Below are 57,671 nucleotides of genomic sequence, written 5' to 3'. Positions count from 1 at the left end.
CGATGGCAACAGGGCGTTAGTTGTGGGAGATCACAACGGACTCGATCTTCCTTGAAGTACGCCGTTTCGCGGTGAAGGATGCTGCTTGACCTGCGGCGATGTCGAGAGGCGGCTTGTCCTGGCCTTGATCGATCGTGTTCACACCGAAGAGGCCACTGGTTCGAACCCAGTATCGCCCACGTTTTGCCAGGTCAGAGGCTTGCTCGGAGGAAGAGCAGGCCTCTTTGGCGTTGTCGCAGCACCGAAGAGGTCACGGGTTTCGCGCCGGCGGCGCATGCCCTCGCCTTCCACAGGGCCTTCTCCGCCCCCGGGGCAGGCCACCGGTAGTCCAGTGGGAGGAAATTGGGAGATCATCTTTCTCCCACCGTGAACGTGGCCACGAGAAGACCGCGCTGCCGGTCACTCTGCGTGGTCGAAGGCGAAGTTGTTTGCTCGCCGCATACTCGTTCACTGCCGCGAGCCAGGTCGGCGTGTCGCCTGCCTTGGGCGCCGTCGGCAGGTCACCTGGATCGACTGGAGGGTCACCGCTGCCACGTCGAACTGTCCGATGGCCCTGGGATGGCCCGCTGGTGGGGGACGCCTTCACGGGTTCTGGCATCGTTCTCACCCGCGTTGCCGCTGCTCTTCACAGGTAGCGAAGCCAGAGGTACGGCACCGACAGCGCCACCGTGACGGTGGTGACGATCAGGCCGTACTTGGTGAATTGCCAGAAGCTGATCGGTGTGCCGTTGCGGGCGGCGATGCCGAGGACGACGACGTTGGCGCTGGCGCCGATCGCGGTGGCGTTGCCGCCGAGGTCGGCGCCGAGGGCGAGTGCCCACCACAGGACGGTGCCGTCCCCGGCGGGTTGCTGTTGGACGAGGTCGGAGACGATCGGGCTCATGGTGGCGACGTAGGGGATGTTGTCCACGATGGCCGACAGAACGGCCGAGGCCCACAGCAGGAGCATGGTCGCGAGCCCGAGCCGGCCGTCGGTGGCGTCGGTGGCGGCGCGGGAGATGTCGCCGATGACGCCGGTCTCGACCAGGCCGCCGACCATGACGAACAGGCCGGCGAAGAAGACGAGCGTCAGCCACTCGACTTCTTCCAGCGCCTGTTCGGTGGTGACCTTGGTGGCGGCGACCAGCAGTCCGGCGCCCAGCAGGGCCACCACGGACGGCTCGTAATGGAGTACCGGGTGCAGGACGAAGGCGATGATCACCAGTCCGAGCACGGCAAGGCTCTGCCAGAGCAGCCGCCGGTCGGTGATGGCCTCCTTCTCCTGCAGGGCCATGACGGCGGCGGCGCGGTCTTCGTCGTAGACGAACGCGCTGCGGAACAGCCAGCGGCACAGCAGGCAGAAGACCACCATCAGCACCACGATCAGCGGGGCCAGGTTGACCAGGAAGTCGTTGAACGACAGGTCACCGCGGCTGGCGATGATGATGTTGGGCGGGTCGCCGACCAGCGTGGCGGCACCGCCGATGTTGGAGGCCATCACCTCGGCGATCAGGTACGGGACGACCTTGAGCCCGAGTCGTTCGCAGACCAGGAACGTGACCGGGGCGATCAGCAGCACGGTGGTGACGTTGTCCAGCAGCGCCGAGGCCAGCGCGGTGATGACGGCGAGCATCACCATCAGCCGGTAGGGCTTGCCGCGGGCGCGCTTGGCGGCCCAGATCGCCACGAACTCGAACACACCGGTCTGCCGCAGCACCGAGACGATCACCATCATGCCCAGCAGCAGGAAGATGACGTTCCAGTCGATGCCCGACTCGGTGGAGAAGAACGCCTTCTGCGCATCGGTGATGTGGAAGAGCAGCATCAGCCCCGCGCCGCCGAGTGCGACGGCGGTGCGGTGGATCTTCTCCGACGCGATCAGGATGTAGGCGACGACGAAAACGACGATGGCGGCGATTGCCAAGAAGGCTCCTGGTCATTGCGGGCGGTCACGGGAATGATCTTCAGATCGCGCTGGTGGGGAGGCTTCGTCCTCCGCCTTGCTGGCGGCTCCGGGACGCCGGATGCGGGTGCGGGTGCGCTCGAACCAGGCCGGTACTTCGCGCTCCTCGTCGAAGCCGCGTGCGACGACGATGTCGGTGGAGGAGTGCGCGAGGATCGACAGGGTGATGGTGACGCCGACGAGGTGGAAGATCTTCTCGCCGGCGGGGATGCCCGACTCCAGGACGAGCAGGCCGTAGACGACCGAGGCGAAGCCCTTGGGCCCGAACCACATCACCGCGGCCTGTTCGCGGGCGGTGAGTCCGGAGCGCAGGAACGACACCCAGATCGCCACCGGGCGCGCGACGACCAGGGCGAGGACGGCGAAGGCCCAGCCGGTCCAGCCGACGTCGCCGAGGAAGGCGGGGGACAGCAGCGCGCCGAACACCAGCAGGGCGGCGAGTTTGAGCAGTTCGGCGACCAGTTCGCCGAACTGCTCGAACGTCTCGCGGTGGCGGTGCCCGACGGTCGCGACGGTGACGCCGGCGGCGAACGCGGCCAGGAACAGGTTGCCGTGCGTGGCCTGCGCGGTGGCCAGCACGAGCAGCCCGATGGCGACGGCGTTCAGCGGCTCGTACTTGGGCGCGATCGCGAACCACCGGGTCCGCACCAGCATGATCGCGGCCCACGGGATCGCGACGCCGATGGCCACCCCGCCGGCGAGTTCGGCGCCGAGTTCGCCCATGTGCAGGTTCTCCTCGCCCTGGGCGATCGCCAGGAACAGCACCACGAACGGCAGGACGAGCCCGTCGTTGACGCCCGACTCCACGTTCAGCAGATGGCGCAGCCGCGGCGGCACCTTGTCGTTGCCGACCAGCGCGGCGGCGAACACCGGGTCGGTCGGGGTGAGGATCGCCGCGATCAGCAGCGACTCCACCCAGCCGAGCCCGACGACGTAGTGCGCGAAGAGCGCGGTGACCAGCAGCGTGAGAGGCAGTCCCCAGCCGAGGGCGCGGCCGGGCAGCCGCCAGGCGCTGCGCAGGTCCTGCCAGCCCGCGTGCATGCCGTCGGTGAACAGCACGGCGAACAGCGCCAGCTCCGCCAGCTCGGACACCAGTGTGTCGCCCGGCTTCAGAGTGATCAGTCCGGTGACGCCGTCGCCCAGCAGGAACCCGCCGACCAGGAACAGCGCCGCCGTCGACAGCACGGTGCGGTGGGCGAGGTTGGACACCAGCACCGCCAGCAGCAGCATGGCGGCGAAGGCGAGCAGGAGGTTGGTCATACCGGGGCTCTTTCGGGAAGGGCGGACGCAGTGCCGACCAGACTTCCCGGCTCACCAGCCAATGACCCTAACGGATCCGAGCGCGCTTATCTGCACGGCGCCCACCGGGAGCGCCCTCGCCCCGCGCCGTCGGTTACGTTGGGGCGATGCGCGCACGAGACCTCGCCGTCGACTACCCGACCGTCTCGCCGGACAGCAGTGCGCTGGACGCGGCCCGGCTGGTGGCCGAGCACCGGCTCGCGGGCCTTATCGTCGTCGACTCCGACCGCCGTCCCATCGCGGTGATCCCGGGGTCGCAACTCCTGCGGTACATCATTCCGGCGCACGTCCGTGACGACCCCGCCTTGGCCCGTGTCTACGACGAACGCCACGCCGACCTGCTGTGCGCGGAGCTCGCCGGGAAGACCGTCGCCGACCTGCTGGCAGAGGAGCGGACGGCGTTGCCCGCCGTCGACGCCCAGGCCACCGCCATGGAGATCGCCAGCGTGATGGCGGCCGACCGCAGCCCCGTCGTCGCGGTCAGCGGCGAACCCGACCGGACCGATGCCCCGATGATCGGTGTCATCACTGTCGCGCACCTCCTCGACCGGCTCCTGCCCGGGCCCATCACGGACTAGAAGGCGCCGCCGTACGATCTCGGCCGTCGGTCAGCCGAGGTTGGCCTGCGGGGCCGCATGCCACGGCATCCGGGCCCTGACCACCGAGCGGGAGCAGCTCATGGAGCGAGCCACGACGTTGATCGACCTTCCGGCCGGGCCGGTGGAGTACCGGCTGGAGGAGCGCGGCCCGCGCGTGGTGCTGATGCTGCACGGCGGGCATATGCGTGCGGGGCTGCCACTGGGCGAGGAGGTGTTCGCCGATGCCGGTTGCACCGTGTTGGCAGTCTCCCGCCCGGGCTACGGCCGTACACCGCTGGCCACCGGCGCCATACCCGATCAGTTCGCCGCTGTGATCGGCGATCTGTGCCGCAGGCTCGGCATCGACTCGCTGAGCGCCGTCGTCGGCCAGTCGGCCGGCGGCCCTACCGCGGTGACGGTGGCGGCCTTCCTCCCCGACCTGGTCGAACGCGTCATCCTGGAAAGCGCGGTCGGGCTGCTGCCCTGGCCCGATCGACGCACCCGAGTGGGCGCGAGCATCGTGTTCCACCCCGGGGCCGAACCGGTCACCTGGGCGCTGCTCCATACTCTGATGCACCGCGCTCCCGGGCTGGGCCTGAAGATGCTGCTGCACGACCTGACGCGACGCCCGATCAACGAACTGCTGGCCGCTCTCACCACCGCTCAGCGCGCCGCGTTGCTGGAGTTGTTCGGTCGGATGCGCTCAGGCGCCGGATTCGTCAACGACATCCGCACCATGACCGCACCGCGCCATCTCGACACCCTGGCCGCGTATGCCGCGCGGCTGCGCCAACCCACTCTCGTGATCGCCGCCCGGGACGACGGGGCGGTCCCCTACGCTCACGCCGAGACCCTGGCGCGCACCATCCCCGGCGCCCGCCTGATCACCAGTGCCGCCCCCAGCCACATGATCTGGCTCGGCGACGACTACCCCGCCATCACCGCCGCCATCACCGCCTTCCTGGCAGGCTGACTCGTCCCCTCCATCCGCGCGTCAGGCATCGCGCGAGCCGAGTCTCCACCGCCTTGCGTCCCCAATCGATCATGCGGACCGGGTAGACGGACTTTGCGGGCTCCTCAGAGTCGTTCGGTGAATCGTTCGGCCTTGGCGATGGGGCCGGCGACGATGATGACGTCGCCGTACTGCAGGATGGTGTCGGCGGTGGCGTAGGTGAACTGCTCGCCGACCGACTTCACGCAGACCACGGTCACGCCGTGTTTGGAGCGCAGGCGGGTCTCTCCCAGCGGGACACCGACGATGTCGCGGGGCGGGTGAGTCTTGACCAGGGCGAAGTCCTCGTCCACTTCGATGTAGTCGAGCATGCGGCCGCTGACCAGATGAGCGACCCGCTCGCCCATGTCGTTCTCGGGCAGGACGATGTGGTGGGCGCCGATCCGTTCCAGGATGCGCTTGTGCTGATGGGTGACGGCCTTGGCCCAGATGTCGTCGACCTCCAGTTCGGTCAGCAGGGAGGTCGTCAGGATGCTGGCCTCCAGATCACCGCCGATGGCGACCACCGCGCGATGGAATTCCGCGACGCCCAGTTCACGCAGCGCCTCCAGATCCGTGGCGTCGGCCGTGACGACATGCGTGAGCTGCCCCGACAGGGCTTGGACGATCTTGGGGCGGTGGTCGATGGCCAGCACCTCCGAACCGCGTCTGGCCAGTTCCAAAGCCAGCGCGGTGCCGAAGCGTCCCAACCCGATCACCACGACGGGGTCGTTCCTGTGGTCAGCCAACGATGGGTCGCTCCTCCGGTAGTTCGTAGCGTTGCGCGCGCTCGCGCAGCGCGAGCGCGGTGGCGAATGTCAGCGGCCCGATCCGGCCGAGGAACATCAGCCCGATCAGCAGGAGCTGCCCGCCGCCTGGAAGCTCGGCGGTGATCCCGGTGGACAGGCCGACGGTGCCGAACGCCGAGGTCACCTCGAACAGCACCCGGTCCAGCGAATGGGGGGTCAGCGTCAGCAACGTGAACGTCACCGCGGTGATCATTCCGATGCTCAGCAGCACGATCGCCGTCGCCTGCCGCTGGGTCCCTGCGGGCAGCCGCCGGTGACCGACGTTGACCTGGGTTTCTCCGCGCATCTCGGCCCACAGAACGAACCCCAGCAGCCCGAAAGTGGTGACCTTGATCCCGCCCGCGGTGCCCGCGCTGCCGCCGCCGATGAACATCAGGACGTCGGTGGCCATCCAGCTCTCCGGCCGCATCTGGGCGATGTCGATGGTGTTGAAGCCGGCGGTGCGCGGCATGACCGCCGCCGTGAACCCCGCCAGCAACCGCGCCGGCGTCGGCAGCCCGCCGAGCGTCCCGGGGTTGTTCCACTCGGCCGATGTCAGTACGAGCGTGCCGCCGGTCAGCAGCAGCGCGGTCATGCCCAGCGTGACCCGGGTCAAGACCGTCCATGTGCCAGGGCGCCGCCAGTTGCGGGCCAGATCGAACACCACCGGGAAGCCGAGCCCGCCGATGAGGATCGCCGCGCAGATCGTCAGATTGATCCACGGGTCCGCCGCGAACCGGACGAGGCTGTCAGGCCATAGCGCGAACCCGGCGTTGTTGAACGCCGACACCGCATGGAACATCCCCAAATAGAGGGCACGGCCGATGGGTTCGCCGTAGCCCTGGACCAGCCGGACGGTCAACACTGCCGCGACCAGCGCCTCCGACACCAGGCTGAACACCACCACCTGCCGGACGACGCGCCGCACATCGGTCATCCGCATGGTCTTGGTCTCGGCCTGGGCCACCATCCGGGCCCGCAGCCCCAAGCGGCGCGACAGCAGGATCGCGAACAGGGTGGCGAGCGTCATCAGGCCAAGACCGCCCACCTGGATGAGCCCCAGGATGACGACCTCACCGAACGTCGACCAGTACGAGCCGGTATCGACGGTGACCAGGCCGGTCACGCAGACCGCCGACGTCGCGGTGAAGAACGCGTCCCGCCAGTGCGCCGCATCGCCGCTCTCGGTCGCCTGCGGCAAGGCCAGTAGCAGCGTCCCGGCCGCGATCACGACCGCGAACCCGCTGACCACCACCTGCGCCGGGTGCTGGAACCGTTCCAGCAGCGCCGACCCGCGCGGCCTCCGGGCCAGCGCCAGACGATTCCCTCCGAACAGGACGGCCCCCCATCAGCCTCACTTGCGCATCGCCCACATACCACCACATCCCACGCTGAACCCAGCAGCCGACCGCTCCTCCGCCGCCACGCACGCCTGGTCCCGTGGACAGCGGCGTGTGACCGGGCGTGGGACGCGCCACGGGCGCTTCAGACGATGTAGTCGCGGCGGCGGAACGCGGCGAGGCCGATGACGACGAGTGCGGCGGTGAGGGTGAGCAGCCACACCAGAGGCGAGGCGGAAGCGTCTCCGCCCGGTAGCTTCGGGATGTGGGTGAAGGGCGACAGGTCGAGCACGCGCTGGCTCATTCCCACCAGGGCGCCGAACTGCCCCAGGAAGAGGAGGATCATCAGGGCTCCCCAGCCGACGGCGGCGGTGAGGCGGGGGAGCAGGCCGAACGCCGCCTCGGTGATCGCGGCCAGCGGAGCGATCAGCCAGGACATCTACACCCGGACTGCTACGCGACCACCGCGGACCCGCGCCCGACCCGCGAGGCGGCGATGAAGCGGCAGTTCGCGGAGCTGGTGACGGGCATCGCGCTGTGGGAGCCGGTGGTGAACGCCGTGCTGTCCGCGGTCGGCTACGAGCCCGGCAACAAAGCGGGAGCTTCGGGCGTGCTCAGAACAGGCCGCGCGCAATCAACATATAGAGGCTCCAGACCGACAGGATGGAGATAAAAGCGATTTCTCGCCAGGCCAGTCCGGGCTGGGCCTGGATGGCGTACGACAGCAGCTTCACGGGGGGCGTCGGCATCTGCGGCGTCTTGTCCTCGGGCAGGACGTGGATGAAGCGGTGGAAGAAGACCTGGATACAGATCATGCCGACGATGAAGCCGCTGATGAAGCTGAGGTACTCCACGCCGGTGAGGAATGCCAGCAGGACGATGACGATCCCGAGCCCGAGCGTCACCGTGTCATAGACGGTGATGAATCGATGCTTCTTGTCGTAGTAAGTCGCCATCCGCTTGATCCGGGAGCTATATGGCACGGTGAACCAGGCGACGAACTTGGCCAGGGCCTGGAGGGTGAGCAGCGTGAGAAGCACAACCAGGATGATCTTCATCGACTCTCCGTTTTGAGTTGTTCGGCGCCGAACCGGGGGAATCCCCGGTCGACAGGCGTGCTGGGCCGTAGGCCGACGGTCGGTCCATTAAACCGCCGGCCTGGGAGTTAAGCGGGCGTTCAGCGGCTCGGAGCAAGGTGGTCGGGCAATGGGCGGGACGGTCGCCGGCCGGATCCCGGCTCCCAGTCTCAACCACGGAGGTGAGACCAATGGAGGACGCTTCGAAGATCTACGATGTCGCCGTGCTCGGAGCCGGCATCGCCGGCTCCACGCTCGCCACGGTCCTGGCCCGCAACGGCGCCCGGACCCTGATCGTCGATGGCGGAAGCCATCCCAAGTTCGCCGTCGGCGAGTCGACCGTCGCGCACACGCTGGTCTTCTTCCGCGCGATCGCGGCCCGCTACGACGTCCCGGAGATCAACCACATCGCCTCCGTCGAGGCCGTCACCAAGCACATCGCCCCGACCTCGGGCATCAAGCGGGGCTTCGGCTTCATGTTCCACCAGGAGGGGCGACCGCAAGACCCCTCCGAGGTCAGCATGTTCAGCGCCTCGCCCGGACTGCACAACTGGGTGCACATGTACCGGCAGGACGTGGACGCCTACCTGTTCCGGACGGCGATCAAATACGGTGCGACGGGCAGGCAGAACTTCCCCGTATCCCACATCGACTTCGACGACTCCGGCGTGACGATCACTGGGCCGCGGGACGAGCAATACCGGGCGCGCTATGTGGTGGACGCCACCGGCGCCCCGTCCCCGCTGGCCAGGCAGCTCGGCATGCGCGAGGACCCGTGCCGGTTCAAGCACCATTCGCGGTCGATGTGGACACACGTGCTCAACGTCCCGCGTACCGACGACCTGTTCCCCCGCAAAGGCGCCGACGCCCCGCCCAAACCCTGGTATTCGTGCACGATGCATCACCTCTTCGAGCGCGGATGGTTCTGGCTGATTCCCTTCAACAACTACGAGCCGTCGCTGAACCCGCAATGCAGCGTGGGCCTGACAATGGACCCGCGCCGGTATCCGCTCGATCCGTCGGTGTCACCGGAAGAGGACTTCTACAGGGTGGCCTCGCGCTATCCCGACATAGCGCGCCAGTTCGACGGAGTGAGGCCCGTCCGCGAGTGGACGCGGGTGCCGCGCCTGCAGTACTCGTCCAGGCAGACCGTGGGGGATCGGTGGTGCCTGCTGGCCCACGCCGCGGGTTTCATCGACCCGCTCTTTTCACGCGGTATCTCCACGACCGCCGAATGCATTCTCGCACTCGGGTGGCGGCTGCTGGACGCCATCAAGGACGACGACTTCTCCGCCGACCGCTTCGAGTACATGGAGCGGCTCCAGCAGGGCCTGTTCAACCGCAACGACGACCTGGTCAACTCGGCGTTCATCTCCTTCGCCGACCACGACCTCTGGACCTCGCTGTACCAGCTGTGGGTCTGGGGCCAGACCATGGGCGCGTTCCGGCTCGCGGAGGGACTGGACAAGTACCAGTCGACCGGCGACCCGCGGGCCCTGACCGACCTGGAGGAGTGCCCGTACCTGGGGCACTACTGGCCCGACCACGAGGGGTACGGCAAGCTCTTCGACGTACTGGTGGACCGCTGCGAGCAGTTCGAGGCGGGCAACCTCCCGGTCCGGGACGCCGCGGACGAGATGTTCGAGCTGATCTCCGCCGCGGACTTCATGCCGAAGGGGTTCGGCGTCGCCGAGCGCAGGCAGCGGTACCTGGACCGGACGCTCGCCGCCGGCGTGCGCGCCTTCCGGTGGGCGCGCAGCGACGCCGACCCGGAGGTCGCCCGGATGATGAAGCAGATGTGGGTCCAGGCGAACAAGAAGCGCATGCGCCGCCAGCGGTTGTTCTGACTGATCCGATCCTGGAAGGCTCAATGGACGACTGGTCCGTTCCCTATCGCACCACGATCCGGATGCCCGAACCCGGCGTGGCGAGGGAGCAGTTTCGCGGCGTGATGAGGATGTTCCCGAGCGCCGTGTCGGTGGTCACCGCGCTAGACGCCCGCGCCGTACCGCGCGGGCTGACGTGCAGCGCGGTGACGAGCCTGTCGATGGATCCGCCAACGATGCTGGTCTGCGTCAACCAGGCCAACGGAAGCCTGTCCGCGATCCGTGGGAGCGGCGGATTCGTCGTCAATCTCCTGCGGGCGGGCAGCGAGGCCGTCTCGGACGTGTTCGCGTCCGCCTCCGCCGACAAGTTCGGTGCGCTCGCCTGGCGGCCCAGTCCCGGTTCGGGCCTTCCCTGGCTGGCCGAGGATGCCCTGGCGTTCGTCGACTGCCGGCTCATCGCCGACGTCGCGGCCGGCTCGCATGCGATCCTGGTCGGGCTGGTCACTCACGGCGACCTCACCTCGGCCACGGAGGACGGCCCGATGGTTTATTGGGGACAGCAATACGGCTGCTGGCATGCGAACCACCTCGGCCCCGATGTCGCCACCTGAAGACAACTCGCTCCCCATGGGTTCACAGTTCTCTGCAGCGGATGAGGATTGTCCGACATGTTCCGTTCTTGATAGAGCGGAGCCGCCGCTGAGCGAACCGTGCGCGGTCCGGGGCGTGCGGGCTTCCGCGACACCGGAGTCGCCTCGGTGCGGCCAGAGGACGGGGAGGCAACAGAAACCTTGCGTGGCCGACCTGCTGGATCATAATGAGAGTCGGGGGACGGAGACGTCTCCGAGAACGAACCCCGCGAGAGGACCTCGCGGCTGGAACGTCGCGGCGGGGTGCGGTGTCTCCGGGGCGGGTGGGGGCGGTGACGCGAACCCGGTCGCCGGGTGCCGGCAATCCCGGGGGAGGACGGCGATGACGCTGGTGTCCGAATCGATCACCGTGGTGGTCGTCGACGACCACGACCTGTTCCGCGAGGGGCTGAAGGAGATCCTCCACGCCAGCGGTGACATCGAGGTCGTGGGTGAGGCGGGGGACAGCGCGTCGGCCGTCGCGGTGGTCGGCCAGCGGCGTCCCCAGGTGGTCCTGCTCGACATCGAGATCCCGGGGGAGGAGGTCACCCAAACCGTCCGGCGGATGCACGAGGCGTCCCCAGAGAGCCAGGTGATCATCCTGAGCATGTACGAGGGCCCGCACTTCCTGCGCAGCCTGCTGCGCGCGGGCATCCGGGGATACCTGCTCAAGAGCGTCAGCCGGGAGGAGCTGATCTCCATGGTGCGCGGTGCGCGGACCGGGGACGACCGCGTCCTGCTCTCGGTGTCACGGGCCAGCCTGGCGCAGCTGGAGGGCGACACCGCCCCAGGGGTGCTCTCGCAGCGCGAGTGGGAGGTGCTCAAGCTCGCGGCCGAGGCGCACAGCAACACCCAGATCGCCAGGCGTCTCGGCCTCACCGAGGGAACGGTGAAGCGGCACCTGAGCAATATCTACGGCAAGCTCGGGGCCGTTTCGCGGTTGGACGCGGTGAACAAGGCGTCGGCCGCGGCCCTCATCAGCGTCCCCAAACCGGGGCCCGGCTGATCGGTGTACGCGCCGATCCCTCAGGGCTCGTGCCGCAAGGGCACGAGCAGTTCGACACGGGTGCCCTGCCCGGGGGCGCTGTCGGTCTTCAGGAGGCCGCCGAGCATTTCGATCCGTTCCCGCATTGACGCGAGACCATTCGCGGTCCGGGAGGAACTTGACGGGTCGAAGCCGGTGCCGTCGTCCTCGACCGCCGCCTGGACCTGGTCCGATGTGATGGACACGGTGATCGAAATATGGGACGGTGCGGCGTGCCGAAAGGAATTGCGGGCGGCTTCGCGTATGACGAGAAAGAGTTGCTCGCAGGCATGGCCGTTGATCCGGCTCTCGTCGCCGTTGAATTCCAGCGAGGTCGCGACCTCGTGTTCCTCGACCGAATCCAGATAATCCGCGAGGGCACGTTCCAATCCCTGCGCCGTTTCGGTGAGGCGGAGCCCGGAAAGAAGGAACTGCAGCCGCTCCAGGATGCTGCGGACGTCCCTGCGTGCGCGCTCCACGACAACGGCGGACCTGGCCGGATTGCTCTCCCGATAGATGTCGAAGAGGTCGAGCTGTCGGTAGACGCCCGAAATTCCATTGCCGATGTGATCGTGCAGTTCCCGGGCGATGCGCGTCCGCTCGGCCAGATTCTCCGCGTGCACGGCGTCCATGAGCGCCTCGACGTAGGTGACAGCCTCCAGCCGCAGGTCGTCGACGACCGCGCGCACGAGCCGGCGCGCCGTCAGCGACATGATCCGGGCGGTCTCCGCGGGGTCGGTGTCCGCGTCCACGGTCGCCCTAGTCACAGCGCCGATGACGCAGTCGAACAGCTCGATGGCCTCGTTGTCCTCCGGCGTCCGCAAAGGGGGCCGGGACGCCGGTTCCGCGTCCTCCTCGGGCGTCCCGGCGTGGACGGCCGCCGCCACTTGCGAGAGCAGCCCGCCAGCCCGCCCATGCCACCGTCTTGAGTCGGCGGACCTGGCGGTCCGGTCATTTCTCGTTACGCCGGCATGCTCGAGCGAAGGGCGGCCGCCCTTCTTGTGCTGCCGTTCCAGATAGAAGACGATAGGCTCGGTTTGGCGTTCTTTGCCGTCGGGAGTCATCGGCCCTTCTAACGGTTCGCTTCGAGAATAACTCGACAGGTCACGGCAAGTCTAACTGAGATCGCACCATTATCCAGTGGTGCGATGCGGGTTCCGGTATGTCATCCTGAGTGAGGCGCTGATCACGTTGGGTCATTCTCGGGATACCCTCCGTTTGTGGCGGTGCCGGCCCGGCTCTTTGCCCGGCCGGCCGAAGGAGAGGGCCCATGCGTTCTGAGCCTCTGCGGGGCGGGACGAGAGGGCAAGGGCGGCGAACCAAAGATGTAGTGCATTTCAACTTTCGCATCGCCCCCCTTGAAAGTCGATCTTGATAGCTCCTAGCATCGCCGGGTGCCGCCGGCACGGCGCGGGCGTGCTCCCGCGCAATGAACGATGTTCGATACAGCGATCTACCTCGAAAGCTCTCAGGTGCAAAGGGTAGTCATGACATTGGTCGAACTGGATGATGAAATCGTTCACCTGCTGGAAATGCTTCGTTCCGCGCGGCGCGGGCGCGGCGGCGTCGTGCTGGTCACCGGCCCCGTCGCGACCGGCAAGACCGCGGTGCTGACCGCCCTCGGTGAGCGGGCCGGTGCCGCGGGAGCCCTCCTGCTGAGGGCCGCCTGTGCGCCCGTGGAGCGCGGCACCCCTTATGGCGTCGCCGACCAGCTCCTCGACCTTCCCGGGTCGGCGCGGACAGCGGCGGGACCGGACGGACGGCCCGGCGAGGGCGGGAGAGCCCCGGGCGGCTCGTGCGCCGCACTGCTCCGGCTGGCCGAGCACCGCCCCGTTGTCGTCTGCGTGGACGATGCCCAGCACGCGGACGCCGAGTCGCTGGAACTGCTCGCCCGGCTCGCCCGGCGTGCGTCGTCGGCGCACCTCCTGATCGCCCTTGCCGTCGGCGAGGAACATATCGCCCAACCGTGGTGCGCCGAGCTGACCAGGCTGCCGCACTCCCGCACCACGCGCGTCCGTCCGCTGACGCCGGAGGGGGTGGCCGGGCTCGTGCGCCACCGGCTCGGCGGCGACGCCGGCATCGTGGGCCTCACCACCGAGATCCACCGGCTCAGCGGCGGTAACCCCTGGCTCGTGAACGCCCTCCTGGACGATCATCGGGCCGCGGAACGGCTGGCGGCCGGGGCACCTGAGGGCGCCCCGCCCGCCGGGGCCGTGATCGGCGACTCCTATCTGCAGGCCGTACTGGCCTGCCTGCGACGCGGCGAACCCCACACGGCCGACGTCGCGCGCTGTCTGGCCTTGCTGGGGGAGTCTCCGTCGTCAGAGGTGGGGCAGGCGGTCCTCGGACTGCCCGCCGACGTCATCGACCGGCGGCTGGCCGGGCTGCACCGCGCCGGGGTGCTGGAGGCGGGCGGCTTCCGGCACCCAGGCGTCCGCGAGTGCGTGCTCTCCGAGATCGATCCGCCGGAGCGCGCCCGCCTGCACCTCCGGGCCGCGCGGGCCCTGCACAACGCGGGGCGCGACGTCACCGAGGTCGCGCTGCACCTGGCCGCGGGCGGGGCAGGGGGCGGCGGCCCCTGGGCGGGGAATGTGCTGCGGCTGGCAGCGGACCGCGCACTCGGTGAGGGCCGGACCGGGCGCGCCGTCCGTTTCCTGCGGGCGGCCCACCGGCTGAGCGGTGACGATGCGGAGAAGGCGGTCGCCAAGGCCCTGCTCGCCCGGGCGGAATGGCATGAGGACCCCGCGCAGGCTCTCGTCCACCTAGGTGAAGTGGAGCCGGCGGCCCGGCGCGGCCTGCCGGTCGCGCCCGCCCTGGCCGCGGCGCGCTGCCTCCTGTGGCATGGCGACATCGGAGGGGTCTACGATCTGCTCACCGCGCTCGAACGGGACACAGCCGGCCCCGGTCCGGGGCCCGGTTCAGGCCTGCTGAGGATGTGGCTGCCCTCCTTGTGGCCGGCCCTGTTCCAGGCGGCCGAGCCGACGGACCTGGCCGGGCCGAGCCGGACCAGCCCGGAGGTCATCGCGGCCGACGCGCTGCGCGCGGTCCTCACCCGCGGCCCCGGCGACGAGGCCGCGGCCGCCGCGGAGCAGGTGCTCCAGCGTTTCCGGCAGCACGACGCCTCGGCCGGAAGCGCGGCCGCGGCCCTGATCGCCCTCGTCTTCGCCGACCGGCTGCCCGCGGCCGCGCGCTGGTGCACCCGTCTGCTCGGCGCCGGCGCCGTCGCCGCGCCCAGGACCTGGAGCAGCGTCTTCACCGTGATCCGCGCGGAGATCGCCTTGCGCAGCGGGGACCTGCGGGCGGCGGCCGACCAGGGCGGCGCCGCGCTGGCCGGCCTCGGCGAGGCGGGCTGGGGCGTGGCGATCGGGGCGCCTCTGGCCACGGTCCTGCACGCGCGGACCGCGATGGGCGACCTGGACGCGGCAGGAGAGCTACTCGGTGCCCGGATACCCGGGACCATGTTCCAGACCCCGGTCGGGCTGCACTACCTGGAGGCGCGGGGGCGGTACTACCTGGCCGCCGACCGCGTGGAGGCCGCGCTCGCGGACTTCCGCGCCTGCGGCGACCTCATGCGCGGATGGGGGATGGACAGCCCCGCCGTCGTGCCCTGGCGGGCGGCCTGCGCGGCCGCGCTGCTGAAGCTCCGGCGCCCCGAAGAGGCCATGGAGATGGTCGAGGAGCAACTCGGCCTGGTCGACCCGGGCGCTGCCCCGCGGGTGCACGGGTCGTCCCTTCGCTTGCTGGCAGCGACCGCCGACGCGGGGCGCGGCCTGTCGCTGTTGCAGGAGTCGGTGAATGTGCTGGAAGCGTGCGGGGATCGCCTGGAACTCGCCCGCGCGGTCGCCGACCTCGGCCACGCCCACCGGCGGCTCGGGGATGTCGGAACCGCCAAGGCGATGACCCGCCGGGCCGTGCACCTGGCGACCGAGTGCGGGGCGGGTCCGCTGCGCAGGGCCCTGCAGCCACGCCGCAGGCCGGTGCGCCGGTCGGGCGGCGAGGGCGGCGGGAGCGAGTCCGGTCTCAGCGCGGCCGAGCGCCGCGTGGCCGTCCTGGCGGCTCAGGGCTTCACCAACAACGAGATCTCCAAGCGCCTGTACATCACGGTCAGCACGGTCGAGCAGCACCTCACCCGGGTCTACCGCAAGCTGAACGTGCGGCGCCGCGTCGAGCTGTCGGCCAGCCTCCGGGCCGCCGCGAAGAGCGGCTGACAGGACGAGGAATCAGCGTCCGGCTCCGCCGTGCGGATGGAATCCGCGCCCGCTCTTGCGTCCCAGCAGGCCGGCTGAGACGAGCGTGCGCAGGTCCCGGGCCGGGGCGTCGGCCGGACGGCCGGACGCGCCGTGCAGGCTCCGCTGGATGGCGAGGGAGACGTCGAGGCCGATGGTGTCGAGCAGCCTGAGCGGGCCCATCGGGTACCCCCAGCCCCGGGACATCACCAGGTCGACGGCGTCGGCGCTCGCGTACCCGTCGGCGAGCAGCTGGGCGGCCTGGTTGAGATAGGGGAACAGCAGTGCGTTGACGATGAAGCCCGTCCGGTCCGTGCAGCCGACGACCTGCTTGCCGAGCGCGGCGCAGAACGCGCGAGCTCGGTGCGCGGCCTCGTCGGAGGTGCGGACCGTCCGGACGACCTCGACGAGCCGCATGCGGGGGGCGGGGTTGAAGAAGTGCAGGCCGACGACCTGTTCCGGGCGTCCGGTGGCCATGGCGCAGCCGATCACGGGCAGGCTGGAGGTGGTCGTGCCGAGGAGCGCCCCAGGGCGGCATACGCGGTCCAGTGAGGCGAAGACCTCCCTCTTGATCGCCGCGTCCTCGGTGACGGCCTCGATGACGACGTCGCACGCGGTGAGCGCCGAAGCGTCCGCCGCCCCGCTGAGCCGCGCGACCGCCGCCTCGACCTCGCCGGGCTTCGCGAGGCCCCGCGAGGCGGCGCGGTGCATCGACTGCTCCACCGCGGCGACCGCCTCCTTGGCCCGGACCTCGGTCCGGCCGACCAGGACCGTGGAATGCCCGGCACGTGCGCACACCTCCGCGATCCCGGTCGCCATGGTCCCGGTGCCGAGTATTCCCACGGCGGAGGTCGCGGGCGGGACGACTGGATCCGGGTGCGCGACGGGGCCGCGGTCCGGGGCGGCGCCGACGAGGAAGCCCCGGCCGGACTTCTCGCCGAGCATCTCCGCGGCGACCATCTGGCGGAGCAGCGGGGCCGGCGCGTAGCGGCTCTCGCCCGTCCTGTCGTGAAGTTCCGTGAGCGCGTCGAGCGCCGTGTCCAGGCCGATGCGGTCCAGTTCGGCGAGCGGTCCGCGCGGCAGCCCGCAGCCGAGCATCATCGCGGTCTCGATGTCGCGCGGAGAGGCGTACCGGCGCTCCCGCATCCGGACGGCCGCGTTGAGGTAGGCCAACACCAGGCCGCCTCCGATGTGGCCGGGCCGGTCGCCGACCATGACCCGGTCCATGCCGAGCGCCTCCGCCATCGCCTCCGCCCACGCGCGCACCGCCGCATCGGTGAAGGGCGTGTGGACGATCTCCAGCAGGGCGGGAAGCGCAGCGGTCCCGGCGGGCCGGATGCCGATCAGGCGGTCCACGCGTCCCGAGACGGAGGCGAGCCGGGTGACCGATGCCCCGGTCGCCGTGGTGGCCAGGACGGCCTCGGCGGCGCAGGCCGCCCCGAGCCGGACGAGCGCCCGGTCCTTCAGGCCGTCCCGCTCCGGGAGGGCCTCGACCACCAGCTCGCACGCGGTCGCGCGGCCGGGATCGGTGGTGAACTCGACCCTGCGGGCCGCCTCGGCCTCGCCGCCGAGCCGCGTCAGGACGCGGCGGCGCCCACGCGCCGCGGCGGCCTCGTCGCGCGCGACCGCGACGACGTCGAGCCCTCCGGCGGCGAACGCCGCGATCAGTGCGGAGCCCGCCGTACCGGGGCCGATCACGGCGGCGGAGGTGAGGGGCTGGGTCATCGCGGACTTCCTTTCAGGGACGGGGCGCGTTCCAGCGCAGCAGAGCGGTGCCGAGGGACATGCCGCCTCCGAAACCGGCGAGCATCACCAGGTCGCCGTGGCCGAGCTCGCCCGCCCGGTTCGCGAGGTCCAACGCCACCGGAATCGACGCCGCCCCGGTGTTGCCGTGCGCGGCGACCGGCCGGTGCATCCGTGCGCGACGCAGCCCGAGGGACGGGAACACCTCGCCGAGCAGGACGTCGTTGGCCTGGTGGGGGATGAGATGGTCGATCTCCTCGGGCGCGATCTCCAGATCGGCGACCAGGGCGCGAATCGCGGCAGGCAGTTCGTCGGCGATGAATCTGCGGACGGCACGCCCGTCCATCCGAAATCGGTGGCGGTCGCCGGCCACCGTTTCGGAGCTGGCAGGAGTCCGGCTGCCGCCCGCCTCGACGCCGATCATGGCGTGGTGCTCGCCGTGGCTGTCCAGGCGCCAGCCGAGCAGGCCCCGGCCCGGTGGGACCTGTCCGATGACCGCGGCGCCCGCGCCGTCGCCGAACAGGACGGCCGTGCGCCGGTCGGCCGGATCGATGATGCGCGAGTAGACGTCCACGCCGATGACCAGGGCGCGGCCCGCACGCGGGTCGGCCGCCAGCAGGGCGGCCGCGGCGACGAGCGCGTAGACGAAGCCGCTGCACACCGAGTTGAGGTCGAACGCGGCCGCGGCGCGCGCCCCGAGCCGGTCCTGCACCAGGCACGCCGTGGCCGGCTGCGGATGGTCGGGAGTGGAGGTCGCGACCACGATCAGGCCGATCCCGCCGGGGCCGGTCCGGGCGTCGGCGAGCGCCGCCGCGCCCGCCCGGACCGCCAGGTCGGAGGACGCCTCGTGTGCGGCGGCGTAGTGGCGGCCGGTGATGCCGGTCTTGCGGAGGATCCATTCCTCGCTCGCGCCGCACAGGGCGCCGACGTCGCTGTTCGACACGGCCTCGCCCGGCAGGTACGAACCGGTCCCGATTATTCCGATGTCCCGCGGACCCGCGGGCGGGTTTATCGCCACCCCACCACGCTAAGCCGGAAAATGCGGCAACCGGGAAATGCTGACCTGAATAGGGGACTAGAAAGGCGGATTAGGGGCTGTGCCGCCCGCATAGGGGTGTCTATCATCTTCTTTGACTCCTTTCTCGGCGCCCTGGTGCGCGAATATCCGAACTCGTTGGCGATAAAGAATGGACGCAATTATGGACCAGTCGGTCGCCGTCGTCGGAATGGCCTGCCGGTTGCCCGACGCGGCCGATCCGGAGGCGTTCTGGCGGATGCTGGCGGAGAGCCGGGACGCCGTCCGGGACGTCCCGCCCGGGCGCTGGGCGAGCGAGGAGCGGCACCCGGATCTGCCGCGCCGGGCGTGCTTCCTGGACGGGGTGGACGAGTTCGACGCGGCCTTCTTCGGCATCGCGCCCCGCGAGGCCGCCGCCATGGACCCGCAGCAGCGGCTCGCGCTGGAGCTGAGCTGGGAGGCACTGGAGGACGCGGGGATCGTCCCGGGACGGCTGGCCGGCCGCCCGGTGGCGGTGCACCTCGGCGCCATCTGGGACGACTACGCCGCGCTGACCCGCCGGGGCGGCCTCGGCGCCGTCACCGCGCACACCGTCACCGGCCTGCACCGCAGCATGATCGCCAACAGGGTGTCGTACCTGCTGCGGCTGCGCGGCCCGAGCCTCACGCTCGACTCGGGGCAGTCGTCGTCGCTCGTGGCGGTGCGGACCGCCTGCGACAGCCTCCGCCGCGGGGAGTCGGAGCTCGCGCTGGCCGGAGGCGTCAACCTCAACCTCGCCGCCGACAGCGCCCTCGGCACGGCCCGGTTCGGGGCCCTGTCGCCCGACGGCCGATGCCACGTCTTCGACGCGCGCGCCAACGGCTACGTGCGTGGGGAGGGCGGCGGGGTCGTGGTGCTCAAGCCGCTGGAACGCGCGGTCGCCGACGGAGACCGGGTGTACTGCGTGATTCGCGGTGGCGCGGTCAACAACGATGGCGGCGGCGACGGGCTGACGGTGCCCGACCAGTCCGCGCAGGAAGAGGTGCTGGCCGCCGCCTACGCGGCCGCAGGCGTGGATCCGGCGGACGTGCAGTACGTCGAGCTGCACGGGACCGGCACCCGGCTCGGCGACCCGGTCGAGGCGGCGGCACTGGGCGCGGTCATAGGGCGGTCCAGGCGGGCGGACCGGCCGCTGGCGGTCGGGTCGGCCAAGACCAACGTCGGTCACCTGGAGGGCGCGGCCGGAGTGACCGGACTGATCAAGGCGGCACTGGCGCTGTGGCACCGGCGCATTCCGGCCAGCCTCAACTACGCCGAGCCGCATCCGCGGATCCCCATGGACGAGCTGAACCTGCGGGTGGTCGGCGAGTGGCAGGACTGGCCCGACACGTACCGGCCGCTCATCGCGGGCGTCAGCTCCTTCGGCATGGGGGGCACCAACTGCCACCTGGTGCTGGAGGAAGGGCCGCGTCCACCGGAGCCCGGACCCGGCCCTCAGGAGCCGGTCCTGTTGCCGTACCTGCTGTCGGCGCGCACGTCGCAGGCACTCCGCGAGCAGGCGGCGAGGCTCGGCCGGCGGATCGAAACGATGCCTGCGGGGGAGCACGCGCTCGACCTCGCGCTCGCGCTGGCCACGACGCGGACGGCCTTCGAGCATCGTGCCGTGGTCCTCGCGCCCGCACCCGAGGTGGCCGCGGCGGGGCTGGCGGCGCTGGCGGCGGGCGAGCCCTCGGCCGCGCTCGTCGAGGGGGACCGTCCGGTCCGCGACGGCCTGAACGGGCCGGGGCCGGTCTTCCTGTTCGCGGGCCAAGGCAGCCAGCGGCCCGGAATGGGCGGCGGCCTGCGTGCGGCCTTCCCGGTCTTCGCCGCAGCCTTCGACGCGGCGTGCGGGGAACTGGACCGGCACCTTGAGCGCCCGCTCAGCGAGATCGTCCTCGCCGGCGAGGGTACCCCCGAGTCGGCGCTGCTCGACCAGACCATGTACACCCAGGCGGCCTTGTTCGCCCTGGAGACCGCCCTGTTCCGGCTGGTCGAGGACTGGGGCGTACGTCCCGCCCGGCTGCTCGGGCACTCGATCGGCGAACTCTCCGCGGCACACGCGGCGGGCGTCCTCGGCCTGCCGGACGCCGCCGTCCTCGTCGCGGCACGCGGACGGCTGATGCAGGCCCTGCCCGAGGGCGGTGCCATGGCCTCGCTGGACGGCGGTGAGGAGGAGGTGGCCGCCCTGATCGAGCCGCACCGGGGACAGGTGGACATTGCCGCGCTGAACGGCCCGGCGGCCACCGTCGTTTCCGGTGACGCGCCCGCCGTCGAAGAGATCGCGCGCCGCTGGCGGGAGGCGGGGGGCAAGGCCAAGCGGTTGCGTGTGAGCCACGCCTTCCACTCCGTCCACATGGACGCGATGCTCGGCGAGTTCGAAGCGATCGCGGCCGGGCTGGAGTTCCGGGCACCTCGGATCCCGATCGTCTCCGACGTGACCGGCGATCTGCTTCCGGCCGAGACGCTCGGTTCACCCGCGTACTGGGTCCGCCACGCCCGGGAGACCGTGCGGTTCGCGAGCGGAGTGCGCCGCCTCCTCGACGAGGGCGCCACCACCTTCCTGGAACTCGGGCCCGACGGAGTGCTCTCAGGCATGGCACGGGACTGCGCCTCCGGTGCCGAGGCCGCGTTCGTTCCCATGCTGCGCCCAGGACGCCCCGAACGAGACGAGGTCCTGCGGGCCGCGTCCGCGCTGCACGTGCGCGGTGTCGAGCCGACCTGGACGGCCGTCCTAGGCGCCGAGCCGAGCCGTCCGGTCCCGCTGCCGACCTACGCCTTCCAGCGCCGGCGCCACTGGCTCGACAACGTTCCCCAGATGCTCGGGTCAGGGGAGCCGGCTCCCGTCGAGGCCCCGGCCGGCCGGCCCGAGGCGCCGGTCACCGACGGTCGCCCCGGCGGCTGGTCCGAGAAGCTCAAGGGGCGGACGGGCGAGGAGCGCGCCCGGACGGTGCTCACCTGGGTGCGTACGCACGCCGCGGCTGTGCTCGGGCACTCGGGCGCGGACGACGTCGATCCGGTCATCTCCTTCCGCGAACTCGGCTTCGACTCCCTCAGCGGAGTCGAACTGCGCGACCGCATCGCCTCGGCGAGCGGCCTCGCGCTTCCCGCGACGCTCCTCTACGAACACCCCACGCCCCATCGGGTCGCCGACTTCATCAAGGGACAACTGGAGGACACCGGCCGGGACGGCGCTCGCGCGGATGCCGCCGTGGGCACGCCGGCGGCCGGCGAATCGCTTGCCATCATCGGCATGGCCTGCCGCTTCCCGGGGGGCGTCGGATCTCCCGAAGACCTGTGGCACATCGTCTCCAACGAGATCGACGCGATCTCCGAATTCCCCTCTGACCGGGGATGGGACCTGGAGGAACTGTTCTCGGACGACGAGGACTCGCGAGCACGCAGCTATGTGCGCCAGGGCGGCTTCCTGTACGACGCGGGGGAGTTCGACGCGGGGTTGTTCGGGATCTCGCCCCGTGAGGCGCTGGCGATGGATCCGCAGCAGCGGCTGGTGTTGGAGACGTCGTGGGAAGCCCTGGAGCGGGCGGGGATCGATCCGCTGTCGCTGCGCGGCTCGTCCACCGGCGTCTACGTCGGCACCACCTTCCAGGACTACGGCCCTCGTCTCCACGAAGGCGGTGAAGGAGTCGCAGGGCATCTGCTGACCGGCAGCACACCAAGCGTCGTGTCCGGTCGGGTGGCGTTCACGTTCGGTCTGGAGGGGCCTGCGCTGACGGTGGACACGGCGTGTTCGTCGTCGTTGGTGGCGATGCACCTGGCGGGGCGTGCGCTGCGGTCGGGCGAGTGCTCGCTGGCTCTGGCAGGCGGCGTCACCGTGATGGCGACCCCAGGGATGTTCGTCGAGTTGAGCCGTCAGGGGGCCCTGTCCCCTGACGGCCGCTGCAAGGCGTTCGGTGCCGGGGCGGACGGTGCGGGGTGGTCCGAGGGTGTGGGGATGGTGGTACTGGAGCGCCTGGAGGACGCCCGGCGCCACGGTCACCATGTGCTCGCGGTGGTACGCGGGTCGGCGACCAACCAAGATGGCGCCAGCAACGGCCTCAGCGCCCCCAGCGGCCCCGCGCAGGAGACCGTGATCGCCCATGCGCTGGCCGACGCGGGAGTGGCTCCTGACGAGGTGGATGCGGTGGAAGCGCACGGGACGGGTACGCGGCTCGGCGATCCCATCGAGGCACGCGCCCTGCTTGCGGCCTATGGGCGCGATCGCGCGGCGGAACGGCCGCTGTGGCTGGGGTCGGTGAAGTCCAATATCGGGCACACGCAGGCCGCCGCCGGCGTCGCGGGCGTCATCAAGATGGTGCAGGCACTGCGCCATCGGATGCTGCCGCGGACCCTGCACGCGGCCGAACCGACACCCCACGTGGACTGGTCGTCCGGCGCCGTGCGACCCCTGTCAGAACGAATGCCGTGGCCGGACGACGCGCGCCCGCGCCGCGTGGGGGTCTCGTCGTTCGGAATCAGCGGGACCAACGCGCACCTCATTCTCGAACAGGCGCCCGACATCCCCGGACAGGCACCCGACGCCGAGGCCGGGCGGCCGTCCGTGCGGCCCGGTGGCGGCGTCTCGAACAGGCCCGCAAAGGTGGTGCCCTGGGTGATCTCGGGCCGCGACGGGGCCGCGGTCCGCGCCCAGGCGGCGCGTCTGGCCGGGACGGCCGCGTCACTCGACATCGGCGACGCGGCGTGGTCACTGGCCCGCACCCGTGCCCTGCTGCCCGCCCGCGCCGTCGTCCTCGGGGCCGGAGCCGAGGAACTGACCGCCGGACTCCGCGCTCTCGCCAATGGCGACACGAGCGCCGAAGTGGTCTCGGGTACGGCCGTGGAGGTGGGTCGTCCGGTTCTGGTGTTTCCGGGGCAGGGGTCGCAGTGGGTGGGGATGGGGCGTGAGCTGCTGGATTCGTCGGAGGTGTTCGGGGGGTGGGTGGAGGAGTGCGAGCTCGTTCTGTCGCGGTATGTGGATTGGTCGTTGCGGGAGGTGCTGGAGCGGGCTGATGAGGCGGATCTGGCGCGTATCGAGGTTCTCCAGCCGCTGTTGTTCGCCGTGATGGTCGGAATCGCCCGAATCTGGGCTTCCCTCGGCGTCCTCCCGGGTGCGGTGGTGGGTCATTCGCAGGGTGAGGTGGCCGCCGCGTACGTCGCCGGCGCGCTTTCGCTCGACGACGCCGTACGGGTCGTGGTGTTGCGCTCGCGATTGTTCGCTCGCGCGCTTGTCGGCCACGGAGCGGTCGCCGCCATCGCGGCCGGGCGGTCCGCGGTCGAGGAGTTGATCGGGCGGTGGGGCGGGGCGCTGTCGTTGGCGGGTGCCAACGGGCCGGGCGCCACGATGGTGGCGGGTCCGGAGGACCTGCTGGATGAGCTGGTGGTGCTGTGCGGGGAGCGGGGGATCCGTGCGCGTGTCGTGGCGGGGACGGTCGCTTCGCACAGCGCGCAGGTCGATCCACTACGCGGGGAACTGCTCGACCTCCTGGAACCAGTAGCCCCGGCCGCGGGGCAGGTTCCGTTCTGCTCAACCGTCACGGGCGGGGTCATGGACACCTCGGCGCTGGGCGGGGAGTACTGGTTCGACAACGCGCGCCGTCCGGTGGATTTCGCCGGGGCGATCGGCGGCCTGCTCGCCGAGGGCCATCGGGCCTTCATCGAGTGCAGCCCGCACCCCATCCTGGTCCCCAACATCGCCGAGATCGCCGACGAGGCCGATGTCCCGGTCGTGGCCACCGGTTCGCTGCGCCGCGAGGAGGGCGGCCTCGCCCGGCTGCTGCGCTCGGCCGCCGAGGGCTTCGTGCGGGGCGTCGCGGTGGACTGGGCGGCGCTCGTGCCCGGCGGTGCGGCCACGGACCTGCCGACCTACGCGTTCCAGCGCCGGCGCTACTGGCTCGCGCCGGCCGGGCGCCCGCTGCGCGACGCGCCCGGAGAGGGCGTCGAGGTGGCGGGTCATCCGCTGCTCGGCCTGGTGATCAGGCAGGCGGGAAACGGCCCGGTCACCCTCACGGGGCGGCTGTCGCTCACCTCCCATCCCTGGCTGGCCGACCACGCCGTCCACGGAACGGTCCTGCTGCCGGGCGCCGCCTACGTCGAGCTGGCCGTCCGGGCGGCGGACGCGGTGGGGCTCTGCGAGATCGCCGACCTGGTCCTGGAATCGCCGCTGGAGATGCCGGCAGGGCAGGACGCGTACGTGCAGGTGGTGGTCGAGGCACCGGACGAAGCGGGCTGCCGGGAGGTGCGAGTCCACTCCCGGACCTCGCCCGACGCGCCGTGGACACGGCATGCGACCGCCGTCCTCACGGGAGCGCCGTCGGAGCCCGCGGGACGCGAGCCCGGGGCGTGGCCGCCGCCGAACGCCGCACCGATCGACCTCGACGGCTTCTACGACGGGCTCGCCGAGATCGGCTACGAGTACGGCGCGGCGTTCCAGGGGCTGCGCGCGGCATGGCGGGCCGGCCGCGACGTCTTCGCCGAAGTGGCCCTTCCGGCGGACGTGCGCTCTGACGCGGGACGGTTCGCCCTCCATCCCGCCCTCCTCGACGCCGGGCTGCATGCCGTCGTCGGGCTGAGCGACGTCGCGGCCGACCACCGGGTCTGGCTGCCGTTCGCCTGGGAGGGCGTGTCGCTCAGCGCCGACGGCGCGGCGGCGCTACGGGTGCACGTGGCCCCGGCCGGCGACGACGGGGTGTCCCTGGCGATGTCCGACGAGGAAGGACGGCCTGTCGCGCGCGTGGCCGCGCTGCGGCTGAGGCCGATGCCGCGGTCCGGCCCTTCCGCCGCCCAGGCGCCGGCCCGGCGCGACCTCTACACGCTCGCCTGGTCGCCGCTGCACCTGACCGCGTCCGGCGGCACCGGACCGAGGACCGTCCTGGTGAGCGAGCCAGGTGAGGACGCGGATGCCGCGGCTGTTGCGCGCGCCGTGCGTACGGCGACCGCTCGCGTGCTGTCCGCCCTCACCGAGCCGCCGCCCGCCGGAGACCCCGGGACGGTCGTCGTGATCACCACGGGCGGTGTGCCGGGTGCCGCGGCCGGGGGCCTCGTCGCCTCGGCCCAGGCCGAGGATCCCGGCCGGTTCGTCCTGGTGGACACCGACGACCCCGGCTCGGCCGGGCCGCTGCTGCCGGCGATCCTCGCCACCGGTGAGCCGCGGGTGCGCGTTCGCGGCGGTGCGGTCTCGGTGCCCCGGCTGGTCCGCGCCGAGCCCGCGGCCGGGCCGCCTCCGGAACTCGGCCCCGACGACGCCGTCCTCATCACGGGCGGGACGGGGACCCTCGGCGCCGCCGTCGCCCGACACCTCGTGGCCCGCCACGGTGTGCGGCGGGTGCTGCTGGCGAGTCGCCGGGGCATCGACGCGCCCGGCGCGCGCGAGCTCGCCGCGGAGCTGACCGGCATGGGCGCCCGGCCCTGGATCAGGGCCTGCGACGTGAGCGACCGCGCGGCGCTCGCGCGGCTCGTCGCCGAGATCGAGCAGGACGGTCCGCTGCGCGGTGTGGTGCACGCCGCGGGCGCACTCGACGACGGGCTGATCGGGTCCTTGACCCCCGGGCGCCTCGACCGCGTCCTGCGTCCCAAAGTGGAAGCCGCCCTTCACCTGGACGAACTGACCAGGGACCTCGACCTGTCGATGTTCGTGCTCTTCTCCTCGGTCGCGGGTGTGCTCGGGAACCCGGGCCAGGGCAACTACGCCGCCGCCAACGCAGCCCTCGACGCGATCGCCGAGCGGCGCCGTGCGCGCGGCCTGCCCGCCACCTCGCTGGCCTGGGGCCTGTGGGAGGAGCGCAGCGGCATGACCGGGCACCTTGCCGACAGGGACCTGTCCTGGCTGGGACGCGCGGGAGTCCTCCCGCTGCCCACCGGCGACGGTCTGCGGCTGCTGGACGCCGCCCTCGCCCGCGACGACGCGTTCCTGGTCGCGGCGCGACTGAGCACCGCCGCGGTACGCGCCCGCGTCGCCGACGGTACGGTCGCGGCACCCCTGCGGGACCTGGCGGGGGCGCCCGCCCGCCGCCGGGCCGCCACCGCGGCCGCCGACCTGCCCGGCACCGCACCGGACTCGCCGCTCGCCCGCCTCGCGAACCTTCCGCCGCGCGAGCGGGAGCGGGAGCTGGCCGACCTGGTGCGGTCCTTGACCGCCGAGGTCCTCGGGCACGAGTCCTCCGACGCCGTCCCGGACGAGCACGCCTTCAAGGAACTCGGATTCGACTCGCTCACCGGAGTGGAACTCCGTAACCGCCTGTCGGCCGCGACCGGTGTCAGGCTGCCGGTGACGCTGGTGTTCGACCACCCGACGCCGAAGGCGGTGGCCCGGCTCCTCCACGCGACACTGGACGGCGCGCCCGGCGATGCCGGAGTCCCGGCGGCCGCCGGCCTCGCCCCGCGTCCGCCGTCCGCCGAGCCGATCGCCGTCATCGGGATGGCGTGCCGCTATCCCGGCGGGGTGTGCTCGCCGGAGGATCTGTGGGACCTGGTCGCCGCGGGCCGCGACGCCGTGTCCGCCTTCCCCGGCGACCGTGGATGGGATCTCGACGCCCTCTACCACCCCGACCCCGACCATCCGGGCACCAGTTACGCCAGAGAGGGCGGCTTCCTTGACGGCGCGGCGGACTTCGATCCCGGCTTCTTCGGCATCCCGCCCCGCGAGGCGCTCGCGATCGACCCTCAGCAGCGGCTCCTGCTGGAGACGTCGTGGGAGGCGATAGAGCGGGCCGGGATCGACCCTCGCTCTCTCGCGGGAAGCAGGACCGGGGTGTTCGCCGGGCTGATGTACCACGACTACGTCTCGCGCCTCGGTGAGGTGCCCGGTGCCGTCGAGGGCTACTTGACCACCGGCGCCCAGGGCAGCGTGGTGTCGGGCCGGGTCGCATACACCCTGGGCCTGGAGGGGCCCGCGGTCACGCTCGACACCGCCTGCTCGTCCTCCCTGGTGGCACTGCACCTGGCCGGCCAGGCTCTGCGCTCCGGAGAGTGCTCACTGGCCCTCGCGGGCGGGGTCACCGTCATGGCCACCCCCGGAATGTTCGTCCAGTTCAGCCGGCAGCGCGGGCTCGCGCCCGACGGGCGCTGCAAGTCGTTCGCCGCCGCCGCGGACGGCGCGGGCTGGTCCGAGGGCGTCGGGATCGTCCTCGTCGAACGTCTCTCCGATGCCTTCCGCAACGACCACCCGGTGCTTGCGGTCATCCGCGGCTCGGCGACCAACCAGGACGGGGCCAGCAACGGCATCAGCGCCCCGAGCGGCCCTTCGCAGCGGCGGGTCATCCAGCAGGCGCTCGCCGCGGCCGGGCTCGCCTCCGCCGACATCGACGCGGTCGAGGCGCACGGCACCGGCACCACCCTCGGGGACCCGATCGAGGCGCAGGCCGTCCTGGACGTCTACGGCCCGGACCGGCCGCGGGACCGGCCGCTGTGGCTGGGCTCGGTGAAGTCCAACCTCGGCCACCCGCAGGCCGCGGCCGGGATCGCGGGCGTGATCAAGATGGTGATGGCGCTGCGCCGCGGACTGCTTCCGCGGACCATCCATGTGGACCGGCCGACCCCGCACGTGGACTGGTCGTCGGGCGCGGTGCGGCTGCTGACCGAACCGGTCCCCTGGGAACCCGGCGGACGGACGCGCCGGGCGGGCGTGTCCTCCTTCGGCATCAGCGGTACCAACGCCCACGTCGTCTTGGAGGAGGCGCCCGAAGCCCGACCCGCGGACAACGCCGGCGACGCCGACGACGCCGCCTCGGGCCCGTCGCTGGTGCCCTGGACCATCTCGGGACAGGGCGTCGGCGGGCTGCGGGCGCAGGCCGGCCGCCTCGGCGAATTCCTCCAGGCCGGGGGCGTGGACGCCTCCTTGGCCGACGTCGGCAAGGCACTCGCGACGGGCCGGGCCGCCCTGACGCACCGCGCGGTCATCCTCGCCGAGGACCGCACCGCGGCCGAGACCGCGCTCGCGGCGCTCGCCGCGGGGCGGCCCGGCCCGGACGTCGTCACCGGCAACGCTCGTACGCACGGACGGCTCGCGTACCTGTTCTCCGGCCAAGGATCCCAGCGGCAGGGCATGGGACGCGAATGGCACCGGGAGCACCCCGTCTTCGCGGCCGCGTTCGACGAGGTGTGCGCGGGCGTCTCCGAACGGCTCGGCCAGAACGTCAAGGACGTCGTGTTCGACACCGACGACGAGACCGGGCTGCTGGACCGGACCGTCTTCACCCAGGCGGGGCTGTTCGCGCTGGAGGTCGCGCTCCACCGGTTCCTGGAAAGCGCGGGCCTGGTCCCCGACGCGGTGACCGGACACTCCATCGGCGAGGTCGCCGCCGCGCACGTCGCGGGAGTCCTGAGCCTGGAGGACGCGTGCGCCTTGGTCGCGGCGCGGGGACGGCTCATGCAGGAGCTGCCGCCCGGCGGTGCGATGGTCTCCCTGCGGATGAGCGAGCGGGATGTGCTGGACCTGATCGGGGAGCGCTCCGGGCGTGTGTCGATCGCCGCGGTGAACGGCCCGTCCGCGGTCGTGGTGTCCGGGGAGGAGGACGCCGTCGCCGAGGTCGAGGCCGAAGCGGCCGCCTCCGGCCGCAAGACCAGGAGGCTGCGCGTCGGCCACGCCTTCCACTCCCACCGCATGGAACCCATGCTGGAGCGGTTCGCCGAGGTGGCCGCCTCCTTGAGCTACGGCGACCCTGCCATCCCCATCGTCACAACGTCCGACGGCGACGTCCGCGACCCCGGGTACTGGGTGCGCCAGGTGCGCGCGCCGGTGCGGTTCGCCGACGCAATGCGCGCCCTAGAAGCCCGAGGCGTCCGGGAGTATCTGGAGTTGGGACCCGACGCGGTGCTGAGTGCGCTCGGGCCGGACTGCCTGCTGCGACCGGAGGAGGCCGTCCTCTTCCCGACCGGGCGTGCCGACCGGCCGGCCGACCGCACCCTGGCGTCCGCCGTGGCCGCCGCCCATGTCCGAGGCCACGACGTCGACTGGGCCGCGTTCCTGCCCGCAGGGCCGGTGCGGCGGGTCGACCTCCCCACCTATGCCTTCCAGCGGCGGCGCCTCTGGCTGGAGGCGGCACCCGGCGCGGACCGCGGCGGGCCGGGCGAACGGATCGACGGGCACGCTCTGCTGGCCTCGCGGATGACGCATGCCGGCTCGGGCGAGACGGTGATCACTGGCGGCCTGTCCGTCCGGGAGCACCCTTGGCTCTCCGACCATGCCGTGCTCGGGACCGTCCTGGTCCCAGGCGCGGCGCTGGCCGACCTGGCCCGGCGTGCCGGGGAGGAGACCGGGCGCCCACGCCTTGCCGAACTGGTCCTCGAACACCCGTTGACGCTCCCGGGGGGCCGAGGGATCCGGCTCCAGATCGTCGTCGGCGAGGAGGACGAGTCCGGCGACGCCCCGATCGCCGTCTACGGACGTCCGGCCGATGGCGACGCCGCGTGGACGCGCCATGCCCAGGGCATGGTGGGGCGCGATGAGGGCGCCCTGCCGGAGCGGCTCGACGACTGGCCTCCGGCCGACGCCGAGCCATTGAACCTGGACGGGTTCTACGAGGAGGCGGCCGCCGCCGGATACGACTACGGCCCGGCGTTCCGCGGGCTCACCGCCGCGTGGCGCCACGGCGACGACCTGTACGCCGAGGCTGCCCTGCCAGGCGATCAGGATCCCGGAGGTTTCGGCGTGCACCCGGCGCTCTTGGACGCCTCCCTGCATCTGCTCGTGCGTGCCGAACCAGGAACGGCGCCCCGACTCCCGTTCGCCTGGCACGGCCTGACGCTGCACGCGCTGGGGGCGACGGCGCTGCGCGTGCGCCTGACGCGCACGGGCCCGGACAGCGTCCGGGTACTGCTGACCGATCCGGCCGGCGAGCCGGTTCTCGCCGTGGAGTCCCTCTCGCTTCGGGAGGCCCCGCCCGGCGAGTTCGCGGCCACATCGACGGGTGAGGGCGCGGCGCTGTTCCGCGAGGAGTGGGCTCTGCTGCCGCCGGCGCCGGCAGAGAAGGCAGAGACGGCGGAGCGTGGGACCGCGTTCGGGCCTGATGAGTGGCCCGACCCGGCGGAACTGGGGGGCGATATCGGTGGGAGCGCCGGCACCGGCGTCGCGGTACTGCTCGCCGATCGCGCCGGAGCCTCGGACCTTCCCGAGGCCGTACAGGCGACCACGGCCGAGGTCCTTGCGCTGCTGCAGGGATGGCTGGCGGAGGACCGGTTGTCCGGGGTCCCTCTGACGCTGGTCTCCCGCCGGGCCGTCGCCACCGGGCCGCAAGAGCCCGCCGAGGACCTGGCCGCCGCGGCGGCCTGGGGACTGGTGAAGTCCGCCCAGGCCGAGAACCCCGGACGCTTCGTCCTGGTCGACAGCGGCGAACGGGACGAGGCCGCCGCCCTCGCCGATGCCGCGCGCGCGGCCTCCCATCCCGGCGAACCCTGCCTCGCGGTCCGCGAAGGCGGCGTGCGGGCGCCGCGTCTCATCCGCGCCGAAACAGGGGAGCGGCTCGAACTGCCCCGGGACACGGGCTGGCACCTGGCACCGGTCGAGCCGGGCTCACCGTCCGGCGTGCGTCCGACGGTGTCGGAGCGCACCGGCCGACCGCTCGGGCCCGGCGAGGTGCGAGTGGCCGTCCGCGCGGCCGGTCTGAACTTCCGCGATGTCATGATCGCCCTGGGGGTCTACCCGGGCTCCGCCGCGCTCGGCAGCGAGGGCGCCGGAACAGTGGTGGACGTCGGTGCCGGCGTGACCGGGATCGCCCCGGGCGACCGCGTCATGGGTCTGCTGGACGAGGGGTTCGCGCCCGTCGCGGTGACCGACCACCGGCTGCTCGTGCCCATCCCGGACGGCTGGTCGTTCGAGCGGGCCGCCGCGGTGCCCGTGGCGTTCATGACCGCCTACTACGGCCTGCGCGATCTGGGGGGCCTGCATGAGGGAGAGCGCGTCCTGGTGCACGCCGCCGCCGGCGGGGTGGGGACGGCCGCCGTCCGGCTCGCCCGGCATTGGGGGGCCGAGGTGTACGGCACCGCAGGCCCGGGCAAGCAGGGGGTTCTCGCCGGGCTCGGCCTGGACGCCGCGCACCGCGCGTCCTCCCGCGACCTGTCCTTCGCGCGGGAGTTCGCCCCGGCGGACATGGACGTAGTGCTCAACTCTCTCGCGGGCGAGTTCGTGGACGCCTCGATGGGACTGCTCGGGCCCGGGGGCCGGTTCGTGGAGATGGGCAAGACCGATCTGCGCGACCCGTCCGAAGCGGCCGCATTCCGCCCGGATGCGACCTACCGCGCCTTCGACCTGCGCGATGCGTCTCCGGAACGACTCGGCGAGATCCTGGCCGAGGTCGTGGATCTGCTGGAGCGGGGGACGCTGCGCCCGCCTCCCGTCGAGGTCCACGACCTGCGTGCCGCACCGGAGGTGATGCGGCACATGGGACGCGGCGGACACGTAGGCAAGATCGTGTTCACCGTGCCGCGGCGGCCCGATCCCGCGGGCACGGTCCTGATCACCGGCGGCACCGGCGCCCTCGGCGGCCGGGTCGCCCGCCACCTGGTGACACGGTACGGTGCGCGCAACCTCCTGCTCGCCGGCCGGCGCGGGCCGGACGCCGAGGGCGCGGTGGAACTGGCGGACGCCCTGCGGGCCCTCGGTGCCTCGGTGACGGTGCGGGCCTGCGACGTCGGAGACCGCGACGCCCTGGCCGGGCTGTTGTCGGAGATTCCCGGAGACCGCCCGCTCACCGCGGTCGTCCATGCGGCGGGCGTCCTCGACGACGGGGTGGTGGCCTCCCTCACCCCGCCGCGCCTGGCCCGGGTGCTCGGCCCGAAGGCCGGTGCGGCGCTGCATCTGGACGCGCTGACCCGCGGGCTGGACCTCACCGCCTTCGTGGTGTTCTCCTCCGTCGCCGGCGTGCTGGGAACACCAGGCCAGGGCAACTACGCGGCGGCCAACCGCGTGCTCGACGCCCTCGCCACGCGCCGCCGTGCCGAGGGGCTCCCGGCGGTCTCTCTGGCATGGGGGCTATGGGAGCACGGCAGCGGGATGACCGCCGACCTCGACCACGCCGACCGTGACCGGATGGGGCGACTGGGCATCCGGCCGATGCCGTCGGCCGAGGCGCTCGCCCTGTTCGATCATGCCCTGGAACGGGAGGACGCCGTCCTCGTCCCAGCGCACCTCGCGCCCTGGCGGGCAGGTGAGGGGACGCAGGCTCCGCTCCGCCGTGCCGCCGGCGGCTCGGTGCGAAGTAGCGCGTCCGGGTCCCTTGCCCGGCGGTTGGCGGACCTTCCGCCCCAGCGGATGCGGGAGGTCATGGTGCGGGAGGTCCGGGAGTGCCTTGCCGCCGTTCTCGGTCACGCGTCCGCGGATGCTGTCGACGCCGAGGCCAGCTTCAAGGAGCTGGGCGTGGACTCCCTCGGCGCGGTCGAGCTGCGCAACGCGCTGAGCGCCGCGGCGGGCACCCGGCTGCCCGCGACGCTGGTGTTCGACCATCCGACCGCGACCGCGCTGGCCGAACACCTTTGCCAGACGCTGGCGCCGAGCGCCCCGTCCGCGGCCGACGCGGTCCTCAGCGGCCTGGACCGGCTGGCGGAGGCGATGGCGCGCGCCGGTTCCAGGGCCGCGGAGGAGGAGCGCGCCATGATCTCGGCCCGGCTGGAGCGGCTGCTGGAGGAATGGCGGGCGCGGTCCGCACCCGAGGGCGCCGCGGAGGTTCACGACGACGGCGTAGGGGAGCGGCTCGCGGCCGCCTCCTCCACCGAAGTGCTGGATTTCGTCCGCAACGAACTCGGCCTGTAAGCGGCCCGAGGGCGGTGCTCCGTGCCCCCAGTTCTCGGCGTGCCGCCCCCTATAAACCCAGTGGCGCCTTGCCCTGTTTCAGGCCCGATGCGACCTTCGACCGTAACGACCGTGCACCATTCTCAGGGACGGAAAATGCGGGAGATTCTGCAAGCGATCGAACAGCGTGCTCCAGCCCTGGAATGGGAGGGCATCGCGGTGCCCGACTCCTATCGCGCGCTGACCGTGCACAAGAGCGAGGTCGGAGTCTTCGAGGGGATCCCGGTCGAAGACCGGGACCCGCGCGATTCATTGCACGTGCACGACGTCGACGTCCCGGAACTGGGGATCGGCGAGGCGTTGATCGCCGTCATGGCGAGCTCGGTCAACTACAACACCGTGTGGTCCGCCCTCTTCGAGCCCATTCCGACGTTCGAGTTCCTGCAGCGATACGGCCGCCGCTCCCCGCTCGCCGCCCGTCACGACCTGCCTTACCACGTGCTCGGCTCGGACCTGTCGGGGGTCGTTCTGCGGGTCGGCCCCGGTGTCACCCGCTGGCGTCCGGGGGACCGGGTCGTGGCGCACTGCCTGTCGGTCGAGCTGGAGGAGCCCGAGGGGCACGACGACGCGATGCTCGACCCCGAGCAGCGGATCTGGGGCTTCGAGACCAACTTCGGCGGACTCGCCGAACTGGCCCTGGTCCGGGCCAACCAGCTCATGCCCAAGGCGGAGCACCTGACGTGGGAGGAGGCAGCGGCCCCGGGGCTGGTGCACTCCACCGCCTACCGGCAACTGGTCTCGCGCAACGGCGCGGATATGAAGCAGGGCGACGTCGTGCTGGTCTGGGGGGCCTGCGGCGGACTCGGCTCCTACGCCACCCAGCTCGCCCTGCGGGGCGGCGCGGATCCCGTCTGCGTGGTCTCCTCGCCGGAGAAGCGCGACATCTGCCTGTCGATGGGCGCCGAGCTGGTGCTGGATCGGTCGGCCGAGGGATTCCAGTTCTGGCAGGATCGCGGGGTCCCCAACCGCAAGGAGTGGCGGCGTTTCGGCGGCGCCATCCGGGAGCTGACCGGCGGTCTGGACCCCGACGTGGTGTTCGAGCATCCGGGGCGGGAGACCTTCGCAGCGAGCGTGTACGTCGCCCGCCGGGGCGGGACGATCGTGACCTGCGCCTCCACGAGCGGCTACGACCACTACTTCGACAACCGCTATCTCTGGATGAACCTCAAGCGGATCATCGGGTCGCACTTCGCCAACTACCAGGAGGCGTGGCGGGCCAACGAGCTGGTCCGTCGGGGGCGGGTGCACCCGACCCTGTCACGCAGCTACCCGCTCGCCGATGCCGCCCAGGCCGTGCGCGACGTGCAGCGCAACACCCACCAGGGAAAGATCGGCATTCTCTGCCTCGCCCCGCGGGAGGGGCTCGGCGTGACCGACCCGGAAATGCGGGAGAGGCATGCCGCCAAGATCGACCTCTTCCGCTGACCGCGCGGAGCCCTCCGTCCGCCGAAGGTGGTGGCAGCCATGAGCACGTCCGCAGAGGTGGCGGACCGCTGGTTCCGGCGGTTCCCCGCGTCCCCCGCACCCGCTGTGCCCGCGCGCCCCCGTCTCGTCTGCTTCCCACACGCCGGCGGCTCGGCGAGCTTCTACCACCCGTTCGCCCGCGAGCTCGCCGGCGCCTGCGAGGTCGTCGCCGTCCAGTACCCGGGACGCCAGGACCGGCGGGCCGAGGCCCCGTGCACGGACCTGGAGTCCCTCGCCGGGCTCGTCCACGAGGTGCTGCCGCGGGAACCGGGACGGCCGCTGGCGCTGTTCGGGCACAGCATGGGCGCCGTGCTCGCCTATGAGGTGGCACGGAGGCTCGAAGGGGAGGGGACGGATCCGGCCGTGCTCATCGTCTCCGGGCGCCGGGCGCCGTCCACGCACCGCCACGAAGACGTGCACCGCCGCTCCGACGACGCGCTGCTCGCCGAGGTGGCCGGGCTGAGCGGGACCAGTGCCGCCCTGCTGGAGGACGAGGAACTGCGGCGCATGATCCTTCCCGCGCTGCGCGCCGACTACCGGGCGATCGAGACCTACCGGCACCGTCCCGGCCCGCCGCTGGCCTGCCCGGTGAGCGTGCTGACGGGTGACCGCGACCCCCGCGTCTCCACCGCGGAGGCCGAAGCATGGCGCGCCCACACCGGCGGCGGCTTCCGGATGCGCACCCTGCCCGGCGGCCACTTCTACCTGAGCGAGCGCCGCGCCGAGGTCGCCGCCGCCATCGCCGCCGATCTGGCGGGCTTCGCGGCCGACCGCTGAGCCGGCCCGGCGGCGGTTCGCCCCTGAGCACCTGGCCAGAATGCTGGACGAGTGTATAGGGATCTAGTACGTTGATATGGACAACTGATCATGTGTTAAGGAAGCTGTATATGAGTTCAGTCCCGCCCGCGGAACGTCCTGCCGATGCCGACCTGACCGCGCGGGCGCGGATCAGGGACGCCGCGCTGCTGCAGTTCGCCGAGCGCGGCGCCAAAGAGGCGACGATCAGGGACATCGCCGAGGCCGCGGGCGTGTCGTCCGGACTCGTCCAGTACCACTACAAGAGCAAGGAGGCGTTGCGGGAGGCGTGCGACGAGTACGCCTTCGACTTCTTCCGGAGGACCAAGGACGAGGCCCACGCCAAAGGCCAGTTCGCGGACCCCAACTTCCTGTCCATCGCCTTCCGGACCAGCATGCCGGTGCTGCGCTACCTGGCCCGTGCGCTGGTCGACGACTCCCCGTCCTCAGCGCAGCTCTTCGACGAGCTGGTCGACTACACCAAGGACGCGCTCTGGGCGGGCATGCCCGGCGTCATCGCTCCCCCGGACCATGACCGCGAGGGCCTTTCGGCCGTGCTGACCGCCATGCAGCTCGGCGTCATCGTCCTGCACACCCACCTGTCGCGCACGCTGGGCACCGAGACCTTCAGCCCCGAGACCTACCCCCGCCTGGTCCTGGCGTTGCTCGACATCCACTCGCACGCGCTCGTCAGCCCGGAGACGGCCGCCGAGGCCCGCGCCGGACTCGAACGTTTCCTAGCAGGTCCCCCCACCGCAGAGGAGTAACGGCAATGAGCGACGCGATCCACATCGAGGGTCTCGTCAAGGCGTACGGCCGCACCCGGGCTCTGGACGAGCTGCGGCTGCAGGTCCGCACCGGCGAGGTCCACGGGTTCCTCGGACCGAACGGGGCCGGCAAGACCACCACCATCCGCATCCTGCTCGGCCTGCTGCGGGCCGACGCCGGCGAGGTCCGGCTCCTCGGCGGCGACCCGTGGGAAGAGGCCACCGCGCTGCACCGGAGGCTGGCCTACGTCCCCGGCGACGTCACGCTCTGGCCGGGGCTCTCGGGCGGCGAGGTCATCGACCTGCTCGGCCGGCTGCGCGGGGGGCTCAACAAGAACCGCAGGGCCGAACTGCTCGACCGGTTCGACCTGGACCCCCGCAAGAAGGCGCGCTCCTACTCCAAGGGCAACCGGCAGAAGGTGGCGCTGGTGGCCGCGCTCGCGTCCGACGTCGAGCTGCTCATCCTCGACGAGCCCACCTCGGGACTGGACCCGCTGATGGAGGCGGCCTTCCGCGAGTGCATCGACGAGGAGCGCAGCAGCGGCCGCACCGTCCTGCTGGCCAGCCACATCCTCGCCGAGGTCGAGGCGCTGTGCGACCGCGTCAGCATCATCCGCGACGGCCGGACCGTGGAGACGGGCACCCTCGCCGATCTGCGGCACTTCACCCGGATCTCCATCCAGGCCGAGCTGGCCGGGCCGCACGAGGGCCTCGGCTCCCAGCCGGGGGTGCACCACCTGGAGGAGCAGCCCGGTGGGCGGCTGACCTGCGAGGTCGACTCCGACCGGCTCGACGAGGTGCTGCAGGTGCTCTCCAAGGCCGGTGTCCGGTCCCTCATCAGCCGGCCTCCGACGCTGGAGGAGCTGTTCCTGCGCCACTACCAGAAGGAACCGGCCGGTGCCGGGGGGCAGGGCGCCCGGAACGGCCGGGTCGCCTGATGGGCGCGCTGACGGGGACGCGCGGGCTCGTCCGGCTCATCCTGCGCCGCGACCGGTTCCTGATGCCGATCTGGGTCATCTACCTGGGCGTGGTGCCGTCCGCGTTCGCCTCCAGTACCGCCGACCTGTACCCGACCGTCGCCGACCGCCATGAGTACGCCCAGGTCAGCGGAAACAACCCGGCCTTCATCGCGCTGTTCGGGCCGCTCTACGACGAGGGCGTCGGCGGCATCGTGACCCAGCGGCTCGGGCTGATCCCGCTCGTCGTCGGGCTGCTCAGCCTGCTCACGGTCATCCGGCACACCCGCACCGACGAGGAGGCCGGGCGCCGGGAGCTGCTGGGCTCGGCGGCCGTGAGCCGCCACGCCGGCCTGGCCGCCGCGCTCATCGTGACGATCGGCGCCAACCTCGTCCTCGCGCTCATCATGATGGCGGGACTCAACAAGCAGGATCTGCCGGCCGCGGGCGGTGTCGCGCTCGGGCTGGAGTTCGCCGCCGCCGGCTGCATCTTCGCGGCGGTCGGCGCGCTGGCCGCCCAGCTCACCACGAGCGCCGGCGGCGCGCGAGCCATCGCCATCGGCGTGCTCGGCGCCTCCCTTCTGCTGCGGATCGCCGGTGACAGCGGGGGAGCGACCTGGCTTTCGTGGCTGTCGCCGATCGGATGGGTCCACCGCATCCGGCCGTACGCGGACGAGCGCTGGTGGGTGCTCGGGATCGTCGTCGTCGCCATCGCCGGCCTCGTCGCCGCGAGCGTTGCCCTGTCGGCACGCCGCGACGTCGGCGCCGGTGTGCTGCCGCCGCGTCTCGGTCCGGCCGAGGCGGCGGGACGGCTGCGCAGCCCCCTGGCCCTCGCCTGGCGGCTGCACCGGGCGCCGTTGCTGGGCTGGACGGCGGGCTTCGCCGTGATCGGCGTGGTGCTGGGCGGAGTGGCCAAGGGCGTCGCCGACATGATGCGCGACAACGAGAGCCTGCACGACGTCTTCACCCGGATGGGCGGTGCCTCGGGCTTCAGTGACGCCTTCCTCAGCTCGATGATGGGCCTGTTCGGGCTCATCGCGGCGGCCTACGCGATTCAGGCGGCGCTGCGGATGCGTGCCGAGGAGGACGGGCTGAGAGCCGACCCCGTGCTCGCCACCTCCGTCGGGAGGCTCCAGTGGGCGGGAGGGCACCTGCTGTTCTCGCTGCTCGGCCCGGCCGTCGTGCTGACGGTCGCGGGCCTCGCCGCGGGGCTGACGCATGGCATCAACACCGGCGACCCCGGGCACGAGGTGCCCCGCGTGCTCGGCGGGGCCCTCGTCCAGCTCCCCGCCGTGTGGGTGCTCGCGGGACTCACCATCGCGCTGTTCGGTATCCTGCCGCAGTTCACGCTGGCGAGCTGGGGCGCGCTCGCGGTGTTCGTCCTGCTCGGGCAGATCGGATCGGCGATGCAGCTCAGCCAGAAGGCGCTGGACGTCTCCCCGTTCACCCACATTCCCAAGCTGCCGGGAGGAGAGGTCGCGGTGCAGCCGCTGGTCTGGCTGGCCGCCATCGCGGCCGTTCTCACCGTCGCGGGCCTGCTGCGGTTCCGCACCCGCGACGTCAAGTCGGTCGCCTGACCGGCTGGGCGGCACGGCCACACTGCGCGGCACCGGTGCCGCCCGCCGGGGATCGAGTCCGGCGGGCGGCCCGTCGCCTCCTCGACGAAGGAGACGTGGCTTGCACACAGTGGAGCGCGACCAAGAACTGCAGCGGCTGGACGCCCTGCTGGCCGACTGCCGGCACGGCGCGGGGGGAGCGGCGCTGGTGAGCGGCGCGGTGGCGTCCGGCAAGACCGAGCTGCTGCACGCCTTCACCGAGCGCGCCGTCGCGGCGGGAGCGTTGTACTTCGAGGCCGGGACCCCTCTCGGCGAACCCGGCGATCCCGCCGACCTCACCGAGGGCCTGCTACAAGGCATGGAGCTGTTCGCCGAGGAGACCGGGAGGCCGAGACCCGGCGCGCCGACTCCCGCGGGGCCGCGCGGAGGCGGCCTGCCCTCCGACGAGACTGCGCGGCGGCTGCACGCCCTGCTGCTCGCCTTAGCCGAGCGCGATCCGGTCGTGGTGGGCGTGGACGACACGCACCGGGTCACCCTCTCCTCGCTGAGGGACCTGCTCGGCGTGGTCCGCGGCCTGCGCGGCGCGCGCGTCATGATGATCTTCACCGACGCCGGGGTGGCCCACCCCGGACGCGGGGTGCTGCGCGAGGAGCTGTCCCGGCTGCCCGGCACACCGCTGCTGCGGATGCGCCCGCTGTCGCGCGAGGGCGCGGCCCGCATGTTCGCCTCCCGGCTCGGCGCCGCCCGCGCCGAGCGCCTCGCCGCGGGCGCCCTGGCCATCACCGGCGGCAGCCCGCTGCTGCTGCGCGGCCTGCTGGAGGACCAGCGGGACGCCGCCACGGGGAACGCCGGCCGGCTGGTGGTCGGGCCCGGTTTCGAGCGCGCGGTACTGGACTGCCTGCGGCGCGGGGACGAGGACACCCGGCGGCTGGCCGAGGCCGTGGCCGTGCTCGGCGACATGGCCGTCCCGCGCACGGTGGCCGACCTGCTCGGCTGGGCGGAACCGGACCTGGGCGGGCCGCTGAACGCCCTCGGCACGGCCGGACTGCTTGACTCGGTGCGGTTCCGGCACGAGGCCGCTCGCTTGGCCGTCCTGGCCGGCATGGAACCCGCGCGGCGCAGCGATCTGCACATGCGCTCGGCCCGCCTCCTCTACCGGAAAGGCGCGAAAGCAGATGACGTGGCCCGTCACGTCGTGGCCGCCAGCCAATGGGTGACGCTGGAATATCTGGCCCGGGGGCGTGACGCGAATGGAATCGGAAAAGCGCGGAGCGCCGGTGCCGAATAGGGGTCCGGTAGGGGTTATCCCGCCCGGGAGCGCGGAACTACCGTCGCTCCAGACGTTCCCCGGGAGGCGCCCATGGCCCAGCAGACGATCTGCGAGACGGCACCGTCCGCCGCGGACGGCGGCTCTGACCTGATCGCGTGGGCGCACCGGATGCAGGACGAGTGCCCGGTCGGACGGGACGCGCAGGGCGTATGGAACGTCGTTCGCGCCGCGGAGGCGCAGCGCGTGCTGTCGGAACCGTCGTCCTTCTCCAGCGATCCCTCGCACGCCTTCCCCGCCGCCGGCCGCTTCCGGGGGAACATGCTCTGGCTGGATCCGCCCGAGCACCGCAAGCTGCGCACCATCGTCAGCCGGGTCTTCGTCCCCAAGGCGGTCTCGGCGCTGGAGCCCGAGATCCGGAAGGTTGCCGCCGGCCTGCTGGACGCGGCGGGCGGCGCGGACGAGATCGAGCTCGTCTCTCAGTTCACCCAGCCGCTGCCCGTGATCGTCATCGCCGAGCTGCTCGGCATCCCGAGCCTGGACCTCGCCCAGTTCAAGGCCTGGGCGGACCGGATGCTGGGCGCCGTCGTGCTCGACCCGCTCGCGAACGAGGACGCGCGGCGGGAGATCGCGATGGGCACGATGGAGATGAACGCCTACCTGCTGGAGCACGTGCGGCGCAGGCGGGCGGCCCCGCGCGAGGACCTGCTCAGCCGGCTGGTGGCCACGCAGGTCGGCGGCGACCGGCTCGACGACCAGGAGGTCGTGAACTTCAGCCGCGTCCTGCTGGAGGCAGGGCATGTCACCACGACGATGATGCTCAGCAACGCGATCTGGTGCTTCGAGGAGGATCCGGGGCTGGCCGCCCGGCTGAGGGCGGACCGCTCGCTCCTGCCGGGCGCGATCGAGGAGCTGCTGCGGTACCGGCCCCCGGTGCTGATGGTGCTGCGCTACACCCGGACCGACGTCGAGCTTGCGGACACCCGCATCCCGGCGGGTTCGGTGGTGAAGGTGTGGATCGTCGCGGCGAACCGGGACCCGCGCCAGTTCGACCGCCCGGACGTCTTCGACCTCGGCCGGCACCCCAACGGCCACCTGGCCTTCGGGAAGGGCATCCACTACTGCCTGGGGTCCCAGCTCGCCCGGCTGGAGGGCGAACTCGGGCTGAACCTGTTGTTCGACCGCTTCCCGGACCTGCGCATCACCCCGGGAGCGGACCTCGAGTTCTACCCCCAGAACTTCTTCGGGATGAAGCGGCTGCCCGTCACGGTGTCCCGGTCCGGCCGGTAGCCGGCTCCTCGTCCACCAGCGTCACATCGGAGGCGCTCCAGAACACCCGGACGTCCTCAATGAGACCGTCGTCGCCGACGCCGAGCAGGCCGATCAGGGTGTACCGGACCCGCTTGCCGCGAGGCACGGACGGGTCCGACACGGTGACGGTCGCCGGCAGCAGCACGTGCCGGCCGTCCATGGCGGCCACCGGCGTACCCGGCTCCTCGCTCACCCGTCCGGCGATGGCCCGGGCGAGGTGCTCGCGCAGGGCTCTGGGGGAGCCGACCGGATCCTCGAAGACGGCATCGTCGCGGAACAGCGCGAGGACCCCTTCGAGGTCTCCCGCGTTCATCCGGGCGCAGTACTCCAGAGCGATCCTCTTGCGGGCCATTTCGCCGGCCATGAAATCCTCCGCCGCTCGGCTAAGGGGATTCTATGGGCGGCTCGCCCGCATTCAATTCAGCGCGGATGAATCAGGGGCGATGGCGGCCGGAAATAGGGGGTCGGTTTTCTTGCCGGTCCCGTATCGCGCTGCGAGCGTGAGGGAAACAAGGTTGAGGAGACGCCCGAGATGACCAGACGGACCCATGCCGTCGTGCTGGGCGGCAGTGTGGCGGGGATGCTGGCGGCCGCGGCCCTGGCACGTCACCTGGACGCCGTGACCGTCGTGGAGCGCGACGTCCTCCCCGGCGGGCCGGACCATCGGCGCGGGCTGCCGCAGGCGCGCCACGCGCATCTGCTGTGGTCCGGGGGAGCCAGGGTGATCGACAAGCTGCTCCCGGGCACGATGGAGCGGCTGTACCGGGCCGGTGCGCGCAAGATCAGCATGTATCAGGACATGGTGTCGCTCACGTCGCACGGGTGGCAGCATCGGTTCCCCACCGAGCACTTCATGATCGCCTGTTCGCGTCCGCTGCTGGACTGGACCGTCCGGGACCAGGTCGGAGCCGGGGGCTCCGTCACGGTGCTCGGCGGGACGGAGGCGACCGCGCTCCTGGGCGACGCCGAGCGGGTGCGCGGCGTCCGCCTGCGCGGGACGGCGGAGGGGACCGTCACCGACCTGGAGGCGGACCTGGTCGTGGACGCGACCGGGCGAGGTTCCCCGCTGCGGCGCTGGCTGGCCGGGCTCGGGCTCCCGGAGGTGCCCGAAGAGGTCGTGGACTCCGGCATCGCCTACGCCACGAGGATATTCCGCGCGCCGGCGGAGCCCTTCCCGGTGGTGTCGCACTACGCCGACCACCGCACGGGACGGCCGGGGCACAACGTGGTGCTGCTGCCCATCGAGGACGGGCAGTGGATCGTGACGGTGTCGGGCACCCGGGGCGGCGAGCCGCCGGCCGGCGAGGAAGGGTTCGCCGAGTTCGTGCGCGCCGCGCGGCACCCCCTGGTGTCGGAGTTTCTCGCCGGGGCCGATCCGCTCACGGAGGTGCGCGGCACGCGCAGCACGTCCAATCGCCGGCTCCGCTACGAGGGACTGAACCGTTGGCCCGACGGACTGGCCGTTCTCGGGGACGCGCTGGTGGCCTTCAACCCGGTGTACGGGCACGGCATGGGGGCGGCGGCTCTCAGCGCGGCCGCGCTCGGCGAGGAGATCTCGCGTGACGGCGTCGGCGGCGGCGCGGCGCGTCGTGCGCAGAAGTCGATCGGGGCCGTGGTGGACGGCCCGTGGTCGCTGGCGGTCTCCCAGGACATCTTCTACCCGGGCTGCCGGGTGGACGTCGCCGACGCCCGCTGGATCGCGGTGCTGAGGAGACAGCGGGCCTTCGCCGACCTCGTCACCGAGACCGCGATCCGGGATCCTCGCGTGGGCGCGGCGGTCGCGGGCGTGACCAGCCTGTCGGCCCCGTTGAACAGCCTGGAGCATCCCGACGTGATCGCCGCGCTGCGGCGCGGGCCGACCCGTCCGCCGCTCAGCCGCCCGCAGCTCACACCCGCGGAGCTGGCCGTTCGCGGCACGGTTCGGACGGCCCGCTAGTCAGGCCCCCCGGCGGTGGACCGGGTGGTGGGCCGGGCGGGCATGGTCAGGACATCTCGTTCGTCGACGACGGTCACGTCGGTGCGGCCCCAATAGGCGCGCATCACGGCGATGAGGCCGCTCCCGTCCACCTCGATCACCATCACGTAGTGGATCTGGAGCCGTTTGCCTGGGCCGGCGGGTTTCCCGTCCCAATCCATGAAGCCCTGGGAGGATAGAAGGGGCGCCGTCGTGCGGAAGTCCAGGTGCGCGGTCACCGGCACCGCGGCTTGCTTTCCGTTCAGTGCGCCGACCGGATCGTGCGCGTATTCATGGACGCCGCAATGAATGGCGCCCATGGCGTGCTGCCGGAGTTCCGCGTGCCCGCGCCGAATACCCGACCCGACGGGGTCTTCGAAACGCACGCCGGGTGAGTAGAGGCGCAGGAGGCCGGTGACGTCGCGCGCGTTGACCCTCCTGCAGTGCTCGACCACTAGATCCTTGCAAGCACGGTCATCGAGCATGGACATCTCCTCAAGGTGCTTGCGGCCGGCCATGTCGCACCACCCATTCTGGCCTCCCCTAGCGGTTCTCGTTGACCCCTAAAAGAGGATGTCGTCCCCCTGTGCTGAGGGGCTGAAAAATAGGGTCAAGGGAACTGCCTGGACATTATCGCGGCGTGTGCATGAAGGTTTGCCCACCGTGTTCTTGAAGGGCCGGAACCGCTGTGTAAAAGTCGCGAATCACAGACCCCGAATTAGTGGAGTCGGGCACCGATGGCGGACGATGGCAAGCTGCTGGAGACCCTCAAGCGTGTCGCCGCGGACCTGCACGAGACCCGGCGCAGGCTGGCCGAGGCCGAACGGCGCGACCGCCACCCGATCGCCATCGTCGGCATGGCCTGCCGCTTTCCCGGCGGTGTCCGCGACCCTGAGGGCCTCTGGGAGACGGTCGTCTCCGGACGGGACGCGATCTCCGAGTTCCCGACCGACCGCGGCTGGGATCTCGGGGACCTGCTGGGCTCCGACGCGACCCGCCCCGGGCGCAGCGTCGCCCGCGAGGGCGGTTTCCTGTACGACGCGGGGGAGTTCGACGCGGGGTTGTTCGGGATCTCGCCGCGTGAGGCGCTGGCGATGGATCCGCAGCAGCGGCTGGTGTTGGAGACGTCGTGGGAAGCCCTGGAGCGGGCGGGGATCGATCCCCTGTCGCTGCGCGGCAGCTCGGCAGGCGTGTTCGTCGGCGCCGGCAATTTCGGCTACCTCGTGGGGATGCAGCAGGCGGCCGATGACGCGCACGGCTATGCCCTCGTCGGCAACATCGGCAGCGTCATCTCGGGCCGGGTGGCGTTCACGTTCGGTCTGGAGGGGCCTGCGCTGACGGTGGACACGGCGTGTTCGTCGTCGTTGGTGGCGATGCACCTGGCGGGGCGTGCGCTGCGGTCGGGCGAGTGCTCGCTGGCGCTCGCGGGCGGTGTCACGATCATGCCCAACCCCAGCGAGTTCGTGGAGTTCAGCCGGCAGGGCGCTCTCTCGCCCAGCGGCCGCTGCAAGGCGTTCGGTGCCGGGGCGGACGGTGCGGGGTGGTCCGAGGGCGTCGGGATGGTGGTGCTGGAGCGTCTTGAGGACGCCCGGCGCAATGGCCACCGGGTGCTCGCGTTGGTGCGGGGATCGGCGGTCAACCAGGACGGGGCGAGCAACGGGCTGACCGCCCCCAACGGGCCGTCGCAGCAGCGCGTCATCCGGCAGGCCCTCGCGAACGCCGGTCTGGGCCCCCACGAGGTGGACGCGGTCGAGGCACACGGGACGGGCACGCGGCTCGGCGACCCCATCGAGGCCCAGGCTCTGATGGCGATCTACGGACGTGACCGTCATGTCGAGCTGCCGCTGTGGCTGGGGTCGGTGAAGTCCAATATCGGGCACACGCAGGCCGCCGCCGGCATCGCCGGCGTCATCAAGATGGTTCACGCGCTGGACGAGGGCGTCCTGCCTCCAACCCTGCACGCGGACGAGCCCAGCGACGAGATCGACTGGTCCGCGCGCACGGTCCGACTGCTGACCGCCTCGAAAGACTGGCCGGACACGGGGCGCCCGCGCCGTGCGGGGGTGTCGTCGTTCGGGATCAGCGGAACCAACGCGCACCTGATCTTGGAGCAGGCCCCCGTGGAGGCCGCCGAGGCCGAGACCGGGGCCCCGAATGCCGCCGGCGCGGTGCTCAGCACGATCCCCTGGACGCTCTCAGGGGCGAATGCGACCGCGCTGCGCGCACAGGCCGAACGGCTCCGCGATTGGCTCGACGCTCACCCGGACACCCGACCTGCCGACGTGGCGCGAACCCTGGCCACCTCACGGGCCGCTCTTACCCACCGAGCCGTAGTCCTTGGCAGTGAGCTCCTCCGCCTGCGCGACGCGCTGGGTGCGTTCGCCTCAGGCGAGTCCGCTCCCGCCATCGTGACCGGCACGGCTGTGGAGGTGGGCCGTCCGGTTCTGGTGTTTCCGGGGCAGGGGTCGCAGTGGGTGGGGATGGGGCGTGAGCTGCTGGATTCGTCGGAGGTGTTCGGGGGGTGGGTGGAGGAGTGCGAGCTCGTTCTGTCGCGGTATGTGGATTGGTCGTTGCGGGAGGTGCTGGAGCGGGCTGATGAGGCGGATCTGGCGCGTATCGAGGTTCTCCAGCCGCTGTTGTTCGCCGTGATGGTCGGAATCGCCCGGATCTGGGGAAGCTGGGGAGTGGTGCCCGGTGCTGTCGTGGGTCATTCGCAGGGTGAGGTCGCTGCGGCGTACGTCGCCGGCGCGCTGTCCTTGGATCACGCCGTACGGGTCGTGGTGCTGCGGTCGCGATTGTTCGCTCGCGCGCTCGTGGGACACGGAGCCGTTGCCGCGCTGGCCGCGGGACGCGCCGTAGCCGAGGAGCTGATCGGGCGGTGGGGCGGGGCGCTGTCGCTGGCGGGTGCCAACGGGCCGGGCGCCACGATGGTGGCGGGTCCGGAGGACCTGCTGGATGAGCTGGTGGTGCTGTGCGGGGAGCGGGGGATCCGTGCGCGTGTCGTGGCGGGGACGGTCGCTTCGCACAGCGCGCAGGTCGATCCACTACGCGGGGAACTCCTGGATCTCCTGGAGCCCGTGAGTCCGGTGGCCACCGACGTGACCTTCTGCTCGACGGTGACCGGCGCCCCGGTGGACACCTCGGCGCTGGGCGCGGAGTACTGGTTCGACAACGCGCGCCGTCCGGTGGATTTCGCCGGGGCGATCGGCGGCCTGCTCGCCGAGGGCCATCGGGCCTTCATCGAGTGCAGCCCGCACCCCATCCTGGTCCCCAACATCGCCGAGATCGCCGCGGAACGAGACGCGGAGGTCGTCGCGGTCGGATCGCTGCGCCGCGACCAGGGATCCGCGGACCGCCTGCTGCGCTCGGCCGCCGAGGCGCACAGCGGCGGCATCACGGTGGACTGGACGGCGCTGATCGGCCCGGGACCCCGCCCCGATCTGCCGACCTACGCATTCCAGCGCCGGCGTTACTGGCTGGAGGCGGCCGGACGCCCCCTCTCGGGAACCGCCTCGGCCGGAGTCGAACGCGTCGAGCATCCCCTGCTCGACGCGCTGCTGCGGCTCGCCGACGCCGGCACCGCCGTCATCACCGGACGCCTTTCGGCGTCGTCCCCTGGCTGGCTGGCCGATCACACGGTCAACGGCATGGTCGTCGTTCCGGGCGCGGCCCTGGTGGAATTGGCCATCCAGGCGGGCGACAAGATGGGATGCGCCGGGGTCGAGGAACTGGTCCTGGAACAACCGCTCGTCCTCCCGGGCCACGACGAGACCGAGATCCAGGTCGCGGTCGGAGCAGCCGACGCCGCTGGGCGGCGGGGGCTCACCGTGCACGCCAGGCCCGCCCGGTCACAGACGGAGGCGGCCTGGACCCGGCATGCGACCGGGACGCTCGTCCCCACCATTTTCGGAGACCATCCGGAACCGGTTCTCCTGCCCGTTCGCCCCGCAGACGCCGCACCCGCCGACGACCTCTACGCCCGCCTGAACGACCGAGGTCACGGATACGGACCCGCCTTCCGCGGCGTGCGGGCCGTCTGGCGGGACGGCGAGGATGTCGTCGCCGATGTGGCCCTGCCCGAAGAACATCGCGAGGAGACCGGCCCCTTCGCCATCCACCCGGCCCTCCTGGACGCGGCGCTGCACGCAGTGGCGGAGTTGCCGGATCCTTCCCGGGAGCGGCCCGGGCCACGGCTGCCGTTCGCGTGGTCGGACGTCTCCCTGGAGATCGAAGGTGCCACGGAGCTGCTCGTACGCATCAGCCCGGAGCGTGACGGGGCAGTCTCGGTGGACCTCTTCACCCCCGGCGGCGAGAGAGTCGGCCGGATCGGCTCCCTAACCGTGCGCCCCGCACCCGAGGGCGCGCTCGCGCACGGCGCCGGCAACTCCCTTTACCGCCTCGATTGGACGGCACTGCCCGCAAAGCCCGTCTGGGAGGCTTCGTCCATCCGGTACGCCGTACTCGGTGACGACGTCCACGATCTCGCCGGACGGTTGGGCACCGTCGAGCACCCGGTCGAGAACCACGTGGACCTGGCCGCTCTCGTCCACACCGTCCGCGAGGGCGCGCCCGGACCCGACCTGCTGCTGTTCTCCCCGGACGCGCCGTCCGGCGGCGGCTTCACGGCCACTGCGCGTGCGGAACTGGGCGCCGCGCTGGCCGTGCTGAAGGAGTGGATCGCGACCGGTGACGTCCTCGCGGGAACGCGACTGGCCCTCGTCACCCGGAACGCCGCCGGCATCGAAGGGGAGACTCCGGATCTCGCCGCTGCCGCGGTGTGGGGTCTGACCCGCTCGGCGCAATCGGAGAACCCGGGCCGCATCGCACTGATCGACCTGGACCCCGCCGCCGAACCGGGTTCCGCCACACGCTCGGCCTGCGCGGCCGCCGCCCGCGAAGAGGACTTGCAGGCGGCAGTGCGCGGGGAGACGGTCCTGATCCCCCGGTTGGCCCGTGTTGCCCGGCCCGCGGCGCCCGCCGACCCGGGCTGGGATCCCGACGGCACGGTCCTCGTGACCGGAGGCACGGGTGCGCTCGGCTCCGCCGTCGCGCGCCATCTCGCCGCAGCGCACGGCGTCCGGTCGCTGCTGCTGGTGAGCCGCCGTGGTCCGGACGCCGCGGGCGCCGGGGAACTCGTGGCCTCGCTGGCCGGGCTCGGCGCGGAGGCCACGGTCGCCGCATGCGACGTCGCCGATCGGGACGCGGTGGCGCGCCTCGTGGCGGAGCTTCCTGCCGACCGTCCCCTCACCGGCGTCGTCCACACCGCCGGCACGCTGGACGACGGGACGATCGGGTCCCTCGACGCGGACCGCGTGGACCGTGTCCTGCGACCCAAGCTCGACGCCGCGCTCCACCTGCACGAACTCACCGCGGATCTGCCGGTCACCCGTTTCGTGCTCTTCTCCTCGGCCGCCGGGGTCCTCGGCAATCCAGGCCAGGGGAACTACGCCGCCGCGAACGCCGCCCTCGACGCCCTGGCGCACCTCCGCCGCGCGGCCGGCCTGCCCGCGACCTCTCTGGCCTGGGGGCCGTGGGCGCTGCACAGCGGAATGACCGAGCACCTTTCCGGCGCCGCACCCACGGGACCGACCGGAGCCGGAACGGTCGCGCTCGACCGGGGCGAAGCCCTCGGTCTTCTTGACGCCGCACTGGCGAGTGGGCACCCGGCCCTCTTGCCGGTCCGCCTCGACCTGCCGGGGCTCCGCGACCGTGCCGCCCTCGGGCTGGTGCCCGCACCCTTGCGTCCACTCGTCCCGGCTAGTCCGTCCCGCCGCCGGCTTGAGGGCCGGGACGTGAGCGGCGAGCAGACGGACGAAGCGGTCGAGCGGCTGTCGGCGTTGCCCCGGGAAGAAAGGGAGCGCGAACTCCTCACCGTGGTCATGAGCCATACCGCGAGCGTCCTCGGTCACGATTCGCCCGACGACCTAGACCCCGGCCGCGCCTTCAAAGAGGTCGGGTTCGACTCGATGACAGGGGTGGAACTGCGCAACCGGCTCGCCGGCGCGACCGGGCTCCGGCTGCCGATCACGCTCGTCTTCGACCACCCCACGCCCGCCGCCGTCGCCCGGACCCTCGCCGCCCTCGCCGGTGCGGGCGGCGAGCCCGCCGCCCTCGCGAGGCCGCACGTCGCGGCTCGGCCCGTGCCCGCGTCGGCGGAGCCGATCGCCATCGTCGGGATGGCGTGCCGTTTCCCGGGCGGGGTGTCTTCGCCCGAGGCATTGTGGGACCTGGTGGCCACCGGCGGGGAGGTCCTGTCGGAGTTCCCGGCAGATCGTGGGTGGGATCTCGCCGCGCTGTACGACCCCGACCCGGACGCGCCCGGGGCCACCTACGTACGCGTGGGCGGCTTCCTGGACGACGCGGCCTGCTTCGACGCCGGGTTCTTCGGGATCTCCCCGCGCGAGGCCGCGGTGATGGACCCGCAGCAGCGAGTGCTCCTTGAGGTGACGTGGGAGGCGCTGGAACGCGCCGGGATCGACCCGGACTCGCTGCGCGGCACCGCCACCGGGGTGTTCGCCGGGGCCATCCACCAAGACTACGCGGGCGGCGCGCCTCCGGACCAGGCCGAGGGCTACCTGCTCAGCGGCACCTCGACCAGCGTGGTGTCCGGGCGGATCGCCTACGCGCTGGGGCTGGAGGGCCCCGCGATGACGGTGGACACCGCCTGCTCGTCCTCGGTGGTGGCGCTGCATCTCGCCGCACAGGCGCTGCGGGCGGGGGAGTGCGGCATCGCGCTCGCCGGCGGCGTCACCGTCATGCCGGCCCCGGTGCTGTTCACCGAGTTCAGCCGGCAGCGCGGCCTCGCCCCCGACGGCCGCTGCAAGCCGTTCGCGGCCGCCGCCGACGGGACGGGATGGTCCGAGGGCGCGGGCGTTCTGGTGTTGGAGCGGCTGTCGGACGCACGGCACCGCGACCATCGCGTCCTGGCCGTCGTCCGCGGGTCTGCGGTCAACCAGGACGGTGCCAGCAACGGCCTTACCGCTCCCAACGGCGCCGCCCAGCGCCGCGTCATCGCGCAGGCGCTCGACGCGGCCGGACTCGCCCCCGCCGACGTCGACGCGGTCGAGGCGCACGGCACCGGCACCACCCTCGGCGACCCGATCGAGGCGCAGGCCGTCCAGGAGGCGTACGGCGCAGGCCGGCCGGACGAACGGCCCCTGTGGCTGGGCTCGGTGAAGTCCAACCTCGGGCACACCCAGGCCGCCGCGGGAATGGCCGGGATCATCAAGATGGTCCAGGCCATGCGGCACGCGGTGCTGCCCCGCACCCTGCACGTCGACGCACCGACCCCGCACGTGGACTGGTCCGCCGCGGACGTGCGGCTGCTCACCGAGCCGGTGCCGTGGCCGTCCGGCGGGCGGCCGCGTCGCGCGGGCGTGTCGTCCTTCGGCGCGAGCGGCACCAACGCCCACCTCATCCTGGAGGAGCCGCCGCCCGGGGAGCAGGGTCCGCAAGGCCCGCCCGCACCCGCGGCGGACCTGGCGCTCGTCCCGCTCGTCCTGTCGGCCCGAGACCCGGACGCGCTGGCGGACCAGGCCGGGCGGCTGGCCCGGTTCGTCGAGGCGAACCCCTCCCTCGACCTGCGCGACCTGGGCAGGACGTTGATCACCTCGCGCGCCCTGCACCCGTACCGCGCCGTGCTGGACGCCCACGACGGCGACGACGCCGCGGCGCTCCTCACGACGCTGGCCACCGAAGGCGCGCGCGGCACCGGCCCTGCCCGCTCCGGCAAGACCGTGTTCCTCTTCTCCGGTCAGGGCGCGCAGTATCCCGGCATGGGCCGCGGCCTGTACGAGGCGATACCGGAGTTCGCCGCCGCGTTCGACGACCTGTGCGCACGGTTCGACCGCCTCCTCGGCGGAAGTCTGCGGGACGTGGTGTTCGGTGAGACAGGCGAGGACATCCTGCACGAGACCCGCTGGACCCAGCCCGCGCTGTTCGCCGTCGAGGTCGCGCTGTTCCGGACCCTCGTCGCATGGGGCCTGCGTCCCGACCTGCTGGCCGGTCATTCCATCGGTGCGCTGGCCGCGGCGCACGCCGCGAGCGTCCTGACCGCCGACGACGCCGCCGAGCTGGTCGCCGCACGCGGGCGCCTGATGCAGGCGCTCCCGTCCGGGGGAGCCATGGCCGCCTTCGAGGCGGCCGAAGAGGAGATCGTCCCCCTTCTGCGGGACGGAGTCGTGATCGCCGCCGTCAACGGTCCCGCCGCGACGGTCGTGTCCGGCGACGAGGACGCGGTGGACCGCCTGGTCGCGCACTGGTCCGGTCTCGGCCGCAAGGCCCGCCGCCTGCGAGTCAGCCACGCCTTCCACTCGCCGCGCATGGATCCCATGCTGGACGAGTTCCGCCGCGTCGCGGAGGGGCTCGCATGGCACCCGCCGCAGATCCCGATCATCTCCGACCGCACTGGACGTCCCGCCGGCGAAGGCGAGCTGACTTCGCCCGCGTACTGGACCGAGCACGTCCGCGAGCCGATCCGTTTCCTGGACGCCCTGCGCTCCGCCGCCGATGCCGGCGGCCGGTTCTTCGTCGAGTCGGGCCCAGGTGGCGGCCTCGCGGCCGCCGCCAGTGAGGCGTGCGGCGACGCCGCCCCGATCACCGCGGCGACGCTGCGCCGGGACAAGGACGAGGCCACCACCCTGCGCGCCGCCCGTGCGCGGGTCTTCGAGGGCGGCGCGGACGTCCGCTGGGACGCGGTCCTCGGAGCCGGGACCGGAGCGCTTCTCGATCTGCCCACCTATCCGTTCCAGCGCCGCCGGTACTGGCTGGAGAGCGGCCGCGCCGCGACCGGCGCGTCCGGTCTCGGCCTGACCGACGCCGGGCACCCGCTCGTCCCGGCGGCGGTGGACCTCGCCGGTGGCGAGGAGCTCCTGCTCACCGGACGGCTCTCCCCGTCCGTCCACCCCTGGCTCGCGGACCACCGGATCGGCGGGACCGCGGTCCTCCCCGCCTCGGCCATCGCCGAGCTGGTCGTGCGGGCCGGTGATGAGGCCGGCCTCGACCGGATCGCCGAGCTGGTCCTGGAGTCCCCGCTGGTGTTCCCCGACGACACCGGCTTCGCCCTCCAGGTCCGGGTCGCGCCATCCGAGGAGTCGGGGAGGCGCCGGGTGAGTGTGCACGCCCGCCCCGACGGCGCGGCGGCGGACACCCCCTGGGTTCGGCACGCAGGCGCGGTGCTCGCCTCCGGCACCGCGCCTGCCGGCTCGCCCCCGGTGGCCGCCGCGTCGCTCCCGTGGCCGCCGCCCGGTGCCCGGCCGGTGGACGTCCGCGGCCTCCACGAGGACCTGGCGGCTCGCGGCATCGGATACGGCCCGGCGTTCCGGGGACTCCGCGAGGCTTGGCGGCTCGATGACACCGTCTTCACCGACGTGCTGCTTCCGTCCGAGGAACACGACCGTGCCGCCAGGTTCGGCGCCCACCCCGCTCTGCTCGACGCGGTGCTCCAGGCAGGGCTGTTGCTGGACGGGCCGGACTCCCCGCTTCGCCTTCCGTTCGCGCTGGACGACCTCACCCTGCACGCCTCCGGGGCGACGGCGCTGCGCGTCCGAGTGGAGCGGACAGGCCCCGACACGTTCGCCGTTCGCGCCCACGATCCCGGCGGCGCGCCCGTCGTCACCATCTCCTCCGTGGCCGTGCGGCCGATCTCCGCCGACGCCCTGAGCCGGATGCGGGCCGGAACCGCGCCGGCCGCCCACACCCTCGCCTGGACACCCCTCGGCTCGGCCACCTCGCCGGCCGCCGCCCGCTCCGGCTGCGCTGTGATCGGCGCCGCGCCCGCCGACCTCGGACTGCCGGGCGAAGTGCCCGCGCATCCCGACGTGCCCTCGCTGCTGGACGCCCCCGGCCCGGTCCCGGACCTGGTCTTCCTCGCGCCGGTGACCGAGGAGGGAGGCGAGCCGGCCATGACGGTGCGGGTGCGCGTGCACGCCACCCTCGACGCAGTCCGGTCCTGGACCGGCGATGAACGGATACCGGGCGGCTCCCGACTCGTCGTCGTCACCACCGGCGGCGTGACCACCGGGGACGAGCCGGTTCCCGGCGACCCCGCGGAAGCCGCCCGCTGCGGTCTGGTGCGCGCCGTGCAGGCCGAACGGCCAGGCCGCCTCCTCCTTCTGGACACCGACGGAACCGACGAGTCCCGTGCCGCCCTGGGAGGTGCGGCCGCCACGGCGGTGCGGGCGGGCGAACCAGAGATCGCCGTGCGAGACGGCGCCGCCTTCGCCGGCCGCCTCGTCCCCGTGGAAAACGCGCTCACACCGCCCGCGGGCCCTTGGCGGCTCGACGTCAGCGACGGCGGCACGCTCACCGACCTCGCCGCCGTGGCCGCCCCCGAAGCGACCGCCCCTCTTGAGGCGGGGCAGATCCGGGTCGCCGTCCGCGCGGCCGGACTCAACTTCCGCGACGTCCTCATCGCCCTCGGCATGTATCCCGGCACGGGTTCCATGGGCACCGAAGCGGCCGGGATCGTCACCGAGACCGGCCCCGGGGTGTCCGGCGTCGCCGTCGGCGACCGGGTCATGGGGTTGATCGACCATGCGTTCGGACCGGTCGCCGTGACCGACCACCGCACGGTCGTCCCGCTACCCCCCGGCTGGTCGTTCACCGAGGCCGCCGCCGTGCCCGCCGCGTTCGTGACGGCACGGCACGGCCTGGTAGAGCTCGCCCGGCTCCAGCCGGGCGAGACAGTACTGGTACACGCCGCCGCGGGCGGCGTCGGGATGGCCGCGGTGCAGGTGGCGCTCGGGCTGGGCGCCGAGGTCTACGCCACCGCCTCGCCGGGCAAGCATCACGTCCTGCGAGGCATGGGGCTGGACGACGCGCACATCGCGTCCTCTCGCGACCTCGGCTTCGAGGACCGCTTCCGTGCCGCGACCGGTGGGCGCGGCGTCGACGTCGTGCTGAACTCGCTCGCCCGAGAGTTCGTGGACGCCTCCCTTCGGCTGCTGGCGCCGGGAGGGCGGTTCATCGAGATGGGCAAGACCGACCTGCGGGCCGCGCAGGACGTCGCCGCCCGCGACCCCGGTTTCGCCTACATGCCCTTCGACCTCGCAGACCTCGGACCGGACCGGCTCGGAGCGCTGCTCGCCGAGGTCACCGGGGCCCTCGCCCGCGGCGAGCTGGCGCCGCCCCCGGTTCGCGCGTTCGACGTGCGCCGCGCTCCCGAGGCGTTCCGCTTCATGAGCCGCGCCCGGCACCTGGGGAAGATCGTCCTGACCGTCCCCCCGGACCGCGACCCCGCCGGCACCGTCCTCGTCACCGGAGCGACCGGTACGCTCGGCGGCCTCGTCGCCCGGCACCTGGTCACCCGGCACGGCGTCCGGCATCTGGTGCTGGCGGGACGCCGCGGCGCCGCCGACCCGGGAACCACCGCCCTCGCCGCCGAACTGACCGCCCTCGGAGCCGAAGTGGTCCTCGTGGCCTGCGACGTCGCCGACCGTGCCGCGGTGGACCGACTTCTCGACGCCGTCCCCGCCGGGCATCCCATCACCGCCGTCGTGCACGCCGCAGGTGTCGTCGACGACGGCTTGGCCGACACCCTGACCCAGGACCAAGTCGAGCGTGTCCTCCGCCCCAAGGTCGACGGGACGCTCGTACTTGACGAGGCGACCCGGCAGCTGGACCTGTCGGCCTTCGTGGTGTTCTCCTCCGTCGCGGGCGTCCTCGGCTCCGCGGGCCAAGCCGGCTATGCGGCCGCCAATGCCTTCGCTGACGGATGGGCGCATGCACGGCGGGCCGGAGGCCGTCCCGCCGTGTCCATCGCCTGGGGCATCTGGGAGGAGGCCAGCGGCATGACCGCCGACCTGGACACCGCCACCCGCGCGCGCCTCTCCCGTACCGGGCTGCGACCCCTGCCGACCGAACATGCCCTTGCCCTCCTCGATCACGCCATGACCGGACCTGACCCCGTGCGGATCGCGGCCGCACTGGACCCCGCCGCCCTTCGCTCCGCCGCCGCGGACGGCACGCTCCAGCCCCGGCTGAGCGGGCTGGTCCGGGGCCCGTCCCGCCGCACCGCCGGTCCGGCCCCCACCGAGATCCCGCTGGGCGACACCCTCGCCGCGCTCCCTGAGGACCAGCGGGCCGACCGGCTCTTGGAGCTGGTCCGAGTACAGGCCGCCGCCGTGCTCGGGCACGCCACCCCGGCGGCGATCGACGCCGAGCGCGGTTTCCTCGACCTCGGCTTCGACTCCCTCACCGCCGTCGAGCTCCGCAACACCCTGACCCGGCTCAGCGGGCTCGAACTGCCCGCCACGCTGCTGTTCGACCAGCCCAGCCCGGCCGCCGTCGCCGCCTACCTCGAAGCCAGGCTGGCGCCCAACGGGTCCGTCCCGACCGGGCCGCCATCGGTGCTGCGCCATCTTGAGGCACTCGAAGGTCTTCTTCGCGACCCGTCCCTCGACTCCGGGCTCGGCCGCGACGTCGCCGAACGTCTGCGCGCTTTGGCATGGGAGCTGGAGGACACCGGCCCGGACGACGCCGACGCCGTGGCGCCCGGCGCGTTCGACGCCGAGACCGATGACGAGATGTTCGCCCTGATCGACCGGGAGCTCGGACATGACTGACCGCGACGCCGACCGGCGCGTCGGCGAAGGAGGCGACATGGACGGCGGGGACGACAGGCTTCGCGAGTACCTCAGGCGGGTCACGGCCGAACTGCGGCAGACGCGCCGCCGTCTCGGTGCCGCCGAGGGCCGTGCGGGCGAGCCGATCGCCGTCGTGGGGGCGGCCTGCCGCTATCCCGGCGGTGTCACCTCGCCCGAGGAGCTGTGGGACCTCGTCGAGTCCGGCCGTGACGCGATCACCGGCTTCCCCGTCGACCGCGGCTGGGACGTCGCCGCCCTCCACGACCCCGACGGGCGGCGCCCCGGGACCAGCTACGTCGACCACGGCGGATTCGTGCACGATGCCGCGGACTTCGACGCGGAGTTCTTCGGCATCTCGCCGCGCGAGGCCCTGGCCATGGACCCGCAGCAGCGGCTCTTCCTGGAGGTCGCCTGGGAGGCGCTGGAACGCACCGGGCTCGACCCGCACACATTGCGCGGCTCCAGGACCGGCGTCTTCGTCGGCGCGGGCAACCCCGGCTACCTCGGCGGTGTCCAGCAGATCCCCGAGGAGGTCGAGGGCTACTCCCTCACCGGCAACGTGGGCAGCGTGGTGTCGGGGCGGGTGTCTTACACGCTGGGTTTGGAGGGCCCGGCGGTGACGCTGGACACGGCGTGCTCGTCGTCGCTGGTGGCGATCCACCTCGCCTGCCAGGAACTCCGCACGGGAGAGAGCACGCTCACCCTCGCCGGCGGAGTCACCGTGCTCACGACGCCCTGGCTGTTCGTGGAGTTCAGCCGCCAGAACGGCCTCGCACCCGACGGCCGATGCAAGGCGTTCGCCGAGGCCGCCGACGGCACCATCTGGGGCGAGGGCGCCGGGGTGCTGGTGTTGGAGCGGTTGTCGGACGCGGTGCGTCATGGGCGGCGGGTGTGGGGGGTGATCCGCGGTTCGGCGATGAACCAGGACGGCGCCAGCAGCGGACTGGCGGCGCCGAACGGTCCTTCGCAGCAGCGGGTGATCCGGCGTGCGCTGGCCAATGCGCGGTTGTCGGGTGCGGACGTGGACGTGGTGGAGGCCCATGGGACCGGCACCTCGCTGGGCGACCCGATCGAAGCCCAGGCGTTGCTGGCGACCTACGGCCAGGACCGTCCAGAGGACCGTCCGCTCTGGCTGGGTTCGGTGAAGTCGAACATCGGCCACACCGCCGCCGCGGCTGGAGTAGCCGGTGTGATCAAGATGCTGACCGCGTTCCAGCATCCCGAACTACCGCGGACGTTGCATGTGGATGAGCCGTCGCGGGCGGTGGACTGGTCGGCCGGTGCGGTGCGGCTGCTGACCGAGGCCACCGAGTGGCCGCGGGTGGACCGGCCGCGCCGGGCCGGGGTGTCCTCGTTCGGGATCAGCGGCACCAACGCCCACCTCATCCTGGAACAAGCCCCCCAACCCGAGCCGCACGCCGAGCCCGCGGCTGATCCGCGCGCCGATTCTGCCGGCTGGGATGGTCCGGTGGTGTGGGTGGTGTCGGGTCGCGGCCAGGGCGCGGTGCGCGACCAGGCCCGCCGGCTGGCCGCCTGGACCCGCACCAACCACCCCGCCACCGGCACCGACACCGGCACCGACACCAGCACCGGCACCGACACCAGCACCGGCACCGGCACCGGCACCGATCCCGGTACTGGTTTCGCGGTTCGGACCGCGCGCGCGCTGCGGTCGGGCCGGACCCTGTTCGACCACCGCGCGGTCATCATCGGCACCAGCACCAGCGAACTACTGGACGGGCTGGA

General features: G+C 72.3%; 28 protein-coding genes. 17 read left to right on the top strand and 11 right to left on the bottom strand.

Going from position 1 to position 57,671, the window contains the following annotated elements; genetic code table 11:
• Positions 1-625: 625 nt before the first annotated feature.
• Entirely contained in the window at positions 626-1,903 is a 1,278-nt protein-coding gene (locus tag ABWI07_RS36480) for an ArsB/NhaD family transporter (protein ID WP_149256756.1), read from the bottom strand.
• A 12-nt stretch (positions 1,904-1,915) separates the two neighbouring features.
• Positions 1,916-3,202 carry a cation:proton antiporter gene (locus ABWI07_RS36475; RefSeq protein WP_353821343.1) on the bottom strand — a complete coding sequence of 429 codons (1,287 nt, stop codon included), beginning with the start codon at positions 3,200-3,202 and terminating at the stop codon, positions 1,916-1,918.
• 146 nt (positions 3,203-3,348) lie between these two features.
• Between ABWI07_RS36475 and ABWI07_RS36470 the strand changes: the two genes are divergently transcribed.
• Positions 3,349-3,819, top strand: a complete 471-nt coding sequence (locus tag ABWI07_RS36470; protein WP_149256758.1) for a CBS domain-containing protein — start codon at positions 3,349-3,351, stop codon at positions 3,817-3,819.
• A gap of 100 nt (positions 3,820-3,919) precedes the next feature.
• Positions 3,920-4,792, top strand: a complete 873-nt coding sequence (locus tag ABWI07_RS36465; RefSeq protein WP_149256759.1) for an alpha/beta fold hydrolase — start codon at positions 3,920-3,922, stop codon at positions 4,790-4,792.
• A gap of 104 nt (positions 4,793-4,896) precedes the next feature.
• On the opposite strand, the gene ABWI07_RS36460 is transcribed toward ABWI07_RS36465, so the two are convergent.
• The 4 genes from ABWI07_RS36460 to ABWI07_RS36445 form a co-directional block, all read right to left on the bottom strand.
• Positions 4,897-5,559 carry a potassium channel family protein gene (locus tag ABWI07_RS36460; RefSeq protein WP_200841593.1) on the bottom strand — a complete coding sequence of 221 codons (663 nt, stop codon included), beginning with the start codon at positions 5,557-5,559 and terminating at the stop codon, positions 4,897-4,899.
• On the bottom strand, positions 5,552-6,910 hold the full coding sequence (locus ABWI07_RS36455; protein WP_149256760.1) for a TrkH family potassium uptake protein: 1,359 nt from the start codon (positions 6,908-6,910) through the stop codon (positions 5,552-5,554). The genes ABWI07_RS36460 and ABWI07_RS36455 overlap by 8 nt, the downstream gene beginning before the upstream one ends.
• A gap of 173 nt (positions 6,911-7,083) precedes the next feature.
• Positions 7,084-7,377, bottom strand: a complete 294-nt coding sequence (locus tag ABWI07_RS36450) for an efflux permease Rv1217c-related protein (RefSeq protein ID WP_353821342.1) — start codon at positions 7,375-7,377, stop codon at positions 7,084-7,086.
• 175 nt (positions 7,378-7,552) lie between these two features.
• Positions 7,553-7,996 (bottom strand): hypothetical protein, encoded by a 444-nt coding sequence (locus tag ABWI07_RS36445; protein WP_149256762.1) that lies wholly within the window; start codon positions 7,994-7,996, stop codon positions 7,553-7,555.
• Positions 7,997-8,205: 209 nt separating this feature from the next.
• On the opposite strand from ABWI07_RS36445, the gene ABWI07_RS36440 reads away from it, so the two are divergent.
• The 3 genes from ABWI07_RS36440 to ABWI07_RS36430 all read left to right on the top strand — a co-directional run bounded on the left by ABWI07_RS36440 (position 8,206) and on the right by ABWI07_RS36430 (position 11,475).
• Positions 8,206-9,861 carry an NAD(P)/FAD-dependent oxidoreductase gene (locus tag ABWI07_RS36440; protein ID WP_149256763.1) on the top strand — a complete coding sequence of 552 codons (1,656 nt, stop codon included), beginning with the start codon at positions 8,206-8,208 and terminating at the stop codon, positions 9,859-9,861.
• A 23-nt stretch (positions 9,862-9,884) separates the two neighbouring features.
• Complete coding sequence (locus ABWI07_RS36435; protein WP_353821341.1) at positions 9,885-10,451, top strand: flavin reductase family protein; 567 nt, start codon at positions 9,885-9,887, stop codon at positions 10,449-10,451.
• Positions 10,452-10,812: 361 nt separating this feature from the next.
• Positions 10,813-11,475, top strand: a complete 663-nt coding sequence (locus tag ABWI07_RS36430) for a response regulator (RefSeq protein ID WP_149256765.1) — start codon at positions 10,813-10,815, stop codon at positions 11,473-11,475.
• Between the two features lie 20 nt (positions 11,476-11,495).
• Here the strand turns inward: ABWI07_RS36430 and ABWI07_RS36425 are convergent, their stop codons facing one another.
• Positions 11,496-12,557 (bottom strand): sensor histidine kinase, encoded by a 1,062-nt coding sequence (locus tag ABWI07_RS36425; RefSeq protein ID WP_353821340.1) that lies wholly within the window; start codon positions 12,555-12,557, stop codon positions 11,496-11,498.
• A 372-nt stretch (positions 12,558-12,929) separates the two neighbouring features.
• On the opposite strand from ABWI07_RS36425, the gene ABWI07_RS36420 reads away from it, so the two are divergent.
• On the top strand, positions 12,930-15,701 hold the full coding sequence (locus ABWI07_RS36420) for a helix-turn-helix transcriptional regulator (RefSeq protein WP_353821339.1): 2,772 nt from the start codon (positions 12,930-12,932) through the stop codon (positions 15,699-15,701).
• 12 nt (positions 15,702-15,713) lie between these two features.
• On the opposite strand, the gene ABWI07_RS36415 is transcribed toward ABWI07_RS36420, so the two are convergent.
• Complete coding sequence (locus ABWI07_RS36415) at positions 15,714-17,444, bottom strand: 3-hydroxyacyl-CoA dehydrogenase family protein (protein WP_149256768.1); 1,731 nt, start codon at positions 17,442-17,444, stop codon at positions 15,714-15,716.
• Positions 17,445-17,457: 13 nt separating this feature from the next.
• The gene (locus ABWI07_RS36410) at positions 17,458-18,480 is read right to left on the bottom strand and encodes a 3-oxoacyl-ACP synthase III family protein (RefSeq protein ID WP_235036473.1); all 1,023 of its coding nucleotides are present in this window, start codon (positions 18,478-18,480) and stop codon (positions 17,458-17,460) included.
• A gap of 181 nt (positions 18,481-18,661) precedes the next feature.
• Between ABWI07_RS36410 and ABWI07_RS36405 the strand changes: the two genes are divergently transcribed.
• From ABWI07_RS36405 to ABWI07_RS36370, 8 genes are all read left to right on the top strand, one after another.
• Entirely contained in the window at positions 18,662-33,232 is a 14,571-nt protein-coding gene (locus tag ABWI07_RS36405; RefSeq protein ID WP_353821338.1) for an SDR family NAD(P)-dependent oxidoreductase, read from the top strand.
• A gap of 135 nt (positions 33,233-33,367) precedes the next feature.
• Positions 33,368-34,696, top strand: coding sequence for a crotonyl-CoA carboxylase/reductase (gene ccrA, locus ABWI07_RS36400; RefSeq protein ID WP_149256770.1), 1,329 nt, complete (start codon positions 33,368-33,370; stop codon positions 34,694-34,696).
• Positions 34,697-34,735: 39 nt separating this feature from the next.
• Entirely contained in the window at positions 34,736-35,512 is a 777-nt protein-coding gene (locus ABWI07_RS36395; RefSeq protein WP_353821337.1) for a thioesterase II family protein, read from the top strand.
• Positions 35,513-35,622: 110 nt separating this feature from the next.
• The gene (locus ABWI07_RS36390; RefSeq protein ID WP_235036474.1) at positions 35,623-36,297 is read left to right on the top strand and encodes a TetR/AcrR family transcriptional regulator; all 675 of its coding nucleotides are present in this window, start codon (positions 35,623-35,625) and stop codon (positions 36,295-36,297) included.
• Positions 36,298-36,302: 5 nt separating this feature from the next.
• Complete coding sequence (locus tag ABWI07_RS36385) at positions 36,303-37,235, top strand: ABC transporter ATP-binding protein (protein ID WP_149256772.1); 933 nt, start codon at positions 36,303-36,305, stop codon at positions 37,233-37,235.
• Complete coding sequence (locus ABWI07_RS36380; protein ID WP_149256773.1) at positions 37,235-38,830, top strand: ABC transporter permease; 1,596 nt, start codon at positions 37,235-37,237, stop codon at positions 38,828-38,830. Before ABWI07_RS36385 ends, ABWI07_RS36380 begins: the two co-directional genes overlap by 1 nt.
• 109 nt (positions 38,831-38,939) lie before the next feature.
• On the top strand, positions 38,940-40,097 hold the full coding sequence (locus ABWI07_RS36375) for an AAA family ATPase (protein WP_353821361.1): 1,158 nt from the start codon (positions 38,940-38,942) through the stop codon (positions 40,095-40,097).
• A gap of 72 nt (positions 40,098-40,169) precedes the next feature.
• A complete protein-coding gene (locus ABWI07_RS36370; protein WP_353821336.1) occupies positions 40,170-41,366 on the top strand; it encodes a cytochrome P450 in 1,197 nt (398 codons plus the stop codon).
• On the opposite strand, the gene ABWI07_RS36365 is transcribed toward ABWI07_RS36370, so the two are convergent.
• A complete protein-coding gene (locus ABWI07_RS36365) occupies positions 41,341-41,751 on the bottom strand; it encodes a nuclear transport factor 2 family protein (protein WP_149256776.1) in 411 nt (136 codons plus the stop codon). The two genes, ABWI07_RS36370 and ABWI07_RS36365, sit on opposite strands and share 26 nt — an antisense overlap.
• Positions 41,752-41,919: 168 nt before the next feature.
• On the opposite strand from ABWI07_RS36365, the gene ABWI07_RS36360 reads away from it, so the two are divergent.
• Entirely contained in the window at positions 41,920-43,323 is a 1,404-nt protein-coding gene (locus tag ABWI07_RS36360; RefSeq protein WP_353821335.1) for an FAD-dependent oxidoreductase, read from the top strand.
• Here the strand turns inward: ABWI07_RS36360 and ABWI07_RS36355 are convergent.
• On the bottom strand, positions 43,320-43,859 hold the full coding sequence (locus ABWI07_RS36355; protein ID WP_353821334.1) for a nuclear transport factor 2 family protein: 540 nt from the start codon (positions 43,857-43,859) through the stop codon (positions 43,320-43,322). The two genes, ABWI07_RS36360 and ABWI07_RS36355, sit on opposite strands and share 4 nt — an antisense overlap.
• Positions 43,860-44,078: 219 nt before the next feature.
• On the opposite strand from ABWI07_RS36355, the gene ABWI07_RS36350 reads away from it, so the two are divergent.
• Positions 44,079-55,904: an SDR family NAD(P)-dependent oxidoreductase gene (locus ABWI07_RS36350; RefSeq protein WP_353821333.1), complete on the top strand. Its 11,826-nt coding sequence runs from the start codon at positions 44,079-44,081 to the stop codon at positions 55,902-55,904.
• The coding region (locus ABWI07_RS36345; protein WP_353821332.1) for a type I polyketide synthase at positions 55,897-57,671 on the top strand (1,775 nt) is incomplete at its 3' end. The genes ABWI07_RS36350 and ABWI07_RS36345, both read left to right, overlap by 8 nt.

This window comes from Actinomadura sp. NPDC000600 (assembly GCF_040492135.1).
Taxonomy (GTDB): Bacteria; Actinomycetota; Actinomycetes; order Streptosporangiales; family Streptosporangiaceae; genus Spirillospora.
Note: the sequence above shows the minus strand (reverse complement) of the source record. Positions and strands in the feature narration are given on the sequence as shown.

Excerpts from the sequence above, each read along its gene's own strand:
- ABWI07_RS36475 (WP_353821343.1), bottom strand. The coding sequence starts at position 3,202 with ATGACCAACCTCCTGCTCGCCTTCGCCGCCATGCTGCTGCTGGCGGTG.
- ABWI07_RS36470 (WP_149256758.1), top strand. The coding sequence starts at position 3,349 with ATGCGCGCACGAGACCTCGCCGTCGACTACCCGACCGTCTCGCCGGAC.
- ABWI07_RS36465 (WP_149256759.1), top strand. The coding sequence starts at position 3,920 with ATGGAGCGAGCCACGACGTTGATCGACCTTCCGGCCGGGCCGGTGGAG.
- ABWI07_RS36450 (WP_353821342.1), bottom strand. The coding sequence starts at position 7,377 with ATGTCCTGGCTGATCGCTCCGCTGGCCGCGATCACCGAGGCGGCGTTC.
- ABWI07_RS36445 (WP_149256762.1), bottom strand. The coding sequence starts at position 7,996 with ATGAAGATCATCCTGGTTGTGCTTCTCACGCTGCTCACCCTCCAGGCC.
- ABWI07_RS36440 (WP_149256763.1), top strand. The coding sequence starts at position 8,206 with ATGGAGGACGCTTCGAAGATCTACGATGTCGCCGTGCTCGGAGCCGGC.
- ABWI07_RS36435 (WP_353821341.1), top strand. The coding sequence starts at position 9,885 with ATGGACGACTGGTCCGTTCCCTATCGCACCACGATCCGGATGCCCGAA.
- ABWI07_RS36430 (WP_149256765.1), top strand. The coding sequence starts at position 10,813 with ATGACGCTGGTGTCCGAATCGATCACCGTGGTGGTCGTCGACGACCAC.
- ABWI07_RS36425 (WP_353821340.1), bottom strand. The coding sequence starts at position 12,557 with ATGACTCCCGACGGCAAAGAACGCCAAACCGAGCCTATCGTCTTCTAT.
- ABWI07_RS36420 (WP_353821339.1), top strand. The coding sequence starts at position 12,930 with ATGTTCGATACAGCGATCTACCTCGAAAGCTCTCAGGTGCAAAGGGTA.
- ABWI07_RS36415 (WP_149256768.1), bottom strand. The coding sequence starts at position 17,444 with ATGACCCAGCCCCTCACCTCCGCCGCCGTGATCGGCCCCGGTACGGCG.
- ABWI07_RS36405 (WP_353821338.1), top strand. The coding sequence starts at position 18,662 with ATGGACCAGTCGGTCGCCGTCGTCGGAATGGCCTGCCGGTTGCCCGAC.
- ccrA (WP_149256770.1), top strand. The coding sequence starts at position 33,368 with ATGCGGGAGATTCTGCAAGCGATCGAACAGCGTGCTCCAGCCCTGGAA.
- ABWI07_RS36395 (WP_353821337.1), top strand. The coding sequence starts at position 34,736 with ATGAGCACGTCCGCAGAGGTGGCGGACCGCTGGTTCCGGCGGTTCCCC.
- ABWI07_RS36390 (WP_235036474.1), top strand. The coding sequence starts at position 35,623 with ATGAGTTCAGTCCCGCCCGCGGAACGTCCTGCCGATGCCGACCTGACC.
- ABWI07_RS36385 (WP_149256772.1), top strand. The coding sequence starts at position 36,303 with ATGAGCGACGCGATCCACATCGAGGGTCTCGTCAAGGCGTACGGCCGC.
- ABWI07_RS36380 (WP_149256773.1), top strand. The coding sequence starts at position 37,235 with ATGGGCGCGCTGACGGGGACGCGCGGGCTCGTCCGGCTCATCCTGCGC.
- ABWI07_RS36370 (WP_353821336.1), top strand. The coding sequence starts at position 40,170 with ATGGCCCAGCAGACGATCTGCGAGACGGCACCGTCCGCCGCGGACGGC.
- ABWI07_RS36365 (WP_149256776.1), bottom strand. The coding sequence starts at position 41,751 with ATGGCCGGCGAAATGGCCCGCAAGAGGATCGCTCTGGAGTACTGCGCC.
- ABWI07_RS36360 (WP_353821335.1), top strand. The coding sequence starts at position 41,920 with ATGACCAGACGGACCCATGCCGTCGTGCTGGGCGGCAGTGTGGCGGGG.
- ABWI07_RS36355 (WP_353821334.1), bottom strand. The coding sequence starts at position 43,859 with ATGGCCGGCCGCAAGCACCTTGAGGAGATGTCCATGCTCGATGACCGT.
- ABWI07_RS36350 (WP_353821333.1), top strand. The coding sequence starts at position 44,079 with ATGGCGGACGATGGCAAGCTGCTGGAGACCCTCAAGCGTGTCGCCGCG.